Origin of the sequence: Natronolimnohabitans innermongolicus JCM 12255, assembly GCF_000337215.1 — an archaeon.
Lineage (GTDB): Archaea > Halobacteriota > Halobacteria > Halobacteriales > Natrialbaceae > Natronolimnohabitans > Natronolimnohabitans innermongolicus.
Genome location: NZ_AOHZ01000040.1, coordinates 1 through 55,380 on the forward strand (window position 1 = coordinate 1; position 55,380 = coordinate 55,380).

54 protein-coding genes, 1 tRNA gene and 1 pseudogene (1 of these 56 only partly in view) are annotated in these 55,380 nt (G+C 65.3%); 22 read left to right on the forward strand and 34 right to left on the reverse strand.

The genetic code is table 11. The features are described 5' to 3' along the window. The 4 genes from C493_RS07150 to C493_RS07165 form a co-directional block, all read right to left on the reverse strand. A partial coding sequence (locus C493_RS07150) for an AEC family transporter (RefSeq protein WP_007258755.1) occupies positions 1-859 on the reverse strand: 859 nt, incomplete at its 3' end. 114 nt (positions 860-973) lie between these two features. Beyond that, positions 974-3,166, reverse strand: coding sequence for a PAS domain S-box protein (locus C493_RS07155; RefSeq protein WP_083912389.1), 2,193 nt, complete (start codon positions 3,164-3,166; stop codon positions 974-976). Between the two features lie 288 nt (positions 3,167-3,454). Next, positions 3,455-3,529, reverse strand: a tRNA-Val gene (locus C493_RS07160). A 40-nt stretch (positions 3,530-3,569) separates the two neighbouring features. Further along, positions 3,570-3,791, reverse strand: a complete 222-nt coding sequence (locus tag C493_RS07165) for a DUF7553 family protein (RefSeq protein WP_007258757.1) — start codon at positions 3,789-3,791, stop codon at positions 3,570-3,572. A gap of 107 nt (positions 3,792-3,898) precedes the next feature. On the opposite strand from C493_RS07165, the gene C493_RS07170 reads away from it, so the two are divergent. Continuing rightward, the gene (locus tag C493_RS07170) at positions 3,899-5,722 is read left to right on the forward strand and encodes an adenine deaminase C-terminal domain-containing protein (protein ID WP_007258758.1); all 1,824 of its coding nucleotides are present in this window, start codon (positions 3,899-3,901) and stop codon (positions 5,720-5,722) included. Positions 5,723-5,755: 33 nt separating this feature from the next. On the opposite strand, the gene C493_RS07175 is transcribed toward C493_RS07170, so the two are convergent. Beyond that, a complete protein-coding gene (locus C493_RS07175) occupies positions 5,756-6,289 on the reverse strand; it encodes a cob(I)yrinic acid a,c-diamide adenosyltransferase (RefSeq protein ID WP_007258759.1) in 534 nt (177 codons plus the stop codon). Between the two features lie 124 nt (positions 6,290-6,413). Between C493_RS07175 and C493_RS23365 the strand changes: the two genes are divergently transcribed. Further along, positions 6,414-6,587, forward strand: coding sequence for a DUF7838 family putative zinc beta-ribbon protein (locus C493_RS23365; RefSeq protein ID WP_007258760.1), 174 nt, complete (start codon positions 6,414-6,416; stop codon positions 6,585-6,587). A gap of 60 nt (positions 6,588-6,647) precedes the next feature. Here C493_RS23365 and C493_RS07180 read toward each other — a convergent pair whose 3' ends face one another. After that, on the reverse strand, positions 6,648-7,088 hold the full coding sequence (locus C493_RS07180) for a CBS domain-containing protein (RefSeq protein ID WP_049889217.1): 441 nt from the start codon (positions 7,086-7,088) through the stop codon (positions 6,648-6,650). A gap of 103 nt (positions 7,089-7,191) precedes the next feature. Here C493_RS07180 and C493_RS07185 point away from each other — a divergent pair, with 103 nt between their 5' ends. Then, positions 7,192-8,922 carry an NAD(+)/NADH kinase gene (locus C493_RS07185; RefSeq protein ID WP_007258762.1) on the forward strand — a complete coding sequence of 577 codons (1,731 nt, stop codon included), beginning with the start codon at positions 7,192-7,194 and terminating at the stop codon, positions 8,920-8,922. A 45-nt stretch (positions 8,923-8,967) separates the two neighbouring features. Here C493_RS07185 and gcvPB read toward each other — a convergent pair whose 3' ends face one another. The 5 genes from gcvPB to C493_RS07210 all read right to left on the reverse strand — a co-directional run bounded on the left by gcvPB (position 8,968) and on the right by C493_RS07210 (position 16,984). Then, positions 8,968-10,512 (reverse strand): aminomethyl-transferring glycine dehydrogenase subunit GcvPB, encoded by a 1,545-nt coding sequence (gene gcvPB, locus C493_RS07190; protein ID WP_007258763.1) that lies wholly within the window; start codon positions 10,510-10,512, stop codon positions 8,968-8,970. Beyond that, the gene (gcvPA, locus tag C493_RS07195) at positions 10,509-11,846 is read right to left on the reverse strand and encodes an aminomethyl-transferring glycine dehydrogenase subunit GcvPA (RefSeq protein ID WP_007258764.1); all 1,338 of its coding nucleotides are present in this window, start codon (positions 11,844-11,846) and stop codon (positions 10,509-10,511) included. Before gcvPA ends, gcvPB begins: the two co-directional genes overlap by 4 nt. Before the next feature lie 235 nt (positions 11,847-12,081). Next, positions 12,082-13,419, reverse strand: a complete 1,338-nt coding sequence (locus tag C493_RS07200; RefSeq protein ID WP_007258765.1) for an AI-2E family transporter — start codon at positions 13,417-13,419, stop codon at positions 12,082-12,084. A 192-nt stretch (positions 13,420-13,611) separates the two neighbouring features. After that, on the reverse strand, positions 13,612-16,122 hold the full coding sequence (locus C493_RS07205; RefSeq protein WP_007258766.1) for a heavy metal translocating P-type ATPase: 2,511 nt from the start codon (positions 16,120-16,122) through the stop codon (positions 13,612-13,614). 10 nt (positions 16,123-16,132) lie between these two features. Beyond that, complete coding sequence (locus C493_RS07210; protein ID WP_007258767.1) at positions 16,133-16,984, reverse strand: sulfite exporter TauE/SafE family protein; 852 nt, start codon at positions 16,982-16,984, stop codon at positions 16,133-16,135. Positions 16,985-17,237: 253 nt separating this feature from the next. Here C493_RS07210 and C493_RS07215 point away from each other — a divergent pair, with 253 nt between their 5' ends. Continuing rightward, positions 17,238-17,513, forward strand: coding sequence for a hypothetical protein (locus tag C493_RS07215; RefSeq protein ID WP_007258768.1), 276 nt, complete (start codon positions 17,238-17,240; stop codon positions 17,511-17,513). A 67-nt stretch (positions 17,514-17,580) separates the two neighbouring features. Here the strand turns inward: C493_RS07215 and C493_RS07220 are convergent, their stop codons facing one another. After that, positions 17,581-18,441 carry a UbiA family prenyltransferase gene (locus C493_RS07220; protein ID WP_007258769.1) on the reverse strand — a complete coding sequence of 287 codons (861 nt, stop codon included), beginning with the start codon at positions 18,439-18,441 and terminating at the stop codon, positions 17,581-17,583. 125 nt (positions 18,442-18,566) lie between these two features. Between C493_RS07220 and C493_RS07225 the strand changes: the two genes are divergently transcribed. Beyond that, positions 18,567-20,258, forward strand: coding sequence for a thiamine pyrophosphate-binding protein (locus C493_RS07225; protein ID WP_007258770.1), 1,692 nt, complete (start codon positions 18,567-18,569; stop codon positions 20,256-20,258). Positions 20,259-20,305: 47 nt separating this feature from the next. Here C493_RS07225 and C493_RS07230 read toward each other — a convergent pair whose 3' ends face one another. After that, positions 20,306-20,737: a hypothetical protein gene (locus tag C493_RS07230; RefSeq protein WP_241430885.1), complete on the reverse strand. Its 432-nt coding sequence runs from the start codon at positions 20,735-20,737 to the stop codon at positions 20,306-20,308. Between the two features lie 168 nt (positions 20,738-20,905). On the opposite strand from C493_RS07230, the gene C493_RS22595 reads away from it, so the two are divergent. Continuing rightward, complete coding sequence (locus C493_RS22595) at positions 20,906-21,877, forward strand: hypothetical protein (protein ID WP_152421116.1); 972 nt, start codon at positions 20,906-20,908, stop codon at positions 21,875-21,877. A 33-nt stretch (positions 21,878-21,910) separates the two neighbouring features. Here C493_RS22595 and C493_RS07235 read toward each other — a convergent pair whose 3' ends face one another. After that, entirely contained in the window at positions 21,911-23,299 is a 1,389-nt protein-coding gene (locus tag C493_RS07235; RefSeq protein ID WP_007258772.1) for an FAD-binding oxidoreductase, read from the reverse strand. Between the two features lie 134 nt (positions 23,300-23,433). Here C493_RS07235 and C493_RS07240 point away from each other — a divergent pair, with 134 nt between their 5' ends. The 4 genes from C493_RS07240 to C493_RS07255 all read left to right on the forward strand — a co-directional run bounded on the left by C493_RS07240 (position 23,434) and on the right by C493_RS07255 (position 26,058). Beyond that, positions 23,434-23,718 carry a hypothetical protein gene (locus tag C493_RS07240; protein ID WP_007258773.1) on the forward strand — a complete coding sequence of 95 codons (285 nt, stop codon included), beginning with the start codon at positions 23,434-23,436 and terminating at the stop codon, positions 23,716-23,718. Between the two features lie 126 nt (positions 23,719-23,844). Next, the gene (locus tag C493_RS07245; protein ID WP_049889218.1) at positions 23,845-24,852 is read left to right on the forward strand and encodes a TIGR04024 family LLM class F420-dependent oxidoreductase; all 1,008 of its coding nucleotides are present in this window, start codon (positions 23,845-23,847) and stop codon (positions 24,850-24,852) included. Between the two features lie 88 nt (positions 24,853-24,940). Beyond that, entirely contained in the window at positions 24,941-25,609 is a 669-nt protein-coding gene (locus C493_RS07250) for a helix-turn-helix domain-containing protein (RefSeq protein WP_007258775.1), read from the forward strand. A gap of 89 nt (positions 25,610-25,698) precedes the next feature. Further along, a complete protein-coding gene (locus tag C493_RS07255; RefSeq protein ID WP_007258776.1) occupies positions 25,699-26,058 on the forward strand; it encodes a DUF7344 domain-containing protein in 360 nt (119 codons plus the stop codon). Between the two features lie 27 nt (positions 26,059-26,085). Here C493_RS07255 and C493_RS07260 read toward each other — a convergent pair whose 3' ends face one another. Continuing rightward, positions 26,086-26,442, reverse strand: coding sequence for a M14 family metallopeptidase (locus C493_RS07260; protein WP_007258777.1), 357 nt, complete (start codon positions 26,440-26,442; stop codon positions 26,086-26,088). 304 nt (positions 26,443-26,746) lie between these two features. Between C493_RS07260 and C493_RS07270 the strand changes: the two genes are divergently transcribed. Beyond that, positions 26,747-27,142 carry a DUF7344 domain-containing protein gene (locus tag C493_RS07270; protein ID WP_007258779.1) on the forward strand — a complete coding sequence of 132 codons (396 nt, stop codon included), beginning with the start codon at positions 26,747-26,749 and terminating at the stop codon, positions 27,140-27,142. On the opposite strand, the gene C493_RS24270 is transcribed toward C493_RS07270, so the two are convergent. Together C493_RS24270 and C493_RS07275 are read right to left on the reverse strand one after the other, a co-directional pair. Continuing rightward, positions 27,049-27,330 carry a DUF5789 family protein gene (locus tag C493_RS24270; RefSeq protein ID WP_449289424.1) on the reverse strand — a complete coding sequence of 94 codons (282 nt, stop codon included), beginning with the start codon at positions 27,328-27,330 and terminating at the stop codon, positions 27,049-27,051. The genes C493_RS07270 and C493_RS24270 overlap by 94 nt on opposite strands. Positions 27,331-27,438: 108 nt before the next feature. Continuing rightward, positions 27,439-28,404 carry an NADPH:quinone reductase gene (locus tag C493_RS07275; protein ID WP_007258780.1) on the reverse strand — a complete coding sequence of 322 codons (966 nt, stop codon included), beginning with the start codon at positions 28,402-28,404 and terminating at the stop codon, positions 27,439-27,441. 231 nt (positions 28,405-28,635) lie between these two features. On the opposite strand from C493_RS07275, the gene C493_RS07280 reads away from it, so the two are divergent. Continuing rightward, on the forward strand, positions 28,636-28,998 hold the full coding sequence (locus C493_RS07280; protein WP_007258781.1) for a cupin domain-containing protein: 363 nt from the start codon (positions 28,636-28,638) through the stop codon (positions 28,996-28,998). A gap of 156 nt (positions 28,999-29,154) precedes the next feature. On the opposite strand, the gene C493_RS07285 is transcribed toward C493_RS07280, so the two are convergent. Next, complete coding sequence (locus C493_RS07285; RefSeq protein WP_007258782.1) at positions 29,155-30,276, reverse strand: pyridoxal phosphate-dependent aminotransferase; 1,122 nt, start codon at positions 30,274-30,276, stop codon at positions 29,155-29,157. A gap of 164 nt (positions 30,277-30,440) precedes the next feature. Between C493_RS07285 and C493_RS07290 the strand changes: the two genes are divergently transcribed. Further along, positions 30,441-31,097: a DUF6517 family protein gene (locus C493_RS07290; RefSeq protein ID WP_007258783.1), complete on the forward strand. Its 657-nt coding sequence runs from the start codon at positions 30,441-30,443 to the stop codon at positions 31,095-31,097. Positions 31,098-31,278: 181 nt separating this feature from the next. On the opposite strand, the gene C493_RS07295 is transcribed toward C493_RS07290, so the two are convergent. Further along, positions 31,279-32,142 carry a 2-oxoacid:ferredoxin oxidoreductase subunit beta gene (locus C493_RS07295; protein WP_007258784.1) on the reverse strand — a complete coding sequence of 288 codons (864 nt, stop codon included), beginning with the start codon at positions 32,140-32,142 and terminating at the stop codon, positions 31,279-31,281. After that, the gene (locus tag C493_RS07300; protein WP_007258785.1) at positions 32,143-33,897 is read right to left on the reverse strand and encodes a 2-oxoacid:acceptor oxidoreductase subunit alpha; all 1,755 of its coding nucleotides are present in this window, start codon (positions 33,895-33,897) and stop codon (positions 32,143-32,145) included. Between the two features lie 301 nt (positions 33,898-34,198). On the opposite strand from C493_RS07300, the gene C493_RS07305 reads away from it, so the two are divergent. Continuing rightward, complete coding sequence (locus C493_RS07305) at positions 34,199-34,873, forward strand: ferredoxin--NADP reductase (RefSeq protein ID WP_049889219.1); 675 nt, start codon at positions 34,199-34,201, stop codon at positions 34,871-34,873. Between the two features lie 127 nt (positions 34,874-35,000). Next, positions 35,001-35,417, forward strand: a complete 417-nt coding sequence (locus tag C493_RS07310; RefSeq protein ID WP_007258787.1) for a hypothetical protein — start codon at positions 35,001-35,003, stop codon at positions 35,415-35,417. 30 nt (positions 35,418-35,447) lie between these two features. On the opposite strand, the gene mce is transcribed toward C493_RS07310, so the two are convergent. The 5 genes from mce to C493_RS07340 form a co-directional block, all read right to left on the reverse strand. Continuing rightward, the gene (gene mce, locus C493_RS07315) at positions 35,448-35,831 is read right to left on the reverse strand and encodes a methylmalonyl-CoA epimerase (protein WP_007258788.1); all 384 of its coding nucleotides are present in this window, start codon (positions 35,829-35,831) and stop codon (positions 35,448-35,450) included. A 145-nt stretch (positions 35,832-35,976) separates the two neighbouring features. Further along, the gene (locus C493_RS07320) at positions 35,977-36,816 is read right to left on the reverse strand and encodes an aldo/keto reductase (RefSeq protein ID WP_049889209.1); all 840 of its coding nucleotides are present in this window, start codon (positions 36,814-36,816) and stop codon (positions 35,977-35,979) included. A gap of 191 nt (positions 36,817-37,007) precedes the next feature. Then, the gene (locus C493_RS07325; protein ID WP_083912390.1) at positions 37,008-38,858 is read right to left on the reverse strand and encodes a glycosyltransferase; all 1,851 of its coding nucleotides are present in this window, start codon (positions 38,856-38,858) and stop codon (positions 37,008-37,010) included. A gap of 424 nt (positions 38,859-39,282) precedes the next feature. Further along, on the reverse strand, positions 39,283-40,965 hold the full coding sequence (locus C493_RS07335) for an acyl-CoA mutase large subunit family protein (RefSeq protein ID WP_007258792.1): 1,683 nt from the start codon (positions 40,963-40,965) through the stop codon (positions 39,283-39,285). A gap of 106 nt (positions 40,966-41,071) precedes the next feature. Further along, on the reverse strand, positions 41,072-41,662 hold the full coding sequence (locus C493_RS07340) for a GNAT family N-acetyltransferase (RefSeq protein ID WP_007258793.1): 591 nt from the start codon (positions 41,660-41,662) through the stop codon (positions 41,072-41,074). A 255-nt stretch (positions 41,663-41,917) separates the two neighbouring features. Between C493_RS07340 and C493_RS23220 the strand changes: the two genes are divergently transcribed. Then, entirely contained in the window at positions 41,918-42,106 is a 189-nt protein-coding gene (locus C493_RS23220) for a hypothetical protein (RefSeq protein ID WP_007258794.1), read from the forward strand. 274 nt (positions 42,107-42,380) lie between these two features. On the opposite strand, the gene C493_RS07350 is transcribed toward C493_RS23220, so the two are convergent. From C493_RS07350 to C493_RS07360, 3 genes are all read right to left on the reverse strand, one after another. Beyond that, positions 42,381-43,340: a M48 family metallopeptidase gene (locus C493_RS07350; protein ID WP_007258795.1), complete on the reverse strand. Its 960-nt coding sequence runs from the start codon at positions 43,338-43,340 to the stop codon at positions 42,381-42,383. A gap of 107 nt (positions 43,341-43,447) precedes the next feature. Beyond that, positions 43,448-44,368, reverse strand: a complete 921-nt coding sequence (locus tag C493_RS07355; protein ID WP_007258796.1) for a phosphatase PAP2 family protein — start codon at positions 44,366-44,368, stop codon at positions 43,448-43,450. 90 nt (positions 44,369-44,458) lie between these two features. Further along, a complete protein-coding gene (locus C493_RS07360) occupies positions 44,459-45,397 on the reverse strand; it encodes a hypothetical protein (RefSeq protein ID WP_007258797.1) in 939 nt (312 codons plus the stop codon). A gap of 146 nt (positions 45,398-45,543) precedes the next feature. On the opposite strand from C493_RS07360, the gene C493_RS07365 reads away from it, so the two are divergent. Continuing rightward, the gene (locus C493_RS07365) at positions 45,544-45,858 is read left to right on the forward strand and encodes a hypothetical protein (protein WP_007258798.1); all 315 of its coding nucleotides are present in this window, start codon (positions 45,544-45,546) and stop codon (positions 45,856-45,858) included. 36 nt (positions 45,859-45,894) lie between these two features. Here the strand turns inward: C493_RS07365 and C493_RS07370 are convergent, their stop codons facing one another. Next, the gene (locus C493_RS07370; RefSeq protein WP_007258799.1) at positions 45,895-46,572 is read right to left on the reverse strand and encodes an HAD family hydrolase; all 678 of its coding nucleotides are present in this window, start codon (positions 46,570-46,572) and stop codon (positions 45,895-45,897) included. A 191-nt stretch (positions 46,573-46,763) separates the two neighbouring features. Here C493_RS07370 and C493_RS07375 point away from each other — a divergent pair, with 191 nt between their 5' ends. Beyond that, entirely contained in the window at positions 46,764-48,440 is a 1,677-nt protein-coding gene (locus C493_RS07375; RefSeq protein WP_049889210.1) for an aldehyde ferredoxin oxidoreductase C-terminal domain-containing protein, read from the forward strand. Positions 48,441-48,762: 322 nt separating this feature from the next. Here the strand turns inward: C493_RS07375 and C493_RS07380 are convergent, their stop codons facing one another. Next, positions 48,763-49,050, reverse strand: coding sequence for a ubiquitin-like small modifier protein 1 (locus C493_RS07380; RefSeq protein ID WP_007258801.1), 288 nt, complete (start codon positions 49,048-49,050; stop codon positions 48,763-48,765). Positions 49,051-49,218: 168 nt separating this feature from the next. Between C493_RS07380 and C493_RS07385 the strand changes: the two genes are divergently transcribed. After that, positions 49,219-50,394, forward strand: a complete 1,176-nt coding sequence (locus tag C493_RS07385) for an alpha/beta fold hydrolase (RefSeq protein ID WP_007258802.1) — start codon at positions 49,219-49,221, stop codon at positions 50,392-50,394. Positions 50,395-50,485: 91 nt separating this feature from the next. Here C493_RS07385 and C493_RS23370 read toward each other — a convergent pair whose 3' ends face one another. Both C493_RS23370 and C493_RS07390 read right to left on the reverse strand, forming a co-directional pair. Further along, positions 50,486-50,662, reverse strand: a complete 177-nt coding sequence (locus tag C493_RS23370) for a hypothetical protein (protein WP_162832289.1) — start codon at positions 50,660-50,662, stop codon at positions 50,486-50,488. Between the two features lie 307 nt (positions 50,663-50,969). Beyond that, positions 50,970-51,499, reverse strand: a pseudogene (locus C493_RS07390) (YciE/YciF ferroxidase family protein). A gap of 579 nt (positions 51,500-52,078) precedes the next feature. Between C493_RS07390 and C493_RS07400 the strand changes: the two are divergent. The 3 genes from C493_RS07400 (at position 52,079) to C493_RS07405 (ending at position 53,201) form a co-directional block, all read left to right on the forward strand. Next, a complete protein-coding gene (locus C493_RS07400) occupies positions 52,079-52,741 on the forward strand; it encodes a helix-turn-helix domain-containing protein (RefSeq protein WP_007258805.1) in 663 nt (220 codons plus the stop codon). A gap of 87 nt (positions 52,742-52,828) precedes the next feature. Then, on the forward strand, positions 52,829-52,999 hold the full coding sequence (locus C493_RS23005) for a hypothetical protein (protein ID WP_161606887.1): 171 nt from the start codon (positions 52,829-52,831) through the stop codon (positions 52,997-52,999). Between the two features lies 1 nt (position 53,000). After that, positions 53,001-53,201: a hypothetical protein gene (locus C493_RS07405; RefSeq protein WP_007258806.1), complete on the forward strand. Its 201-nt coding sequence runs from the start codon at positions 53,001-53,003 to the stop codon at positions 53,199-53,201. Positions 53,202-53,395: 194 nt separating this feature from the next. On the opposite strand, the gene C493_RS07410 is transcribed toward C493_RS07405, so the two are convergent. After that, positions 53,396-54,799: a uracil-xanthine permease family protein gene (locus tag C493_RS07410; protein ID WP_007258807.1), complete on the reverse strand. Its 1,404-nt coding sequence runs from the start codon at positions 54,797-54,799 to the stop codon at positions 53,396-53,398. 185 nt (positions 54,800-54,984) lie between these two features. Next, positions 54,985-55,380, reverse strand: partial view of a hypoxanthine/guanine phosphoribosyltransferase gene (gene hpt, locus C493_RS07415; RefSeq protein ID WP_007258808.1) — the 3' portion only. 150 nt of this gene lie beyond the right edge of the window; the window shows 396 of its 546 coding nt (coding positions 151-546); its start codon lies beyond the right edge, outside the window — the gene reads right to left on this strand; it ends in the stop codon at positions 54,985-54,987.

The following is a 55,380-nucleotide window of genomic DNA, read 5'->3' on the forward strand; positions in this document are numbered from 1 at the left end:
TCGTCGCGAAGACGTTCAGCGAGGCGAACTCCTCGTCGCCCTGGAGTTTGGCCGCGAAGACGTACGTCGAGACGGCCGTCGGCGTCCCGAGCATGACGACCGTCGCGGTAAACGTCGCCGCGTCGACCGACAGCGCCGAGAACACCGCCCACGCGAGCGCGGGCATACAGACGATTTTCAACCCGACGACCGACCCCGTCGCGCCGAAATCGATCGACAGGGGGTCGATCTCGAGCGAGGCACCCACACAGGGCAGGGCCAGCGGCAGCGCGAACGAGCCGACGACGTCGAGGCCGACCGCGACGGTGCCGGGAACTGCCACGCCGCTCGAGCCGACTCCGAGGCCGGCGATCAACGCCAGGAGAACCGGATTTTTCGCCAGCCCGCGCAGTTCGTCCCCGATCGCGGCGTCGGCCCCGTTGAGCGTCGAGAGCACGAGGATCGTCAACGGCAACTGCGTCAGCGTGATGACCCCGAGGACGACGCTCGCGATCGCGGTCACCTCCGGTCCGAACGTCGCCGCGACCAGCGGGAGGCCGAGATAGCCCAGGTTCGAGTGATACGACTGGACGACGGCCACACTCCGCTGTCCGACCGACTCCCGGCGCCGGTGGACCAGCCAGGCCAGCGCCGCCGTCGTAAACAGGACGAACAGCAGGCCGCCGACCAGCGTCACCGACAGCAACTCGCCGATCGCCTGGTCGTACGTCGAGACGAAGATCAGCGCCGGCAACGCGACGTAGTAGGCGACGGCGTTCAGCCGCGCCGTCCGGCCGGCGTCGAGGATTCCCGACGCTCGCAGCCCCGCCCCCGCCAGGAGGACCACGAGCAACGCCAGCAGCCGGCCGAGCACTTCCATAGCGGTCTCGAGTCGGTTCGGGCGCTTTTAGCGTTCGGTTGCGGAATGAGATGTGAGGACGTAGCAAGAGCGAGCCGGCAGTATGCGAACGCATACATAGCAAAATGGATTAAGCTAACACTCGGTCGGAGACGAGCCCCGTTCACATTCTCCGTTCTGAAGACTGATTTCGAATCGAGCGCCGCCCTCGGCCCCCTCCGTAATCGCAACTGTCCAGTCGTGTGCATCTACAACGCGGGAGACGATGTTGAGCCCGAATCCGGTTCCGTTCTCCGCCGTCGTGTAGCCGGCCTCGAAAATCTCGTCGGACGCTGATTCTGGAATCCCCGGACCGTCGTCCTCGACATAGAATCCGTCGGCTGTTTCGCCGACCGTCACCGTGACGGTCTCGCCGGCGTGTTCGATTGCGTTCCGGAACAGATTCTCGAATAGCTGTTTGAGTTGGTCCCGGTCGGTCGCAATCGTCCGATCCGTTTCGACGGCGAGTGTTGCGTCTTTTGTCGCCACCGTCCCCCAACACTCGCGAAGAATTTCGTCGAGTGCCACCGCTTCGATCTCCATTGCAGCAGTCCCGACTCGCGCGAGCGTGAGCAGATCTTCGGTGAGCGCCTCCATGCGGTCGAGCGCGTTCTCGATATCCGCGATGTGATCGCTGTCACACTCCGCCTGCAGTAACTCGAGTCTCCCCTGTGCGAGTTGGATCGGGTTTCGGAGGTCGTGGCTGACGATGCGCGTAAAGTGATCCAGCCGTTCGTTCTGCTCGACGAGTTCCGTCTGTCGCTTTTTCTGTTCGGTGATGTCGCGATCCATCGCCACGAACCGATCTTTGCCGTCTAGCGCGAGGCGGATAAGGTGAATCTCGACGGGCACAGTCGTTCCGTCCGCTCGTTTGAGTTCCCCTTCGAATCGCTGTGGGACGTTCGTCGGCAAGCTCTCCCAGAACGATCGCGCTCGGTCCGGGTCGGCAGCCGCGTCGAGTTCCCAGACGGTTTTCCCGATAATTTCGTCCTCCGTATAGCCGAGTTTGGTGCACATCCGCCCGTTGACGTCGCAGATGACGCCGTTGGCATCGTGGATCGCGATCATATCCGGCGAGTGTTCGAAGAGTGCCTCGAGTCGTGCAGCCTGTGACCGTAACTGCTCTTCGTGAGTTTTCTTTTTCGTTACATCATCCTGAAAGCCGACGAAATACTCGATATCGCCGTTGTCGTCGAAGAGCGGGGCGATGCGAACGCGGTTCCAGAATTCGGTGCCGTCCGCGCGGTAGTTCCGGAGTTCGACGGTGACAGACTCCCTGTTTTCGACCGCGGCCCGAAGGTTGGCGACTGGTTCGTCGCGCGTTTGCTCGCCCTGGAGAAACCGGCAGTTCCGCCCGAGGACCTCGTCCCTCTCGTAGCCGGAGATGCTGGTGAACTCGTCGTTCGCATAGATGATCGGGTTATCCTCGGCGTGCGGGTCGGTGAGGGTGATGCCGACGGGCGCTTCGTTCATCGCTCGCTCTCTCACCGACAGCTCCGTTTCCACGGTGTCGTCGGTGGTCGGTTTCGAAAGCGTACAGATGAGCGAGCCGTCGTCCGTGTACGAGAGCGTGTGCTCGAGGTCGATCACGGTTCTATCTTTCCGGACGAACGACGTCTGGCCGTGCCAGCGGCCGTCCCTGGCAGCGGGTAGCAATACGTCGTAGATCTCGTCGACGTCCGCATCACGGTAGAGCGTCTCCCAGTGGGCCCCGACGAGTTCGTCACGCTCGTAGCCGAGTAGTTCCGCGTACGCCGAGTTCAGATACTCGATCTCCCCATCGTTGCTCAGGATAGCGATCCCGTCGTGAGCGGTTTCGATCGCTTCGAGGCCGCGGTCGAGGTAGCGTTCGGCCCAGTAGTGTTCGACGGCATTCTGGATGCGGTTCGCGAGTACCTGATACTGTTCGGTGCCGCCCCCCTTCTGGAGGTACTCCGTGACGCCCGCAGTGATCGCTTCACTCGCTATCTCCTCGGATCCTTTCCCGGTAAAGAGGACAAACGGGAGATCGGGATGGTTCTCTCGGACGCGTTGGAGGACCTCGAGGCCGTTCGATTCGGGCATGTCGTAGTCGCTTACGATGCAGTCGAACGCGGTGTCACTGTCCCGGAGTGTAGTGAGCGCGTCTTGCGGATCCGTTTCGGTATGTACGGCAAAGTGGTCACGTTCTCGCTCGAGGTACGTCGCGACGAGATCTGCAAACCGTTGATCGTCCTCGAGGTGGAGGATATCGATAGTTTTCGAACGAGATAACAGAGACGCAGTAAGAGAGGGGGGATTCGGACTCATACTGAACGGCTAGTAGTTGGGAAGTAGAGACTCTTGAATAGCATGGCCCTTTCCCGACGGTCTGTGGCCTATACTAGTCTTTACAGAAGACCTAGGAGAATGCCCCGAGGCTTGACCCGAGGCGATTCACGAGGTCGGTGGATTCTTTCGAACGAAATAAGGAGTGGGTTGGGACAGATTTGAACCACGCCCGAGAACCTGCTCGCTTCGCTCGCAGAACCTCGGTCTCGTTCAAATCTGCCCAACGTAACGAATTTGCTGCTCGCGGTTTGCTCGCAGCAAAATTAGTGGGTTGGGGCAGATTTGAACTGCCGACTTCCTCCGTGTGAAGGAGGTATCATAACCGGACTAGATCACCAACCCGCAGGGGGTTGTATCAGTCCGTCCGACTTAAGACTTCCTTTCAGCGGTCGTCGGACGTCCCTCGAGCGAGCGACGCTCGAGCGCTGCCGGCGACGGATCGGGCGCGGCCACGGACGAGTTCGAGGCGGGTCGGTTCGGGGTTGCGACCGACCAGCGAACGCACGCGAGTCGCGTAGGGGGCGGCGGTCTCCTCGAGGCCGAGCTTCGCGTGTTCACCGGCGCGTTTCAGGTAGTATCGGGCGTCGTCGAAGTGTTTGTTCATGGTGAGACGTAGGGAGGGTGGCGCCCGGGTATTATAGCCCTTTTGTGGGCGACAGAGCCGAATCGAAGACCGGACGACATACGTCCCTGGGGGATCGTCTCACGGGTATGAACGAGTTGCAGCCGGTCGCCCTCGAGCGAGACGAGGCGACCGCCGATCTGGTCGTTACGGGCGGATCGGTCTACGGGTCGAACAGGCGAGCGGTCCTCGAGCGAGACGTCGCGGTCGTCGGCGATCGCATCGCAGCGCTGCTCGACGACGCCGACGCCGTCGTCGGCCCCGAGACCACGGTTATCGACGCGAGCGGTCGGTACGTCCTGCCGGGGTTGATCGACGCCCACACGCACGCGGATCTCAAGGTGACTCCGGAACGCGCCGTTCCGGGGACCCTCGAGAGCGGGACGACGTCGATCGTCACCGAGACGTCCGGCCTCGGGCTTCACTTCGGCGCCCGCGGCGTCGAGACGACCCTCGAGCGCACCGCCGGGAGTCCCGTAACGACGTATCTCGCCGTGCCGCCACAGCCGTTCGTCGACACCTTCGAGCCGCCGCGCGGCGACGCGGACGCCCTCGAGGACTGTGCCGACCTGCTCGAGCGCGACCGCGTGATCGGCGTCGGCGAGATCGACTGGATCCACGTCGTTGGTCACGAGCCGCCGCTCTCGAAACTCGTCGACGCCGCACACGACAGCGGCGGCGTGGTCGTCGGCCACGGCGCGGGCTGCCGGGGCGACTCGTTGCGAGCGTTCGCGACGGTGGTGGACAACGACCACGAGGCGATCGCCGCCGAGGGAATGCGCGAGCGGGCCGCGGCCGGCGTTCACGTCGTCGGCCGCTGCGGGTCGAACCGCGACGACCTCCCGGCGCTCGCGGCGGCCGCGCCCGACCTCGACCCGGCGAGCGTCTCGCTGTCGACCGACGGCATCGACCCCGACGAACTGCTCGAGGGGGTCGGGATGGCCGACGTCGTCGCTCGAGCGATCGAACTCGGGATCCCGGCACAGGACGCGATCGACGCCGCGACGCGCAATCCGGCCGAACAGTTCGGCCTCGAGGGCCGAGGGCGGATCGCCGCCGGCGCTTATGCGGATCTGCTGGTCGTCGACGATCTCGAGTCGATGGGCGTCGAGACGGTCGTCGCGAACGGCGAGGTCGTCGTCGCCGACGGCTCGGCGACCGTCGCGCCCTCGACCGATCCCTATCCGGACTACGTCACCGAGATGGTCTCGATCGACGACGGCGTCGGCGAGGACCGATTTACCGCGCCGGCGTCGGCCGCGCCCGACGGCGTCGTCCGCGCGCTGGCGGTCGGTTCGGGGCTCGTGACGACGGAAACGGTCGCGGAACCCGCGGTGACGACCGTCGAGGGCGATGCGGTGGCAGGCGGCGCCGCGGGCGATCGACTCGGTCCCGATCCGAACGCCGACGTGCTCACGGCGACGCTGCTCGATCGGACGCCGGCCACCGACCGCGGCTTCACCGGCTTCCTCACCGGGTTCGGCCTCGAGTCCGGCGCCGTCGCGACGAGTGCGACCTGGGAGCGAATCGGGCTGACGACCGTCGCCGCCGATCCGGCGGACGCGGTCGTCGCGGCTCGGCGCGTCGCCGAGCTAAACGGCGGGTTCGCCGTCGCTCGAGACGGTGACGTCGTCGCCGACCTCGAACTGCCGGTCGCCGGCGTCGCCTCCAACGCGCCGCTCGAGGACGTTGCGGACGGGTACGAGGCCCTCGAGGACGCGCTTCGCAGGGGCGGCGTCGAGATCGACGATCCGCTCGTGACCCTCGAAACGCTGACGTTCCCGGGCGTGCCGGCGCTGAAGCTCACGCCGTCGGGGTACGCCGACGTGCTCGGGCAGCAGGTCGTCGGCCTCGACCCCGAGACGGAGGCCGGGGCCGCCGATGTCGAGTCCGACTCCGAGTCGGAGACGTAGTCGCGAAAACAGCGCTGCGACCGTAGCCGCCGATCAGTAGCTGGGCGATTCTTCCGGCTCGCCCTCGCGGGCGTTGACGACGCGACCGAGCGTGAACAGGCCGTCCGAAAGCCGGTTCAGGTACTGGACGGCGAGTTCGTTGATCTCCTCCTCGCGGGCGAGCGCGACCGCACGCCGTTCGGCTCGCCGACAGACCGTTCGAGCGTGGTGCAACTGAGCGCCGTGGTCGCTGCCCGTCGGCAGGATAAACGAGGTCAGCGGCTCGAGTTCGTCGTCGTACGCGTCGATCCAGTCTTCGATCGTCTCGACGTGCTCGGCGCGGATCGCGGGGTCGTCCTCGTCGGGGTCGGGGTTCGCGAAGTCGGCTTGCACGACGTGGAGGTGGTTCTGGACCTCGCGCAGTTGTGCGTCGACGTCGTCGTGACCCGTCGGCCGGATCGTCCCGATCAGGGCGTTGAGTTCGTCGACGGTGCCGTAGGCTTCGATGCGCTCGCTCGTTTTCGAGACGCGGCTCATGTCCCGCAGGTCGGTCTGGCCGTCGTCGCCGCGACCGGTGTAAATCGACATACTCGAGTCGACGGACGGCGAGTACTTAATCTCTGGCGAGCGTGCGCTCGTCGTCAGTCGGGCTGCACTCGAGGTAGTCGCCGTGATCGGTACGTTAAACACGCGGCCCGCCCAACACCCGCGCATGACGATGGAACTCGATCACGAGTGTCCGAACTGCGGCGGGGAGAAGACGTTCTACCGCGCTGCGAGCACGACGCTCCACCTCGGCGAGAAGGTCAAGTGGCACTGCCCGGACTGCGACTACGGCTTCGTTCGAATCGGCGACAACGGAACGGCCGTCGACTCGAGCGCCTGATTTTCGCTGCTCGTCCGTTTCGACCGATTGCCTCGAGTTCTCCACCGGGACCGACCGCGTTCAGTAGTCGATCGCGGACTGTTCGTAGGCCGGCGACACCGATCGGATGATGTTCGCGACCTGCTGGAGTTCCATTCCCAGCAGGACGACGATATCCGACAGCGAGACGATCCCGGCGAGTTCGCCGTCCTCGACGACGGGGACGCGGCGGACCCCCCTTTCGGACATTTGTCCGAGCAGTTCGTAGAGGCCCGTCTCGGCGTCGACGGTCACTAGCGGCTCCGAGACGATCGTCTCGACCGGCGTCTCGCTCGTGACGTCGGTTCCCCCGAGGACCGCAAACGCGAGGTCGCGGTCGGAGACGAGCCCGACTGGTTCCCCGTCCTCGGTAACGACGACGCTTCCGACGCGGTTCGACTGCATCGTGTCGACGAGTTCGGCGAGTGTCGTCTCCGGATCGGCGGTGACGACCGTTTCGCGCGTGATGTCGATGACTGCCATACGAACCGTCCGACCGCCGGGACCATAGTGGCTGTCCTCGAGGTGCGTCGTCGGGTCGCGAGTGTCCAACGATTTATTGCTCGATGCGGGAGAGGATGTACGTATGCAAGGGCGGAGACTGGCGACGACCGACGAGCTCATCGCGATCGTGAGTCCCGACAGCGACGAGACACTCGCCCGACTCGCCGAGTGGACCGACGAGCGGGGGATGGATCTCTCGACGGTCGACGTCGGCGACGATATCGGCGACGTCTACGACGAGAACCGGGCGACCCTCGGCGTGACGCTCGGCGGCGACGGGACCTTCCTCGAGGGGATCAAGACGTTTTCTCCCCGGAACATCCCGCAGCTGGGCGTCAATACGGGCACGCTCGCGTTTCTCGCTCGAGTCGAGCCGGAGGATCTGGCCGACGCCCTCGACGAGACGCTGCGCGGACGGGCCGCCGTCGACAGTCGCCAGCAAATCCACGTCGACGCGCCGGGCGTGGACGCGACCGGGATCAACGACGTCATGATCCAGCAGGTGCCCCCGGAGAACCCCATCGACCGGAAGGTGACGAGACTCGATGTCTACGCGGACGAGGAGTACGTCGGCGAGTTCGAGGGAACCGGACTGGCCGTCTCGACGCCCACCGGCTCGACGGGCATCTCGCTGTCGGCGAGCGGGCCGGTCCACTATCCCGTCAACAACCACACGCTCCAGATCGTCCCGCTGCACACGCACAAACTCGGTGTCAGGCCGATCGTCGTCTCGCCCGAGACGGAGCTGCGGATCGTCACGCAGGGACAGGCCAGTCTGCTCGTCGACGGGGGCCGGGCTCACACCATCCTGACGGCGGACGACGAAATCGCCGTTACCGGTGCCGACCAGCTCGCCCACGTCGTCCGGACCAGCTACGACGACCACTTCTTCACCGCGATCACGAAGAAACTCGGCTGGGACGTCCGCGACGCCGAGGTTCCGGACGAAAAACGCCTCGAGAACCGCTCTCCAACGCGGTCGGGAACGACGGGAGAGAGTACGGGTTTCGTCGAGCGCGCGCTCACCGTCGCCACCGAGGCGGCGCAAGCCGCCGGCGAGCCGCTGCGAGAGCTTCACGGGCAAGTCGAATCGGTCCACCACAAGACCGACAAGTCCGATATCGTCACCGAGGCCGACCACCAGGCTGACCGGATCATCACGACCGTCGTCCGCAACGAGTTCCCCAACCACAACCTCTTTTCGGAGGAGAGCACCCGTCAGCGAGGCACCGACAGCGACTACACGTGGGTGATCGATCCGCTGGACGGAACCGGGAACTTCGCCCACGGCAACCCGAACTACTCGATCTCGATCGCGCTCATCGAAACCGGCGAGCCGGTACTCGGCGTCGTCTACGTTCCGGAAACCGACGAACTGTTCACGGGCATCGCCGACGGCGGCGCCTGGCGCGACGGCGATCCGATCGAGACGACCGACCGCGACGCCTTAGACGAGAGCATGCTCATCTCCGGCTACGACCCCGACGGCACCTTCCTCTCGCACTTCTATCAGGAGTCACGCGGCGTCCGCCGCCTCGGCTCGGCAGCGCTCAACCTCTGTTACCTCGCCAGCGGCAGCGCCGACGCCGTCTGGGAGCACGACACCTACCCCTGGGACATCGCCGCCGGCCTCGTCATCGCCCGCGAGGCCGGCGCGCGGATCACCGACGAGGCCGGCGAGGCGTTCTGCTTTTCACTCGAGACGGACGGCCGAACGGCCCTCCTCGGCTCGAACGGCCCGTTACACCCGGCGCTGCTCGAGCACATGGAAGACGGCGTGCCGGCGCTTACGCAAAGCGAAGGCGAGGCGTAGGGGGCGTAGTTGCGGCGAAAACGAACCGTCGGCGTCGGGATTGGGCTACTCGTCGCGGTCCGCGAGCGCGTGCCAGGAGAGCCGCGGGCTTCGCGCGGCGCTGGTCTGGTCGATCCGCCGCGCCGTGGTCCGATCGGGCGCGGCCTCGAGCGTCTCGTCGTCCTCCTCGGCGACGGCGTTGAACGCCGCGGCGAGTCGGTCGAGCGTCTCTCGGCTCTCGACCTCGGTGGGTTCGGTCATCAGCGCCTCGGAGACGATCTCGGGCCACTTGGTCGTCGGCGGGTGGACGCCGTAATCGAGCATCCGCTTTGCGACGTCGGCAGCGTCCTGGTCGCCCGCGCTGGCGACGAACTCGTGGTGGAACGGCTCGTAGGGCACCTCGTACTCGATCCGACTCGCGAGGTAGTTCGCGTTGAGCACCGCCTTCGCGCTGGCGTCCGCGAGTCCCTCGTCGCCGAGGCGGGCGATGTAAGCGAAGGCCTTGATTAGGACGAGCCAGTTGCCCTGGTAGCCGTGGACCGTCCCGATCGTGTGTTCGGGGTCGAACAGTTCGTAGCTCGTCTCCGTCCCGCTCGAGCCGTCCGCGTCCGTCGCCTCCCGTACGCGAGGCGCCGGCAGGAACGGCGCCAGTTCCTCGACGACGCCGACCGGGCCCGCGCCGGGGCCGCCGCCCCCGTGGGGCGTCGCGAACGTCTTGTGGACGTTGTAGTGCATCACGTCGAAACCCATGTCGCCGGGCCGGGCGCGGCCGAGCAGGGCGTTCAGGTTCGCCCCGTCGTAATATAACAGCCCGCCCGCGTCGTGGACCAGTTCGGCGATCTCCTCGATGTCGCGCTCGAAGAGGCCGAGCGTGTTCGGGTTCGTCAGCATGAGTGCGGCCGTGTTCTCGGAGAGGGCGGCCTCGAGCGCCTCGAGATCGACCCGGCCGTCGTCGTCGCTCGGCAGCGAGACGACGTCGTAGCCGCCGAGCGCGGCCGTCGCGAAGTTGGTTCCGTGGGCGCTCTCGGGGACGATAACCTCGTCGCGGTGGCCCTCACCTTCGTGTTCGTGGTAGGCCGCGGCGACGCGAATGCCGACGAACTCGCCGGCCGCACCGGCAGGGGGCTGGAGCGTGACGGCGTCCATGCCGCCGATCCGCCCGAGGTAGTCCTGCAGTCGATAGAGGAGTTCGAGGGTGCCCTGAACCGACCGCTCGGAGCGGTCGGGGTGGACGGCCGCCGACGAGAGCGCGGCCACGTCCTCGGTGAACTTGGGATTGTACTTCATCGTACACGAGCCAAGCGGGTAGGGGCCACTGTCGATTCCGTAGATCATCTGGGAGAGGCGCGTGTAGTGGCGGGCCAGTTCGGGCTCCGAAAGTTCGGGTAACTCGAGGGCGTCCCGCGTGAGGTCGTCGGGAAGCGGGGAGTCGGTCGCGGCATCGTCCGCGTCGCCGCTCGACTCGCCGTCGCGTCCGCCGATCTCGACCCGCGTCAGGTCCTTCTCCGACAGCAGCGGCTCGTACTGGCCGTCCTCGACGTAGCGCGCCTGATCGTAACGGACCTGCTCGTCGTCGCGTGCGTCCTCGAGGTCCTCTCGGTCGTCGCTCATCGGACCACCTCCTCGAGCGCGGCGACGAACGCGTCGATTCGGTCGTCGCTCACGCCGGCCACGCAGAGTTGAATCTGGTGCTCGCCGACGACGTGGACCGCGAAGCCGCGCCGCTCGAGGTCGTCAGCGATCGCCCGTGCGGGCTGGTCGACGCGGACGACGAACTCCCGAAGGTGGTGTCGGTCGTGGACCGGCGCTGTGACGCCGACGAGGTCGTCGACCCGCTCGGCGAGGTCGCGGGCGCGGGTGACGCCGCGGTTCGCGAGGTCGACCATCCCGCTCGGCCCCAGGGAGGCCGCGTGCATCGCGGTCCGCAGGGCGACCCAGGCCTGATTCGTACAGATGTTACTCGTCGCTCGTTCGCGGCGGATGTGTTGCTCGCGGGTCTGTAAGGTGAGGGTGTACGCCCGCCGGTCGGTCGCGTCCTCGCTGGCGCCGACGAGACGGCCGGGCACCTGTCGGAGGTAGTCCTCGCGACAGGCGAACAGCCCGAGGCCCATCCCGTAGCTCGTCGGCAGCCCCAGGACGCTCGCGTCGCCGACGACGACGTCGGCGCCGACGTCCGCGGGCCGCTGGAGCACGGAGAGCGCGATCGGGTCCGAGCCGAGAACGAACAGCGCCTCGTGGTCGGCCGCGAGGTCACCGACCGACTCGAGGCCCTCCTCGACCGTTCCTCGAACCGTCGGGTTCTCCGCGTAGACCATGACGACGTCCTCGTCGACCCGTTCCTCGAGCGCCGCGAGGTCGACGTTGGCGTCGTCGGTCGGGTACGTTTCGACCGCGAGGTCGGTGCCGGCGACGTAGTTTTCGAGCGTCGAGCGCCGGCCCTCGAGTACGAGGTCCGGGACGAGCACGCGGTGGCCGCTCGTATCGCGGACGCGTTCGGCCAGCGTGGCGGCCTCGCCGAGCGCCGTCGCAGCGTCGTACATCGAGCAGTTGGCGACCTCGAGACCCGTCAGTTCGACCAGCAGCGACTGGTACTCGAACAGCGCCTGCAGGAAGCCCTGTGACACCTCGGGCTGGTACTGCGTGTAGGAGGTGAGAAACTCCGAGCGGTCGGCGAGGTGGTCGACCAGCGAGGGCACGTAGTAGCCGTAGTGACCGCGGCCGAGCAGTTCCGTCAGGTCGTCGTTGCGACCCAGCACCGATCGGACGAGTCGCCGCGTCTCCCGCTCCGATCGGGCGTCGATACCGAACTCCCCGTCGAACTCGACGGCGTCGGGAATGTCGAACAGCGCCTCGACCGACTCGGCGCCGATCGACTCGAGCATCCGCGACTGTTCTGCGTCCGTGTGGGGAGCGTACGGACTCCCCGTGGCGTCTGACCCGTTCATTGGTAGTCGTGGTCCCGACCGAACCGTACCGTCCATCTCCTCCCGCGCGAACGGCGGGAATCGATCCGAGACATGATATCCGGCTATAACGGTCACGGACTAATGAACGCACCCCTTCCGGGCCGGCCGGTAACTCGGTACAGCGGACCGTCTCATACGGACTGCTGTAAGTCATTGACGGAGCGACCGCAGGAGGGCGCGTGGTCGCTCCGGTAAATCGTTACAGCAGACCGTCTCAGTCGTCGCGGCCGTCGGACTCGGTGTCGGTGCTGGCATCGGCATCGGATTCGGTACCGGCATCGGAACTGGAATCCGTATCCGTCTCGCTGCCGGCGTCGCTTCCCGACTCGAGGTCGGCGTCGGTCGCTCGATCCGGGCCCGCCGTCCGATTCGAGTCAGCCGCCCGCGTCCGTTCGGCGTCGGAGTCGGCCGGCGCGTCTCGAGCACCATCGCTCGAGTCCGCCGTCGAGGGCTCCGCGTCCTCACGAACGCCGGTTTCGGAATCGGTGTCGACGGCCGGCTCTTCGGCGTCTTCGCCGGGCTCGATCGCTCCGTTTCGCTCCCGAGCGAAGGCGTCGAGCGTGACCTTCGCCCCGCCGAGGATAACCGGGCCGATAAAGAGGCCGACGGCGCCGAAGACGACGAGGCCGCCGAAGATACCGACGACGATGATCGCGGAGTTGAAGGCGCTCGTTCGGCCGATGAGCGCCGGTCGGAGGTAGGTGTCCGAGGCGCTGACGATCGAGCCGTAGGCGATGAGCGCCGCGGCGGCGATGAAGTCTCCGACGACGAGGAGATAGATCGTGACGGGAACCCAGACGCCGAAGGCGCCGATCAGCGGCAAGAGCGCGAAGACGAACGTCAGGACCGTGAGCAAGACGACGGTCGGAACGCCGAGTGCGGCGAGACCGACGCCGAGTGCGATCGCCTGAATAGCCGCGACGGCGACGTTGCCGACCACGGAGGCCCACATGAGCTGATCCAGTTCGGCCAGAAGCTCCCGCTGAATCTCGTCGTCGATGGGTAACACGCGCCGACACCACGCGACGAGTTGATCGCCGTCGCGCAACAGCGCAAAGAGCACGAACACCGTCACCGTCAGCCCGATGAGAATCCCCGGAAGCCCGCTTACGATTTCGATCCCGGTCGTCGCCAGCTCCTGTAAGGTCGTCCCGATCGGCTCCTGATACGCTTCGTAAAGATCGGCGAGTTCGATGTCCGGATCGATCACCTCGAGGCGCGACTCGATGTCGGCCACGCCGATGGTTCCCTCCTGGACGGCCGTGATCACCTGGAGCGCTTCCCGAAGCGCGACCACGAGGAGGTACGCGACCGGCAACAGGATCGCGAGAATCGCGACGCCGACGAGGATGAGCGCCGACACCATCGAGCCGACGACCGGCTCGAGGCGCCGCTGGGCCGGCATGAGAATGTACGCGAGGACGACGCCGAGGAGGACGTACTGCAAGTACGGCAGGAGGATGAGTGCCGCTAGCGACACGGCGACGACCGCGAGCACCGTCAGCCCGACGCGGTTCGAGAGCCACCCCGGCGTATCGATTCCATCGGCCATCGCGTGTGGGTATGCGGGCCTGACAAATTACTGCGTTGCTAGCACTCACAGACGGAGACGACGCGACGGCAGCGTGGCCCGCGTTGTCGACCGCTGGCACGTCAGTGTGTCATACGGTTTCCTGTCCGTCAGTTCCGGCGCAACCGCCGCCCGGGTCGCAGTTGCGCCGGGACATCGGTACAGCAATCCGTCTCAGTCCTTGAGCAGCGCCCTCGAGGAGTTGGTGACGACGAGCAGGCTGCTCAGTCCCATCGCGACGGCGGCGAACAGGGGGTTGAGCAGGCCCGTGACGGCGAGCGGGATCGCGATGCCGTTGTAACAGAACGCCCAGCCGATGTTGCCCTTGACGCGGCGATCGGTCGCGCGGGCGAGTTCGAAGACGGTGTCGACCGACGAGAGGTCGTCGTCGACGAGGGCGACGTCGGCCGCGTCGGCGGCCATCGCCGTCCCGCCGCCAAGCGCGATGCCGAGGTCCGCGGCCGCCAGCGCGGGCGCGTCGTTGGTCCCGTCGCCGATCATAACCGTTCGGCCCGTCTGCCGAAGTCGGTCGACCGTTTCCGCTTTCCCCTCCGGCGGGACGCCCGCGAAGACTCGGTCGATGGCGTCGTGGTCGCGGAACTGACTCGCCGCGCGGGCGTCGTCGCCGGTGAGGACGACGATCTCGGTGTCGGTCTCGCCGATCGCGGTCAGCGTCTCGTCCCACCCCTCGCGGAGGTCGTCGCCGACGACGATCACGCCCGACGCGCGGCCGTCGCGGCCGACGGCGACCGGAACGCGGCCGGTCTCGCGGTGCTCTCGGACCGTCTCGAGGACGTCCTCGGGGACCGTCCAGCCGCGGTCGCGGAACAGGTCGGGGTGGCCGACGAGAACGTCGTCGCCGTCGACGACGCCCGAGACGCCGTTTCGGTGACTCTCGAAGTTTTCGACGCGGTCGTCGGCCGCGGGCGCGTCGTCGGCGTCGTCGGCTGCAGTCTCGGCGCCGGCGTCAACGCCCGCACCGGGACCGGGAACCGCGCCGCCGTCGGTCGCTGGCTGTTCCTGCCCGGTCCCTACTGCGGTTTCGGCCCCGGCAGCCGCGATCGCTTCGCCGACCGGGTGCGAGGAGCGACGCTCGAGCGTCGCCGCCTGCTCGAGCAGCCCGTCGTCGCAGTCGGCGTCGACGACCGTCATGTCGCCGGTCGTCAGCGTCCCCGTCTTGTCGAAGACGACGGTGTCGGCGTCGCGGATGCGCTCGAAGACGCTGTCGTCGAAGACGACGATCGATCGCTCGAGGGCGTCGCGGATCCCGGCGGCGACGGCCAGCGGCGTCGCCAGCCCGAGCGCGCAGGGACAGGAGACGATCAGGACGGTCAGCCCGATGAGCAACGACTCGCCGAGGCCGGTTCCGACGACGAGATAGAGGAACGTGACGACGGTCGCGAGCACGAGCACGAGCGGGACGAAGATCGTCGCCAGCTTGTCCGCGAGCTTCTGGATGCCGTGGGTCCCGCTCTGGAGGTCCCAGACGAGTTCGCTGATGCGGTCGAGCGTGCTCGTGGCGTCCTCGCCGACACGGATCGTCAGCGCGCCGTCGGAGACCGTCGAACCGCCGACGACGTCGTCGCCGTCGACTTTGGTGACCGGCAGGGACTCGCCGGTGACGACCGCCTCGTCGACCGCGGCCTCGCCATCGACGACCGTGCCGTCGATGGGGATGCGCTCGCCGGTCCGGACCGCGACGCGGTCGCCGGCCTCGAGGTCGTCGACGGCAACGTCCTCGGTGTCGCCGCTCGGTCCGAGTCGGCGCGCCTCGTCGACCTGTACGGCCGTCAGGTCCGAGAGCCGCTCGGTCGCCTTGCGCTTGATCTCGGACTCGTAGTAGCCGCCGACGGAGACGATGACGATGATCGCGACGGTGACGTCGTAGTAGAGGTGGGGCTCGTCGGCGACGGCGATCGCGAGCGTGCTGTAGAGCCACGCGCTGACGGCCGCGATCGTCACCAGCAGGTCCATGTTCGGCGACCGCGTCTTTACCGCGACGTAGGCGCCTTGCAGGATTGGCTTGCCGGTGACGCCCAGGATGATCGTCGTGAGCGCGCCGATCCCGAGGAAGAAAGGCGTCGCGATGTCGCTCGCGAGGGCCTCCGAGAAGAACTCCGCCGTTCGCTCGTCGTAGAACGCGCCGTCGAAGTAGGTCGGGTAGATGATGACGACGTACTGGAGCATCACCATCATCCCCATGAGCACGCCGACCGCGATCCGTCCGGTCTCCCAGTTGTCGGCTCGACGACGGCTGATCGCGTCCTCGCGGTCGTAGGCGCTGTATCCGAGCTGGCTGATCTCGCCTTTCAGATCCTCGATCGACGCGACGTCTGGATCGTGATCGATTCGAACCGTATCCGTGACGTAGCTCGAGCTCACGTGGCTCACGCCGTTGGCCTCGCCCGCGACCGACTCGATGAACGCCTCGCAGGTGGCACAGTACATGCCGTCGACCTCGAGGAACGTCGTCTCGTGACCGTCGGGAACGGTTCGGTCCTCGTCGACGTCCCCGGTCGACCGGTCGCGGGCCTCGCGGACGTCGTCGGCGTCGACGGACTCGATGTCGCCGAGTGCGTCGTACACCTCGCGACAGCCCGTACAGCAGAAGGCCTCGCCGTCGGCCGTGACGCCGCTCTCTTCGACGGGCAGTTCACACAGCGTGCAGGTGGAGTGACTCGACATTGGTGATCAGTCAGTGATCGTGACCGCCGCCGCCCGGCGCGTCGATGCCGTCGTAGAACGGCAGTTCGGGGTGGGGCAGATGGATTCCGAAGCTCATGAGTCCGTGGGTGAGCAGGACGTACCCCAGGACGATGAAGGCGACGCCGAGCAGTCGGTGGATCCGCCGCCGGTGGGCGACGTCGACCGCGTCGATGACGGTCCCGTAGGCGAAGACAGCGGGCACCGTCCCGATTCCCAGCGCGGCCAGCGCGACGGCGCCGCTGGTCGGCGATCCCGTCGCAAACGCGTAGAGAAACGCCGGGTAGAGTATCGGGCAGGGAAGCAGGCCGTGTAACGCGCCGAGGCCCATTATTCCCGGCCCGTTCGCGAGCCGGTCGACGCGCGCGGTGAGCCAGCCGGTGAGTCGCTCAAGGCCGGGCAGATGAATGCCGCCGGTCGTCCGACCCAGCGCGTAGTAGACGCCTGTCGCGATGACGAAGGCGCCGATAACGATCCCGATCCCGCCGCGAGCGACGTCGACGAACGAGGTCAGCTGCTCGGTCGTGACGAACAGCAAGCCACCCAGGGCGCCGAAGAAGGCACCGAGAAGCGTGTAACTCGCCGTCCGCCCGAGGTTGAAGAGCGCGTGCTGGCGCACCTCGTAGGTCGTGAGGTGACTCGAGCGACGGTCGCTCGAGGCGCGCGTGTCGACGCCGGATTCAGTTTCGGCGCCGCCGTCCGTTCTGGCCCCGCGCCCGTCGGTCATACGACTCGCGTAGACGGTTACCAGCGGGCCGCACATGCCGATGCAGTGGGCGCCGGCGAGCAGGCCGATGACCAGGAACAGGGCGACGTCGACGCCGAGGAGTGTGAACAGGTCCATAGCTTGTAACTGAACTGGTACGCGAGCGCCGGATGACGCGTCCGTTACTCGACGTAGCAATCGAACAAGGTAGTGCGTTTCGCTCGCGGTCCACCATTCGAGGGTCGTACACACTCGATCGGGGCGGTACGGGTGATACTCCCCGATGATGTTCGTTTCTTCTCGAGGACGGCGAGTGGTCTGCTAACCGACCGCAACCGTGCTGACTGACCAGTCAGTTTAATAGCGTCGACTGCCAACCCTCGAGCGAACGATGGCAAACCAAACGCGGACGCTGATGGAAGACATCAACCAGGCCCACGATACCCACGCGATCCACCTGTGGTCGGCGATCATCACGACGGTGCTCTCGCTGTTCGTGCTCCCCGTCCTCGGTCTCGTGGCGGCCTACAGCGGATTCAAGCTGAAAAACGTGATGCAGCGGTCGTGGTTCGGCCTGCTCTTTGCCGGCCTGGGGCTCGTGAGCGTTATCTCGTGGCTGTTGCTACTCGCGGCCTGGCAACTCGGCTACGTCGACCTCGCGGTGTGACGAGCCGGACGGTGAACGCGAACGCGAACGCGAACTCGAACTGCTTCTCGGTTTCCGTCTTCCCGTCTCAACTGAGCGCTGCCAGCGGTTCGAACCAGACCGCGAAGACGAGCACGGCCAGGAAGACGTAGGAGCCGCGAACGAGTAACATCGTCGCGATTTCGGGACCCGCACGGCGCGCGAGCGCCGCCACGACGGCGAACGCGAGCGCCGCGAGCACCGTCGTCGGGGGAAAGACTCGAGCGGCGGCGAAGCCGACGACGACGAGCAGCGCGGTGACCATGAGCCCGTAGGCGACGGCGTGCGCCCGCCGCGGCCCCAGCGCGACGGCGACGGTTCGCTTGTCGATCGAGCGGTCGTAGTCGTAGTCCTGTGCGTCGTCGATGACCTTGATGCCCGAGAGGAGCACGAGGAAGACGAGGGCGAACCCGAGCGCGACGGGGGCGATGGTTCCCGCCTGGACGTAGAACCCGCCGAGGAGCGAGAGCGCGATGCCGAGCGGATAGCCCGTCGTCGCCGTGATCGGGTTCGTATCGAGCTGTGGCGCGTGGTGGTAGGCGATCACCCACGTCGGCGCGGTGAGCGCGGCAGCGACCCAGTCGACGAGCAACCACAGCAGGAGGGTACACAGCGCGAACGCGGCCGTCGAGAGCGCGAGCCCGAGCCGACACCCCCGCTCGGTCAACGGGTGGGCGTCGTCCTCGCCGCGGACGTGGAAGTCGACGTAGCCGTCCTTGAGGTGGGCGGTGTACACCGCGGCGAAGATCGCGACGAGGTGGAGCGCGGCGAGCGAGACGGCGACGGAGTCGGCGAGGATCGCCCCGAACAGGCCGGCGGCCAGCGGCGGCGTCATAAAGACCGGATGGACCTGCGACCAGTACGCTCGTAGCGTCGCTCCACGACCCGTCTCCCCGCTCGCGAGAGCCATGGCTCGAGCGACAACGAACGACGGCATAATACCCGTGCCGGCACGTCGCTCGCCGGCGCGGCCTCAACGACTCGCGAACCGCCGAAACACACAGTTTGATGTATCATCCCGTGCCACGAGCGACCATGGCAGACGGCTACACTGGGGCGGATCTCTTTACGGACGCACTCGAGAGCTACGGCGTCGACTACGTCTTCGGCAACCCGGGGACGACCGAACTCCCGATCATGGAAGCGATCGGCGAGAGCGACCTCGAGTACGTGCTCGGACTCCACGAGGACATCGCGGTGGGGATGGCTTCGGGCTACGCCCAGACGCGACGGTATCACTCGCACCACGACGATTCGATCACCCCCGTCGGCGTGGCGAACCTCCACATCGCGCCGGGGCTGGCCCACGGCCTCGGAAACCTCTACGCGGCCAAGATCACCGGCGCGCCGCTGGTCGTCACCGCGGGCAACCACAGCACCGACTTCCGCCACGAGGAGCCCATCCTGTCGGGCGACCTCGTCGAGATGGCCGACCAGTTCTGCAAGTGGTCCGACGAGGTGTTAGACGTCGAGGCCCTCCCGACGATGCTCCGGCGAGCGTTCCGCGTCGCGATGACGCCGCCGACCGGCCCCGTCTTCCTCGGGTTGCCGCTCGACGTCATGCTGGAGGAGACCGACGCCGAACCCGAGCGGCTGGGATCGATTCCGAACGCCGGCAGCGGTGATCCCGCACAGCTCGAGCACGCAGCGAACCTGCTCGCCGAGGCCGACAGCCCGGTGCTCGTCGTCGGCGACCACGTCTCGCGCTCGGGCGTCGACGCCGTCACCGCGGCCGTCGAACTGGCGGAGGCGACCGGCGCGCGCGTCCACGGCGAGATCCTCTCGAGCGAGATCAACTTCCCGACGGACCACGACCAGTGGGTCTCCTACATCCCGCCGAACGAGAACCTGGCGTCGATGCTCATGGACACCGACACGGTCGCCTTTATCGGCTGTTCGACCAACACGACGCTGACTCGCCACGAGGAGGCGCTGGTCGACCCCGACACGACCTGCATCCACGTCAGCGACGACGACTGGCAGGTCGGGAAGAACCAGCCCGCGGACGCGGCAATCGTCGGCGACCCCGGGCTCGTGCTCCAGGAGCTCCTCGAGCGCGTTCAGGGCGCCGTCTCGTCGGAGACCGTCGAGGGGCGACTCGAGGACGTCGCCGCGATCAAGGAGATGGTCGACGCCAGGATGGCCGGCATGGGCGAGGGCGACGCCGAGGACGATCCGCGCTCTTCGAAGGCCGAACTGGTCGACGCGATGGAGCGGGTGGCCGGCGACGCCTACATCGTCGACGAGGGAATCACCTCGAAGTACGCCATGCTGACCCGCTGGAACTTGGCGCCCGAACAGTACATCTCGAACAAGGGCGGCGGCCTCGGCTACGGCCTCCCGGCGTCGGTCGGCGCAGCGGTCGCCGAAGGCCAGCGCGACGACCCGCGCGACGTCGTCGGCTTCATCGGCGACGGCTCCTACCTCTACTACCCCCACTCCATCTACAGCGCGGCCCGCCACGACGTCGACCTGACGGTCGTCATCTCGGACAACCGCAACTACCGCATCCTGAAGAACAACACCCTCGACCTCCTCGGCGGCGAGGAGGCCGACCACGAGTTCGTCGGCATGGACTTCGAGCCCGCCGTCGACCTCGTCAAAAACGCCGAGAGCCACGGCGCGCGCGGCCACCTCGTCGAGACGCCCGACGAGATCGAGGGGACGCTCGAGGAGGCGCTCGCCACGGAGGGCACGGACGTACTGGACGTGTTAGTACACGACTGAGGCGGGGTCGCTCGAGGCGGTTCAGGGCCGCGGCCGTCGACTCCCAGTTAGCACTCGATGTTTCCGTCGCTCGATTCCAGGAACACGATCGAATCGTCACCGGTGACGAGCGCGGTCGCAGCCACCGGATCGGACCGAATCTTCGTCATGTCCATCTCGTGCCACCCTGCGCCGTTCAGTCGAACTTCGAAGGTGAACGCGCCCTCGGCCGGATCCACGTCGGCCGCTTCCACCGTTAGCCACTCGTGTGGCTCGAGGTCTGCTTCCTCGTCGTACAGTTGGTCGTCGCCCTCGCGAAGCCGCAGTCGAACGTGGTGCGTCTCGGTCTCGTCGTCGTTGAAAACCATCGCCTGACACAGTCGGACCGAGTCCGCTGCCTCGTCGTCCGTTTCGCGGACTCGGTCGAGGCAGCCACCTGATGTCAAGAGCACGCCCCCGGAAAGTATTTGGAGGGCAGTTCGGCGGGATACTTCGTCCATCATATTATAGTTACAGACCCATAAATAAATACTTTATCGCTTGTTTGGAAAGTTAAATCACATATAAAGTTAACAATGTTAAATGCTATATGCCTAGTTATATTAGATGATTATAAATACTTCTATGATTTAGTTAAATTTGTGACTCGAAAACATTCCAGGCGGACGATGCTGCAGAGTGTATCAATTGGCCTTCTCGGTGGGCTATCGGTAATTGGCAAAGGATCTGCTAGTGGAACCGTAATGCCATGTCAGGATAACGCCCAAATATTATGTGGCGGCGGTAGCGGCCCTGTTTCACCACCAACTTCTGAAGTAGATACATGGGAAGGAACGTGTTACGTCAATCCCTCTCTTTACAGCTATAAAGGACACCATTGTTGTAATGTTGACCATGTTGTTAGTGAAACTTTCACTGAAGATTTTGCAAGACATGTTTTTGAGATCAGTTCCCGAGCTGAATTTGGTCGGTGGAATAAATATCTTGATGATGGGCCAGAAGATGCTGGTCACGCACCATATATCGAGGGTTTAGGAGTCAATATATCTAATTTTGACTTTGATGGTGTTGGTCGTGTGTTACTTCCAAGTGCAGGGAATAGTAATAATGAAGAGACGTGGCTCGGTACTTCATTCGTAGAGAATGAGGATGCAGACGATATTGATGCAGACGAAGAGAAAGTTGCGGAAGTTTTGCAAGCGGCATTTGGCGCTGCGCCTGTGATTGGAGATGCACTAGACTACTATGAAATAGTTGACGCACTCTTAGAAGATCATAGTAGCAGTGCAGGTTATGATTTCCGCTGGGCCCCTGCAGAGGGGGGAACTATGGGTAGCGGAGGCTCTAAGGCAGACTGTACAGTTAGGTTTGTCATTGAAGATGAAGATCCTGGACAATTAATCTCAGGAACTACCCAATCAACAGTCTGGACAGAAACACCCCATGATGATGATGACTGGGATGACAACTCTCACACTCATGAGTTTGATCTCTCAATTGTTGCACCACCTTCTTCATCAAGTCTTTCAAGGGATGAACTAACATCATATCATGTTGAGGAAGTTGATAGAACAGTAGATATTAACGGTGAAGAACTCAATATGACTCGGCGTTATGTCCCAAAAACCCGAACTTATTAGATCATATACTTAAATATATTATTTATATTATCTCTATTCGAGGAAAATCTTCCCCGGATTCAGCGTCCCCGTCGGATCCAGCGCCCGCTTGATCCGTCGCATCGCGTCGACCGCGCCCGGACCGTGCTCGGCCTCGAGATACTCCCGTTTCCCCTGTCCGATCCCGTGCTCGCCCGTCGAGGTGCCGCCGATCGCCATCGCCCGCTCGACGATTTCCTTGTACAGTGCTTCGCCGCGCTCGACGTGGTCCGGATCGTCCGGATCGACGAGCACGCTGTAGTGGAGGTTGCCGTCACCGGCGTGGCCGAAACAGGGGACGAGCACGTCGTGTTCGTCCTCGAGTCGCTTTGCCTCGTGGACGATCTCCGGATAGTTGCTGATCGGGACCGTCACGTCGCCGGGCTGGAGGGGCTCGAGGCCGGGATCGTAGTTCGTGACCGCGTAGGCCAACTCTCGACGGGCCCGCCAGAGCGATTCCATCTCGTCGTCGTCGGCGCTCATCTCGAACCGGAGCACGTCGTGGTCCTCGAAGATGGTTCGACAGAGGTCGATCTCCTCGTCGACGCCGTGGTTGGCGTGAAACTCGAGAAAGACCATCGGCGCGTCTGGCAGGTCGCTGCCCGTGTACGCGTTCGCCATCCGGGCGCTCAGCCCGTCGACGACCTCGATCTTGGCGACGTCGAGGTCCGTCCGCACGGCGTCGAAGACGGCTTCGGTCGCGTCGTCCAGCGTCTCGAAGATGGCCCGTCCGCCGCGGATCTGTTCCGGTCGACCCGCCAACTCGAGCGTCGCCCGGGTGACGACCGCGAGCGTTCCCTCGCTGCCGATCAGGATCTCGGTCAGGTTGTAGCCGCTCGAGGTCTTGATCGCCCGCGAGCCGGTCTCAATGACGGTCCCGTCGGCGAGGACGGCCTCGAGGCCGAGCACCCAGTCGGCGATCTCGCCGTACCGAACCGTTCCCATCCCGCTGGCGTCGGTCGCGATCATCCCGCCGATCGTCGAGATGTCGCCCGAGGAGGGCAGCGGCGGGAAAAAGAGACCGTCGTCGGCCACGTACTCGTCGACGTCGGCGCCGATGATCCCCGGCCCGACGTCGATCTGGAAGTCGTCGGGTCGGTACTCGAGGACGTCGTCCATCCGCGTCAGGTCCATGCTGATCCCCTTTTCGGCGGGGACGGCGGTCCCCTCGAGCCCCGTGCCGGCCGCGAAGGGCGTCACGGGAACGCCGTGGTCGGTCGCGGCCGCGAGCACCGCCGAGACGTCCGCCGTCGATTCGGGCCAGACGACGGCGTCTGGAACGACGCCCCGCCCCTTTCGCTCGGCTCCCCAGTCGGCGGCGTGTGATTCGCGGCTCCCCGCCGCGAACGAGCGTTGGTCGTCCGCGAGATCGAGGTCCTCGAGAAACGCGCAGTCGTGTGCCATACGATCACGTTATTCACGATACGTATCAACGTTTTCCACCGTCTCGGTTTCCGCCTCGGGACGTCCCGTTACGTCGAGGGCGACGTCGCGTTCTGCCAGTAACCGTCACGGTTCTCGAGTCCGTAGCACCCTCCATGACCGACGATTCGCTCGAGGCGCGGACCCGGCGGCTTCACGACCACCTCGAGGCAACCGCCGAACTCCCGATCGATCGCCAGGCGAACCGCTGGCTCGGCGAAGCCGAGGCCATCGCCCGCGACGCGGCGAGCCACGACCTCGAGCGCGAGGTCGTCGTCGACCGCGTCCGGAAGGTACAACGGCTGCTCTCGGAGGTCGACGAAACGGGCCACGACGAGGCTGACGACCACCTCGAGGCCGCGAAAGCGTGTTGTGAGGCGATCCTCGACGGCGACGCGTAGAACTGGCAGGCCGTCTCCGGCCCCGCCGCCCAGCTATCGGAAACACTGATATTTATATCGGCGGCTATCGCCATGATTGATGATGGCAAACGTGCGATCGGTTCGAACGACGTGGAGGGGATCACGATGAACGCCGAACTGGACCTGCTGATCCGGCTCAACGACTACGAGCGGCCACAGGACGTCGCCGAGCGCGCCGTCCAGGCCGAGGAACTCGGCTTCGACCGGCTCACAGTCGGCGAGACGACCGGGTGGAACATCGTCCCGCCGCTGACGCTGGCCGCGGATCGCACCGACGAACTCGGCATCTCGAACGACGTCATCTCGCCGTACGGACGGTCGCCGGCGATGCTCGCCCAGACCGCGCTCACGATGCACGACGCCTCCGGAGGCCGGTTCCGCTTCGGACTCGGGCCGAGTTCGCCCGCGATCACCGAGCGCTGGCACGGCGAGGAGTTCGACCGCCCGCTGCGGCGGACCCGCGAGACGATCGAAATCGTTCGCGCCGTCTACGAGGAGGGCACCCCCGCCTACGAGGGCGAGATCTTCGACATCGCCGGGCTCAACTACGAGCGCGAAGTTCCCGAGAGCCCGCCGCCGATCGACCTCGGCACGCTCGGCCCGAAGGCCACCGAGATGGCCGGCCGCTTCGGCGACGGCTGGGCCCCGCAACTGTTCACGAACGACGGCCTCGAGGAACGACTCGAGGATCTCGAGCGCGGCGCGGAACTCGGCGACAAGGACCTCGACGACCTGCGCGTGGCGCCGATCGTCCGCGGGATCGCAAGCGAGGACCGCGAGGCCGCACGCGCGAAGGCTCGCGGGACGCTCGCGTTTATGCTCGGCGCCTACGGCCCCTACTACGGGAATTCGGTCGCCGAGCAGGGCTACGCCGACGTGGTCGAGGACGTCCGCGCCGCCTGGCAGGACCGCGACACGGACGCGATGGCCGCCGCGCTGCCCGACGAACTGCTCGACGAACTCGCCCCCGCGGGGACGCCCGAGGAGGTCCGGGAGTGGGTCGAGGAGTACGCGGACACCGAGGGCGTCGACGCGGTCCGTATCGGCTTCGTCAACGAGATGACCGAGGACGAAAAGGAGACGACGATGGAAGCGATCGCCGAAATAATCTAGTAATTGTCAGTAACGGACTGAACACCCGGTGGCACAGCTCTCCCGGATACTAACTGTGGCTTATTGTGTTCGAACGCCAACTGGCGATATGAGTATCATCGCCGAGTTTTCCATCAAATCAGATGATTTCGCACTGAATCACGCGCTCACAGCGGCGCCGCAGATGATCGTCGAAATCGAACAGGTCGTGGCAACGATGGAAAATCGGGTTATGCCGTACTTCTGGGTGACTGGTGGCGATCACGACGATTTTGAATCGGCGTTTCAGGCCGATGCATCCGTCACGAACACCGCCGTTATCGACGAAGTGGAGGAGGCGAGATTGTATCGCGCCGAGTGGACGGAAAACGTCGAGACCATCGTCTACGCCTACCTGGAACTCGGGGCGACGCTCCTGCAGGCAATCGGCAAAGCGAGCGACTGGGAGTTGCGAATGCGATTCGACAGTCATGACTCCCTCTCGGAATTTCAAGATTATTGCAACGGAAACGACATTTCTTTCGAACTCAATCGAACCCAGGAACAGGAACAGCCGATGGCGAGCGCCCAGTACGATCTCACGCCAACGCAACGGGAGACGCTGGTCGCTGCGCTCGAGGCTGGCTACTACGACGTCCCACGGGCGGTGACGATGCGGGAACTGGCGGAACAGATGGGGATCGCCCAACAGACGCTTTCAAATCGGTTTCGCGCTGCATACAAGAATCTCGTGACGAGTACGTTGACACTCAGCCACCCAGACGAGAACGAAGACTAGTACACAAACGACGAACTTCCCGATCGCGACTCACCCAGTAGTACTATACAGCCCTCCCCCTCTTCCGCAAGGGGATGTTTTATTTACGTATGGTTGGAACTTCTCTCGAGTTCGACACACTTCTCGAACTGTGTCACGAGCAACACCGCCGTATCGTCCTCGCAGTACTCGCAAGTGAGAAGCGGTCGCTAACGGTGAGCGACCTCACGAAAGCGATCGTCAAACACAACCATCACACCCCTCTCCTGGAGATTTCCGAAGAGGACGTACGCCCGATTCGTCTCTCTCTGCACCACGTTCATATCCCGAAGTTAGCGGATCTGTCGCTCGTTACGTACGATCGGGAACGCCAACTGGTGGAACCAACCGCTCAGTTCGATCAGTTGCAACCCCAGCTTTCGGCCGTCATCGACGCTGATCCCGAACTCGAGGCCCCAGTTGCGCTGTGAGATTGGCTCGACCGATTCCTGTTGCGTTCAGGGCGCGACTGCGACGCGGCGGTTCGGGTGAACCCGCGTAACAGACGTCGCGATACAGGCACCAGACCGTACACAGTGTCGCGCTGCAATCCGTTCTTCTCGGTCGCCGTCCGGATCGCCGGGAAAGACCCGGTTGAGATCCGAGTCGAGGTAGCGTTCGCCGGCCTCGATCGCCTCCGGGTTGGCGAGGACGAACGCAACGCCTCGTTGCAGGTCGAGGTCGGCCTCGCGCAGGCGGTTCACCGCGCGGATACCGCTCCGTTCGTCGCCATGAACGCCGGCAACGACCACCACCTCGGGCTCCGCTCCTGGTCCCCGAACGGTCACGTCGAGCGGACCGAAGTCTCCGTCCATGTCTCTAGGGGGTACTATCCCGAACACGGGTATGGTTCGTTTGCCGGCAGATACCTGCCCGAACGGAGCACTCGCGCGTTCGGTCGAGTTCGCGCTGAGAGGGAGATTCAATCGAGCGTCCGATTTCGAGCAGCAACGCGGCGGTATACGGTGTTCGACGGGTCGAACGGACGACCTGGCGCGCGTGGCACCGACCGAGGATCGCGATCCGTTCGCTGCCGACCAGCGACGCGACCTGACGCCGCGAGTGATGTTTCGATCGAACTCACACGTTCGTTAAATACCCAACAGCGCTATCGAGTGTATGACACCGCCCATCAACCTACCGGAACCGACCATCGTCAGCGAGTCCGGTCTCGAGGCCACCGCCGCGGTGATGGGACTGTTGGCTGCCCAGCGACGACGGGCACTGCTGCGCTACCTCGAGCGCGTCGACGGCGCCGCGACGCTCTCCGAAGTTGCGGAGGCGATCGCGACTGAGACGCGCCGTTCCGATCCAGCCGTCATCTCGGACCACGCCGACGCGGCGTCACGAGCCGTCCGAGACACCCGTATTTCGCTTCACCACGTTCACGTCCCCAAGCTAGCAGAGGCGGACGCAATCGACTACGATCCGGAAACAGAGACGCTCACGCTTCTCGAGCGCGGCCGGACGCTTCTCGAGCGACAGGCGGCCGTCTGCGGCCCCATCCGGGAGTAGCGTTCGACTCGAGGGAGGCCAGATCGGCTCAGCCCTCGCCTTCCGACTGAGAAGGTTCTCGACGGGCTTCGAAGCAGGCGATTGTACACCTCGGATTCGAGGTCGTCCGCCGATTCGAACTCGTCGTCATCGGAATCGTCGATCAGGTCGGCGAGATTCTGCTCTCCTTCGGCGAGGATCAACGTCACGCCCTCGAGTCGGTCGGCGGCGTCGTCGCAGCGGGTACGACGCGGGACCTCCTTCCTGTGCGTCGTATCTCACGCCAATAGAATCCGATTTTCGAACGAATCAGCGACTCAAGGTTCGACGACCAACTTCCCGAGGAAGCTGTCGCTCATCACGGCGTCTTGGGCCTGGCCGGCCTCCTCGAGGTCGTACGTTCGCGCGAGTTCGATCGAGAGGGCGCCGCGTTCCATGAGGTACGCGACGCCGCGAAGCGGGACGCGCAGATCCGGCGTGTTGAACATGCTCATGAACTGGTAGTTGACGTCCTTCGAGCGGGCCGCGCCGTCGTTCGTAAAGCCCGGATCCGGACTGTTCTCGCCGATGCCGACGACGCGACAGCCCGTGGCGGCGACGTCGGCGTCGAACTGGAGGTAGTCGTCCAGTCGGTGGTCCAGGATCGCGTCGACCCCGCCGTCGCTCGCCTCGAGGACGGCGTCCGCGAGGTCGTCCCGGGCGTAGTCGAGGACCGTCTCGGCGCCGAGGGATTCGAGGTCGTCGTGGTAGGCCTCCGAGGCGGTCGTGATGGTGCGCGCGCTGACGGCGTCGGCGATCTGGACGGCCGTGTGGCCGACGCCGCCGGAGCCGCCGTGGACGAGACAGTACTCGGCGGGCACGAGGTCGGCGTGGTCGACCAGCGCGCGCCAGGCGGTGACGGCGGCGACGCCCGCCGCGCCGGCCTCGGTCAGGTCGGCGTCGTCGGGAAGGCCGACGACGCGGTCCGTCGGCACCGTCGCGTACTCGGCGTAGGCGCCCTGAAAGGAGCCGTTGCCGATGCCGGTGCCGAAGACGCGATCCCCTTCGGCGAAGCCCTCGACGGCGTCGCCGGTTTCGGTCACGACGCCCGCGAAGTCGACCCCGGGCGTAAAGGGGAGGCCGACGGGCTCGTAGGAGCCGTCCCGAAAGTAGGTGTCGACGGGGTTCACTCCCGCGGCGGCTACCTCGACGAGCAGTTCGTCCTCGTCGGGCGACGGTCGATCGACGTCTTCGACGGACAGTACTTCTTCGTCGCCGTGTTCGTGCAGGCGGACAGCTCTCATCCCGTCCGAAAGTCGCCGTGAGTCGGTATAAATGTACACCTATCCGATACGCGGCCTCGTCGGACCGAACCGTACGTGAGTATTCACGATGAACCTACAGCAGACGGCGAACGGACGAGAGCCGCTCACGCTCGTGCGTTCCAGTAGGTGCTGTCGAACGCTTCGGAGCAAGCGACACCAAACAGGATCGGTTCAAGTGTTAAGCCCACCAGCGTCGTGAGTGACGCGTCGATGACTCACGTTCCCATCACCGAACTGCTCGAGGAGCTCGAGGCGACGGACGCCCACCACCGAGAGGCCCTCGAGACGGAGTCGATGACTGTCGAGGTTGGCCGATATCCCTCGGCGTCGGCCGCACCGAAGAACCCCCACAACGAGGACGAACTCTACTACGTACTCTCTGGCAGGGGAAAACTCCGCGTCGGCGACGAAACCCACGACATCGAAGGTGGTGACCTCGTTTACGTCGAGCCGGAAATGGAACACGACTTCTTCGCCATCGAGGAGGAGATCACCGTCCTCATTGTCTTCGGCTCCGCCGTCGATCCGACGTCGTACGGGATTCGAGAGTCGGCCGAGCACACGTCAGAATGAGGTGAGCAGTGAGCAGGGAGGCGGCGGCAGTTGGTCGGGGCCCGACCGTCGCACTGTCAGACCGACCGGCCGGAAGACGGCTCGCGGTCGCACCCGAGACGATCGCGCCCACCACGATCGTAACGTCCGGCTGTTCCCGGGATCGAGTCGACGACGCTATCGGACCGCCCGCGTCGCGTCGTCGATGATCTCGAGCGCCTCTTTCAACTCCTCCGTACTCGTCGCGTACGAGAGGCGAGCGTAGCCCTCGCCGTTTGCGCCGAACGCGTCGCCGGGGACGACGATCACGTCGCGGTCCAGGACCTCATCACACCAGCCCTCGGGTACCTTCGGCATCACGTAGAACGCACCCTGTGGCGTCGGCACCTCGAGGCCGGCGTCCTCGAGGCCGTCGAGAACGACATCGCGTCGCCGCTCGAAGGCCTCGACCATCTCCTGTACTGGCTCCTGTGGGCCGGTCAGCGCGGCTTCGGCGGCGTACTGGGCGGGCGCGGAGGCGCAGGCCTGGCCGTACTGGTGAACTCGCAGCATTCGTTCGATGCGGCGGTTCGAGCCGATGACCCAGCCGAGTCGCCAGCCGGTCATCGAGTACGTCTTCGAGCAGGCGCTGACGACGACCACGTTGTCGCTCTCGGCGAACTCCATCGGCGAGCGGTGCTCGCCCTCGAAGACGATCTTCTCGTAGACCTCGTCGGAGAGACAGAGCACGTCGTGTTCGTCGGCGATGCGGGCGAACTCACGCATATCTTCCTCGCTTTGAACCGCACCGGTCGGGTTCGCGGGGCTGTTGACGACGAACGCGGCCGTCTCGTCGGTGATCGCCTCCTCGACGGTGGCCGGATCGAGCGTCAGATCCTCGCGCAGCGAGACGGGTTTCGGCGTCCCGTCGGCGATGTGGGTCAGCGCGTCGTAGGAAACGAAGCCGGGATCGGGAAAGATGACCTCTTCGCCCGGATCGACGTGGGCCTGCAACACGAGGTGCAACGCCTCGCTGCCTCCCGAGGTCGCGATGATATCGGCCGGGTCGATCTCGAGGCCGTAGTCGCGGTCGTACTTCGCGGAAATGGCCTCGCGAAGGCTCACCGTCCCCTTGTTCGACGTGTATGCGTCCGTCTGCTTGGCTTCGATCGCTTCGATCGCCCCGCGGCGAGCGTGGGCGGGCGTCGGGAAGTCCGGCTGGCCGATCCCGAGGTTGATCGCGTCCTCGCCTGCAGCCTCGAACACTTCGCGGATACCGCTGATCGACACCTGCTCGACCCGGTTGGCGAACTCGGTCATGCCTAAACCGGTGGTGGCGACCCCGATAACGCTTGCTGTGTCTCCTCGAGCGGCCCCGCCTCGAGCGTGTCGAGCGACCCCGACAGATCACCAACTGCGATATTCATGTTACAGCGACTGAACGTGGCGCAAGGAATTTACGGGCGCTGACGAAGGACCCTGTAATGACCACGTCTCGACGAACGTTCCTGGCCGGCGGTGCGGCCGGAGCGCTCGCACTCACGGCCGGCTGCGTCGACTTCGTAACCGGCAGCGGCCCGCTCGAACTCGAGGCCGAACGCGCCGCGCCGACCGACGCCGCACTCGAGGAAACGGAGTACGCGGAGTACGAACTCACCCAGGAGACGATCGAGGAGTCCGTCGACGTCGGCGTCGAACGCGACGTCTCGGCGACGGTCTGGCTCTCGTCGTACGCGAAGGAAATCGAGTACCGCGGCCGCGTCCACGACGGCTGTTTCTTCGCCGCCGTCTCGATCCCGGACGTCTCGGTCGCGGGCTACTCCGTCAACCCGGTCGAGGAGATGAGCAACGAGGAACTGCTCGAGGAGTTCCGCGGCGAACTCGACGGCGAGTACGGCGACCTGGACGACCTCTCCCACGAGGACGAGTTCGGCCTCGAAATCCTCGACGAGGGGCGGACGGTCGACGTCTTCGAAGGCGAGACCGAACTCGAGGGGGCCCCGGTCGAGGTCGAACTGCTCGTCTCGTCGTTCACCCACGAGGACGACATCCTCGTCCTGTTCGGGAGCTATCCGGCCCCGTTCGCCGGGGAGTCGGCGAACGTCGAGGAACTACTCGAGTCCGTCGAACACCCGGTCTAACCTTCGAGTCGCGACGGGTTCGATTTCGCGGGTTCGCAGTGGTGGACGATCGATAGCGGTTGTGTTACAGATCTGAGCGCACAACTACGACGCGCTCCGATTGCGGTGTGTGCGGGTTACGCGCGACCGGCGATCGCACTCGAGCGCTGCGCGGTCGACGAAAAAACGGGTCGATCGGGCGTTAGTAGAACTCGCGGACGAGGTCCATCGCGTCCTCGGGGGCGCCCTCGGGAATCTCGGACATGTCCTCGGTGACGCCGTGTTTCTCGTTGTACGGGACGGAGTTTTCGTCCTGGTACATGACGCCCTGGTACTCCTTTTCGCCGTCGAGGATGACTTCTTTGGCCGCCTCGTAGTCGGACGGGTCGTGGCCCTCCTCGTCTAAGTCGACCAGGCTGTCGCGGAAGTAGTCGTAGGTGTCGACGTCGTTGAACGTCACGCAGGGGCTGAAGACGTTGACGAAGCCGAAGCCGTCGTGTTCGATGGCCTTCTGGACGATCTCCTGATGGCGGAGGGCGTCCGAGGCGAACGACTGGGCGATAAAGGACGCGCCGGAGGCGAGCGCCAGTGCGAGCGGATTGACCGGCGGCTGTTTCGTCCCTTCGGGGGTCGTCGAGGTCTCGAAGTCGGAGCGCGAGGTCGGCGAGGCCTGTCCCTTCGTCAGGCCGTAGATGCGGTTGTCCATGACGACGTAGGTCATGTCGACGTTCCGGCGAACGGCGTGGACGAAGTGTCCGGCGCCGATCGAGTAGCCGTCACCGTCGCCGCCGGCGACCATCACTTCGATGTCGGGACGGGACATTTTGACGCCCTGTCCGACCGGGAGCGCACGGCCGTGGACCCCGTGGAGGGCGTAGCTGTGCATGTAGGTCCCGATCTTGCCGGAACAGCCGATGCCGGCCACCACGAACGTGTTGTCGGGGTCGTTGCCGGTCTCGGCCAGGGCTTTCATCATGCCGTTCATCGTCCCGAAGTCGCCGCATCCGGGACACCAGGTTGGCTGCTTGTCGGATTTGAAGTCGGTGAATCGTACGTCGGAGCTCATTTATGCAGGCACCTCCGCGGAGAGTTGGTCGGCGATCTCTTCTGCGAGTTCGTCCGCCTTGAAGCGGACGCCGGTGTACTTGTTGATGCGCTTGACGCGGGTAAGTGCGTCGTGTTCGAGCAGGTCCGCGAACTGACCAGTCGCGTTGGCCTCGACGACGATCACGTCGTCTGCGGCCTCCATCTCCTCGCTCAGGTCCGGCCGCGGGAAGATGTACGGCACCGAGATCACGCGGACGTCGATGTCGTCTTCCTCGAGGTAGTCGAGAGCTTCGATGAGCGCCCCCTCGTTCGATCCCCAGGAGATGACGAGGTTGTCCGCGTCGGCGTTGCCGAACTCCCGGTACTCCCACTCCTCTTGTTCCTCGGCGGTCTCGACCTTGCGGTAGCGCTTATCGACCTGCTGGACGCGCGTGTCCTGGTCTTCGGTTCGGCGACCGAGTTCGTCGTGCTCGAGGCCCGTGCTCATGTGGGCGCCGTCGATCGTGCCGGGGATCGCACGCGGGCTGACGCCGTCGTCGGTGTCGGCGTGGGCGCGGAATCGGCCCTGTTCGTCGAGCCACTCGTCGACCTCGTCCTGGTCGACGAGCTTGCCGCGGTCGATCTCGACTTCGTCCATGTCGAAGGCCTCGGGTCGGAACGTCTGTTCGGTGACCGACATCGCGAGGTCGGAGACGAGGAACACCGGCGTCTGGTACTTCTCGGCGAGGTTGAACGCCTCGACCGTCTTCCAGAAACACTCGTCGATCGAGGTCGGGGTGACGACGAACCGCGGCACCTCGCCGTGGCCGCCGTACAGCGCCATGTTGAGATCGCCTTGTTCTTGCTTCGTCGGCATCCCCGTCGAGGGACCCGAGCGCTGGACGTCGGTGATGACCAGCGGCGTCTCGCTGGTCGCGACGAGACCGAACGTCTCGGTCATGAGGTCGATCCCGGCACCCGACGTCGCCGTCATAGCGCGTGCGCCGGCGCGTGCGCCGCCGAGCGCCATGTTGATCGCCGAGAGCTCGTCCTCGGCCTGAACCACGTGACCGCCGTAGTCCTCGATACGGCCCGTCAGGTACTCCATGATCGACGTCGCGGGCGTGATCGGGTAGCCCGCGTAGAAACGACAGCCGGCGGCGATGGCACCCATGCCGATCGCTTCGTTGCCGTTCAGGAGGACGTAGTCTTCGTCCGTCGTCTCGAGGCTGTATCCGAGGTGATCCAGGTCGTAGTTCTCCTGGACGTACTCCTGCCCGAGACGGGCGGCTTCCTTGTTGTTCTCGACGATCTTCGAGCCCTTCCCACCGAAGCGCTTCTCGAGGGATTCGTCGAGGTATTCGACGTCGAAGCCGGTGATCTCACAGGCGGCGCCGAGCGCGACGATGTTGCGCATGATCGCGCCGCCGGCGTCCTCGGCCAGCGACTTCAGCGGCACGTCGACCGCCGTCATCTCGTCGGGAATCTCGGCCTCCCAGGACCGCTCGCCGTCGTAGATGATGGCGCTGCCGTCGTGGAGTTCGTCGAGATTCTCGTCGATGGTACGCTGGGTCAGCGCGACGAGGATGTCCAGTCGATCGACGACGCTCTGGACGCGATCGACCGATGTCCGAATCTTGTACGCGGTGTAGCCACCGCGGATTCGCGACGCGAAGTCTTTCGACGTGAATACGTGTCGTCCGGCTCGGGATAGTGCCTGAGCAAAGATCTTCCCAGTGGAGTCGATGCCGTCACCGGCCTCGCCACCGATCGCCCAGTTAAGGTCCTCAGCCATGTTATGCCGAACCTTGCTCCCAGTAAATGAAAAGGCTTCTGAAACCCCAACCGGACCACCGTCTTGGCGGTTGATATGTTCGCCCCTCGAGGACAGTTCTTATTAATCGTTATAGAATCTGGAGGATACCTATCGCAGTGTGACTCGCGGCGAAAATTACCACCCACCGAAGGGGTAGCAAATCGTGATCGTGCTATTGGTACGTCAGCTGTCACGCGAGCCGGCCGAAACGAGCGGCCGAATGGCCGACGGCACGGCGCGGAACGGAACGCCTTTTCGCCCGGCCGCCGAAGCGCCGAACATGGATATCGAGGGGACGCCAGTCACCGTCGAATCGAGCCGAGACGTCGGAGCCGAGACGATCGCACTCGAACTCGAGACGCCCGAGGGATTCGACGCCCTTCCGGGACAGTTCGTGTTGCTTCGGGCCGTCCCGTGGGACGTCGACGAAAGCGCGGAAATCGACGACGACGACGTCGTGATGCGCCACTACACGCTCTCTTCGCCCGGCGTCGACGAGACGTTCGAGATCACGGTCGGCATCGACCCCGACGGCGACCTCTCGCCGTGGCTCGCCGACCTCGAGGGTGGCGAAACCGTCCACGTCGAGGGACCGTTCGGAACGATCACCTACGAGGGCGATCGTGACGTCGTCGCCGTCGCGGGCGGCCCCGGCGTCGGGCCCGCCGTCGCCATCGCCGAAGCGGCCCACGAGGCCGGCCACGACGCGACCGTCATCTACCAGGACGACGCGCCAGCCCACGAGGACCGACTCGAGGCACTCGAGGACGCGGGCGCGGACGTCGCCGTGCTCGAGGACGACGACGAGGCGGGGCTCGTCGATGCCATCGACTCGCACGTCGACGACGGGCAGCTCTACGCCTTCGGCTTCGAGACGTTCGTGACCACCGTCGCCGACGCCATCGACGACGCCGGCGGCGACGCCGACGAGGCGCTAATCGAAAACTTCGGCTAAGAAGTGTAGACGCGCGCGAGGAGGTGCCGGCGCCGCGTCGAACGCGGCGTCGCAACGAACGACGCGACGTCAGGGACGGGCCGTTGCAAGCATAGTCTCTACGCACGCTCGCGTCCGAGGATCCGGCATGGTCGACGAGGATCTCGAACTCGAGCGCGATCTGGGCGAGGCGACGATCGTCTACGAGGAACCGGACGAGGGAACCGTCAGGAAGACGGTCCCGAACGAACACATCGCGTACTTCCAGGACCACTGGATCATCAAGACCGACGAGGACGACCAGGGCCACGACATCGTCCGACGGATTCCGTCGAAACGGGTCCACTACGTCGAGCGTTCGGTCGAGCAGTTCGAGGAGGAAGTCGAGACGCTCGTCGATCAGGTCCAGTCGTTCGCCAGCGATCTGCGGACGAAGATCCCGGTCGGAGGCGGCGGCAGAGACGCCGACGAGCGCGAGGAGCTCCCCGAACCCCACCGCATCGACGTCGAGCGCGGCGGCCCCGATTCCGATGCTGATTCTGACCCGGGCCCAAACGACGAGTAATCCGACGATCCGTCCCGGGACGCTCGCACGTCAGTGTTCGACGAGTTCGATCAGGATTCCGCCCGTGTCCTTGGGATGGAGGAACGCGACCGTATGTCCCCACGCGCCGCCGCGGGGCTCCTCGTCGATGAGCGTGACGCCGTGTTCGCGTGCGGTCTCGAGAGCGCTCTCGATGTCGTCGGTTGCGAGCGCCAGATGGTGGATGCCCGCGCCGTTGGTTTCGAGGTAGCTCGCGATCGTCCCGTCCTCGAGGGGCTCGAGCAGTTCGAAGTAGCCCTCGCCGACCGTGAGGAAGACGACGCGCATACCGTCGAACTCCTCCTCGTGGGCGATCTCGAGGCCGAACAGATCCTCGTAGCGTGCGGCCAGTTCGCCCGCGTCCTCCGTTGCGATTCCCGCGTGATCGAAGTGCATAGCCGTCCGTTCGGCGGTCCCGAACAAATATTGATGTGGTTTCGTTCGGGACGGAACGACGATGCAGTTCGGTCGAAGACCGTTATGGCCTGCGGGACCGCGGTCAGACTCCGGTAGTCCCTGCGACCGAAATATCGCACGGCGCTCAGCGCAATCCGAGTTTCGCGGCCACCCGATCCCAGAGTCCGTCGCCGACGTCGGCGACCGCTGCCATCTCGTCGACCGAGAGTTCGAAATCGAACACCTCGGCGTTGGCCTCGATGTGCTCGCGGGTCGCGGCCTTCGGGATCGCCGCCACGGTGGGCTGCTGGAGCAGCCAGCGCAGCGCGACCTGCGCCGCGGACTTGTCGTAGGGCTCGCCGATCTTCCGGAGGCGGTCGTCGCCCGCCACGGCCCCCTCCGCCAGCGGGCTGTAGGCCGTCAGACAGATCCCGTGCTGGTAGCAGTACTCGAGCAGGTCGTCCTGGTGGTGGTAGGGGTGGTACTTTACCTGATTCGCGACGATCGGCGTCTCGGAGTGGTCGCGCGCGGACTCGAGTTGCTCGACCGAGAAGTTGCTCACACCGACGTGGTCGACGAGCCCCTCCGCCTGCAGGTCGTTCATCGCCCGGACCGTCTCCTCGAGGGGTGCGTGCCGACTCGGCGCGTGCAACAGGAGTAGATCGATAGTCGACAGTCCGAGTCGCTCGAGGCTCGCGCGCGTCGACTCGAGGGCGTCGTCGTAGGCGGCGTTCTCGCGGTGGATTTTCGTAACGACGAAGACGTCGTCGCGGTCGACGTCGCTCGCACCGAGCGCTTCACCCACCGCGCGTTCGTTCTCGTACAGTTGGGCGGTGTCGACGTGGCGGTAGCCGACCTCGAGCGCTCGCTCGACGGCGCGCCGGCAGTCGGGGCCGGTCATGCGAGCGGTGCCGAAACCGAGCGCCGGAATCGACGCGTCCTGTACGTCGACTGTGGCGGTCGAAAGATCGCTGGTGGGTGTCACACCCGTCTCTTCATCGGTGACGGTATTCAACCTCGGTGGCGACAGCGGTTTTGCGGTGTTGTCCGCCGCTGACGCCCGTCGAGAAGACCGACGGACCGTTCGAGGGAATCGATAGTCGCCGATCGTGACGGTTGAAAGCTCGGCGACGGTTGTGAATCATCCGCGCCCGATTATGGAACCCACCGGGTCGGTTACGTCGGGTCGCGCTCTCGCTCGTCGCCGCCGCGGTCCTCGTAGTCCGTACCAGATGCAGACGTCGACTCCGTTTTAGTGACGACCTTGCTGGTTACGTTCCACACGGCCGGAGCGCCGGCGGCCTGCAGATACAGCGAGTGAAGTTGCACGATCCATCCGAAGAGGATCCACAGGTTCGCGTAGACGACCGCTTCGACGATGCGGGTCGGCGTTGCAGTTCTGGAAACGATCGGATCCCTGAACGCCGCATACCCGTAGGCGATCGATCGTGCCGGCAGCAAGAACAGGGCAAGTGCAATCGCGAGGACCAGCGGTAGCGGCGGTGCGAACCCGACGAACCACAGGAGAAACAGAATCGGGAAGATCGTGACGAACGGAGAACTCACCGGGATGAACAACACCCACGCCAGCCCTAGCGTTCGCCGCCAACCGAGGTCGCGCCAGGAGCGCCAGATGGCGGCGCCGTGGAGTCGGGTTACCTGCGCCCACCCTCTCGACCACCGAACCCGCTGCCGGACCAGATCCCAGACCGTTTCCGGCGTCGACTCCCAGACCACCATCTGCGAGTCGTACACTACCTCCCAGTCGGTCCGGAGATAGAGGCGGATCGTGAGTTCGATGTCTTCGGTGAGAACACCCTCCGTCCAGCCGTCGACCGACGGCGGGACCTCGCGACGGAAGATCGCCGCCGATCCGGCGAAGTGTCCCGCGTCGAAGACATCGTCGACGAACGGATGATCGACCCACGTGCTGTGCTGACGCTCGATGCTGACGAACCGTGACAGGCGGCTGTCGTCCGGATTCGCCGCCGCTTTTCGACCCTGAACGACGCCGACGTCGGGGCGTTCGCGGAGCCGTGCCAGTCCGCGAGCCACGAACTCGGTGTCGACGAACTCGTCGGCGTCGAGGATGAGGACGTACGGCGTTTCCACGACTTCCCAGGCCCGATTCAGATCGCCTGCTTTCGATCCCGTCGTCCCCTCCACGACGCGAACTCGATCGGGATAGTCGGCTTCGAACTGCCGGGCCACGTCGACAGTGTCGTCCGTGGACTTCGTCGCCGGAACGACGACGAACGGCAGGTCGGCGAGCGTCTCGAGGTTGTGTCGAAGCGTCTCGGGAAGCACCTCGCCCTCGAACGCAGCCGCGACCATCACGGTAACGGGTGCGTCGTCGGGCATCGGCGGCGGGGACTCTCGCGTTCGTCGGTGTGCGTGCCCGACCTCGAGATACTCGAGTCCGACCCCGAGACAGAGAACGGTGAGGTAGCCACCGAGTACCCACAGAAAGAGTCCGGGTTCGATCAAGAGGACCGCGAGCACGAGCGCGTTCAACGCGAGGACGATCACGATGGCGTGTTGAAGGATGGTTGCGGTCGTAGTCGAGAGAAACTCGACGGCCGCAGGTGGAGGGCCGGGAGCTGCAAGCGTCGCGAGGACGATCACCGAGGAAACGCCGACCACGACTGCCGCCGATCGGCCGAGGGTATCGGCTGGCACCAGAATCCCTTCTCGAGCGGTGAAACTCGCCGCGATCGAACCGGCGATTGCGACGATCACGACGACGAGTAACACTCCCTCCCAGTATCGGGCGTCCGTCCCCGGCTGGGGTGGCAACACAGTATCGCTGAGCTGGCGCATCCAGAACTCGTGGACCACCAGTATCGAGAAGCCGACAATGTACGCGATGACTGCCACACCAGGTTCGGTGACGATTACCCCGAGGACACGCGCGGTACCGAGGAGGACGAGCGCGTGACCGACCAGCACCAGCGGCCACCGAACGTCCCGAGGGGCTCTCAGCGGACGGAGTTCGAGAGCGAGGAGGAACAATTGCGCCACGGTCATGTACAGGACCACACGAACGTCGGTCGGCACACGCGGGGAGAGTGTGGCGACAGCCGTCACCGACAGGATCAGTACGGCGACCGTGCTGAACACGACAGCGAGAATGCCACCGCGGGGGAGCTGTGTGGCTGCTCTCGTTCGGTCCAATGCGGCGAGGAGCGCAAGGACTGACAGAACACCGCCACCAGCGAACACGAACACTCCACCGATGGCCCCAATATCCAGTCCGAGGTCGATCACGCCGAGGAGCGCTATTGCTGTCGAGACGGACCAGAGGACGCGATACAGACTGGGTGTCACCGATGTCGCTACACCGAGCGCAGAAAAAAAGCCCGGGTGCAAACGGTCCGTTTCACAGCGACCGGACGCCGTGACCGCCCCCGAACGACCGTGTTAGTGCATAAAACGCCGGATCGGCCCCGCGTTAAACCGCGCTTCCGGGTTGGTACTCGCCGAACTCGTCGCGCATGACGTTACAGATCTCGCCGACCGTGGCGTACGCCTTCACGGCGTCGATGATGTACGGCAGCAGGTTCTCCTCACCCTGTGCGGCCTCTCGCAGGGACTCGAGCGCGGCGTCGACGGCCTCGTCGTCGCGCTCCTCACGGGTCGACTCGAGGCGGTCGATCTGGCGCTGCTGGTCTTCGGCGGTGACCTCCTCGACGTCCATCTCGGGGTCTTCCTCGACCTCGAACTCGTTGACGCCGACGATGATGCGCTCTTCCTCTTCGATCTCCTTCTGGCGGTCGAAGGCGGTGTCCTGGATCTGGCGCTGGACCCACTGTTGGTCGACGGCCTCGAGCATCCCGCCGCGGTCCTCGACCTCGTCCAGAATTTCGTAGGCGTCCTCCTCGACCTCGTCGGTGAGCGATTCGACGTAGTAGCTGCCGGCGAGCGGGTCGATGGTGTCGGCCGCTCCCGATTCGTGTGCCAGAATCTGCTGGGTGCGCAGCGCCGTCCGGACGGACTCCTCGGTCGGCAGGGCGAGGGCCTCGTCCTTGCCGTTGGTGTGGAGGCTCTGGGTGCCCCCGAGGACGGCGGCCAGCGCCTGGTAGGCCACGCGGACCACGTTGTTCTCGATCTGCTGGGCGGTCAGCATCGAGCCGGCGGTCTGGGTGTGGAACTTGAGCTGTTTGGACTTCGGGTCGTCGGGGTCGAACCGCTCGTCCATGATATCGTGCCACATCCGGCGGGCCGCGCGGAACTTGGCGACCTCCTCGAAGATGTTGTTGTGGCCGTTGAAGAAGAACGAAAGCTGCGGGGCGAAGTCGTCGACGTCCAGTCCGGCCTCGAGGGCGGCCTCGACGTACTGGATGCCGTTGCCGAGCGTAAAGGCGAGCTCCTGGGCGGCCGTCGAGCCGGCCTCGCGGATGTGATACCCCGAAATCGAGATCGTGTTGAACTTCGGCGTCTCGTCGGCGCAGAACTCGAAGATGTCGGTGATGATCCGCATCGACGGCTCCGGCGGGTAGATGTAGGTGTTGCGCGCGATATACTCCTTCAGGAGGTCGTTCTGGATCGTCCCGCGCAGTTCGGCGCGGTCGACGCCCTGTTTGTCACCGACGGCGATGTACATCGCCAGCAGCACCGACGCGGGCGCGTTGATCGTCATCGATGTCGAGACCTCGTCCAGCGGAATGCCGTCGAAGACGGTCTCCATGTCTGCCAGCGAGTCGATGGCGACGCCGGCTTTGCCGATCTCGCCGGCGGCCATCTCGTCGTCGGAGTCGTAGCCCATCTGGGTCGGCAGGTCGAACGCCATCGAGAGCCCCGTCTGGCCCTGATCCAGCAGGTAGTGGTACCGCTCGTTGGTGTCTTCTGGCGTCGAGAAGCCCGCGTACTGCCGCATCGTCCACAGTCGGCCGCGGTAGCCCGTCGAGTACACCCCGCGCGTGTACGGCGGCTCGCCCGGGTTCCCGAGGTCCTCCTCGTAGTCGAGGCCGCCGACGTCGTCGGGCGTGTAGAGTCGGTCGACCTCCTGGCCCCCCGTGTCCGTCGTGAACGTTTCCTTTCGCTCGCCGAAACGCTCGATAACCGGCTCAACCTCCGTCTCGTGCCACGCTTCCTTTCCGGCACGGATCTCTTCGAGATCGTCAGGATCGAACATTATCGTTACCGTCGACCGGGTAGGGCTTGAAGGTTGATGAACGCGGCCAGAATCCGGGCGACCCGCAATCGCCACCGCAGTCGTCGAGAAACGACACGATCGTCGGTTAGCGGCCTGTGTCGTACTTGTAGGTCGCCGACTCAGAATCGATCCCGAAGTCCTCCGCGGTTTCGTCGGTCGAGGGCTCCTCGCGTCCCTCCGGCGCTCGCTTGAACGCCTCTCGGAGCCGCTCGGGGACCCGGAACCGATCGACCTCGACGGCCAGCGGGACGGCGTCCGGATCGACGCCCTCGCGTTTGGCCTCGAGTCGATCCTGCAGCGATTCGGGAAGTTGCGACTCGTCGATCCGCCGGAACCCGAACCGGGCGAGGTACGCCCCCTCCCCGGTCAGCGCGTAGACCGTCTCGAAGCCCTCGTCGCCGGCGTACTCGACGAGGCGCTCGACGACGTGGGCGCCGACGCCCTGCTCGCGCCAGCCCTCGAGGACGCCGATGCTGGTCAGTTCGCAGGCGTCAGCCGCCCCAGCGTCATCGCCCCTGTGGATTCGAATCCGTCCGAAACCGGCCTTCTCGCCCGAGCGTTCGTCGACCGCGACGACGTAGTCACGCGATCGAAAGGCCGTCTCGTCGAGACCCATCGCCTCGATGTGATCGAGCAGCCAGACCTCCTCTCTGTTTTTCGCGTCCCGGACGTACATGATTCGAGATAGGGCATCTGCGACCAAAAGTATTTGCGGGTCTCGGCCTCGAGCGCCACCGGCAACCGTCGCAGTCCGGTTCGCCTCGCTCGAACCGCCCACCTCAACCAGGGCGACCATTCGTCCTCACCAAGCCACTATAGAAGGAATATATGGGTTATTCAGGCCAGAATGAGAATGCATGTGGTGGAAAGCGCAGAATATTCGAATATACGGAGAACATTTATCCGACAGAATGGTGTGTGTTGACACACTATGGCAGAATGCAACCGCTGCGGTGACGAGAACGGTCGACTCTTCGAACACCGAGTGCGGACGGAGGCCATGACACATCGCCGGACCGAGCGCGTCTGTGCGGCCTGTCATCCCGACGTCCCGGCCGTCCTCGAGACCCCTTCCGAGAGCGCGACCGAGGGCGAACGGCTGGTAACCGACGGCGGTTGATGCGTCGTCGCCCGTGACGACTGTGACTGAGACGGTCTGCTGGACCGAGTTCCCGACCCGGCCGCCGACCGCAGGACAGCTCGCGGCCGAGCCGGTATCGACGGACAGTCGTCCGTCTGAACCGGCCGCTGACCGATAGTGTCCGCCCCAACCAGTTAGCGTCCACCTCGCAACTCGAGCCCGCGCGGTTCGACTCGGGTTCGCAACAGCCGTCCACGAACTGAACGGCGGCTTCTCGTCACTCCTGTCGTTGCAACGGCACTCTCGGCGTCGGCTACTGTCGACGTTCGCGAAACTGCTCGCGCGCTCGCGTCGACTGCACCATCTCGACCAGCCGGTCGATCCGCTCGTTCGTCGGCGGATGGGTCGAAAACAGCTTCGACCAGTCGTCTTCGTCCGTGTGAACGTACAGCGGCGAGAGGAGTTCGCGCTCCGGTTCGGCGAGGCGCTGGATCTTCCACAGCGCTCGAGCCAGCGCTATCGGATCGCCGGTGACCTCGGCCGCCCGGTCGTCGGCCGCGTACTCCCGGCGGCGTGAGTGTGCGCGAACGACCAGCGTGACCACCACCAGAACGAGCTGGACGCCGCGCTCGATCCGGCCGAGGAGCCGGCCGAACGCCGTCTGCGGCCACGTTTTCGGCCGTCCGCGAATCCAGGCAACTGCGCGGGCGACGCCGGCAACCGCGAGCAAGAACGGCGTGACGAGCAACAGGACGAGGCCGGCGAGCGTGCGAAAGACGCCGAACGCGAGCGTCTGTACGAACGCGTCGTACCCCTCGAGGTGAGCGAGTTCGTGTGCGAGTAACGCCTCGAGTTCGTCGCCGGAGAGCGCCCGGAAGAGCGACTGGTCCAGAACGACCGTTCCGTTCCGTCCGGAGCCGATCGCGAACGCGTTCGGCGTCGGAAGCGCCGCGACGTACAGCGTCGGCGTCGAGACGTCCATCGCGGCCTCGAGGCGGTCGAGGCGGCGGTAGGTCTCGGGCGCCCGGGATCGGGGGAGTTCGACGGCCTCGATGCGCGATAACAGCGCGTTCGTCCCGAACCGGTAGCTCAGGTAGCCGGCGAGCAGGCCGGTGGCAACGACGGCAAGAACGGTCGTCGTCGGGTCGGGGGCCGCTCGCCAGAGGATCACGATCGCCAGGTAGCCGGCCGCGGCCAGCCCGAGGTAGGTGACCAGGAGCAGACTGCCGACGGCGACCATGAGGAGACGAAGCGTCAGCGAGCGCGAACGCATGGTATCGATCAGTACGGACGAGCGTCGGAAACGGCTATCGGACGAACGGGGTCGGCCATCGCGGTCTTCGTAGTGTGATCCTCGAGACGGGGTCGCCGTCGAACGCGTTAGCTGCCGTGTTTCCACCCGCGGCGCTTCGCCGACGTCCAGAGGTCGCCGGTGGGTGCGATCCACGGGACGAGGACGACGGCCGCGACGAGGAACGCGGCGAGTGGCACCATCAGCGCGTAGGTTCCGAGTTCCATCTCGGCGACGTACCACGTGACGAGAACGACCGCGAGCCCGGCGACTGGTGCGAGACGTTCCCAGACCGTTCCGCGCATCCGTCGGGCGATCGTCGGCGCGTAGTGCCAGGCGAACAGACCGCCGATGGCCCCGCCGAGGACGATGTAGGAGTTGCGGCTCCCGACGTACGCGGCGGCGACCAGGCCGACGACGAGGCCGACGGCGAACGCGGCTCCCGCCGCGTCGAGCGACGTTCGACGTGTGAGGATGCGCCGCGCCAGGTAGTAGACGGCGAGGAACGCGAGCCCGTAGGCGATCCCGCCGGCGACGTCGCCGTGGTAGTGGACGCCGAGTCCGACTCGAGTGAACCCGACCCAGCCGACGGCGGCGAGTCCGGCGACGAACCGTTTCGGGAACGTGCTCACGGGGAGGTCGACGACCAGCAGTCCGACGATGATCGTCGCCGCGAGCGCGTGGCCGCTCGGGAAACTCGCGGTGGAGATGTGCGCGGCGTGCTCGTAGAGCGGCACGAGCGCGGACGGGAAGTCCGCGCTGCTGACCGGCGGCTCGACGGTCGGTCGGGTGCCGGAGTGATACGACTTCGTGATGGACATCATGCCGTAACAGCCGACGATGCCGCCGATCCACGGCGCGGCGAGGTCCCTGTTCGCCCAGTAGGCGGCGATGAGCCCGGGCGCGATCAGGTAGACGCTGCCGAGGTAGGAGAGCAAGACCAGGATCACGCCCAGCCAGGTGGGGACGGCATCGCGGACGGCTTCGACGATAGCGGGGTCAAACCACATCGCCGATTAGTTCAGAACGCCAATCAGTATTTCTTTCGGTTGTGTACGCGACCGATCGATCGGCGTGTCCCACCAAAACAAAACCGGCGACTATCCCGCCGTGAGCGCCTCCTCGAGGCGGTCCTCGATCGCTTCGAGCTCCTCGGCCAACGCCTCGCCGTCGGCGTCCTCGAGGGCGTCGAGACGGTCGGCCAGGCCACGCAATCGCTCGAACTTCTCGTCCTCGTCGACGTCGGTCTTCTGGACGTAGACGCTCTCGTCGACGTCGTAGACCGCGTCCTCCTCGAGGTCGGTCACGGAGCAGACGACGTCGAGTTTGTCCGTGTCGACGCCGAGCACCCACTCGCGGGGGATGCCGCGCTCGTCGAGGGCGGCGAGGATCGTCTCGTCGTCCTTGGGACGGCGGCGTTCGCGGACCGTTCGGCGGACGGTTCCGAAGCGGCCGTGGAGCTGCTGGTCCGGGCCGAGGCGCTCGAGGAGTTCGTCGCGGGCCGTCGAACGGAGCCCGTCGGCGCCGCGCTGAACGTCCGACGCGAGGACGTAGTAGTCGGTCAGCGAACCGGTGTCGAGCGACTCGAGGTCGCGGTGGTCGTCGATCTCGAGGTGCTCGACGAGGTGGGCGAGCAACAGCGCGTCGTCGTGGACGCGCTCCGGCGGGGTTCGCGCGTCGGCCGCCGGGACGAGAAACGAACTCTCGCCGTCGCCGCCGGTCGCGTCGTCCGTCGCGACAATCGCGTCGTCTTCGACGGCGTAGGCGTCGGTGAGCGTGAGCACCGTCGCGTACGGTTCGACGCCCGGCTGGAGGTCTCCGATCGCCATCGCCTGCCCCTCGAGCTGTTCGTCGAAGACGCCGAACTGCTCGCGCCAGAGGGGTCGTTCCTCGTCGCTGTCGGCGAAGCGGACGACGATCCGATCGGACGCGGTCGCGCCGATTCGGAACGGACGGTCGGAAACCGGCGTCAGCAGCTGTGCACCCGGCTCGAGGGCTTCACACTGTTCTCGGAGGTCGGCCCAGTGTTCGTCGTTCATATCGAGTACTCACACCCTCGAGCGCAAAAAGCGACGCCTGGATTCTGCTGCATCGCAAGCGCCCGCACGACCGAGGTCGCCTCGAGACCCGCGGAACATGCCAATTCCTGCCACACAATTAGGGACCGGTTCGATGGACGATCCGTATGGCCCGTACGGACTGCCTGTTCTGCGAGGACGTCGTCCCGTTCACGCAACACGAGATGGCGTACTACGTGTTCGAACTGACGGACGTCGAGAACCGGTGGCGACTCTGTCGGAACTGCGCCGAGGTCCGAACCGAGGGCGAGATGTTCACCGGCTACGGGCACGCCGGGGCGAGCAGCGACTGTATCGACTGCGACGAGACCGCCGCGTACGGGATCACGCTCCTGAAGGAGACTCCCGCCGGCGATATCGTCCCCGACGACGACGTCTACCACGTGTTCTGTGAGGAGCACCTCGAGGAGCGGCGGGCATAGCGCAGTAACACCCGCGACGGGGGTCCCGGGCGCCGCTCACTCGAGCAGCGCCGGCACCTGCGTGAGCGAGGAGACGCGGTACGTTGGCGACGCCTCGAGGGCGGCGTCGGTGGTCGTCTGGGCGCCGGCCTCGGCTTCGCTCGAGCGCTCGAGCAGCATCGAGTCGATGCCGGCGTTGTCGGCCGCCTGCACGTCGATCGCTCGGTCGCCGACGTACAGCGCGGAGTCGGCCTCGAGTGAATCCATCGCGCGCTCGATGTTGGTCGGGTCGGGCTTGCGGTTGGCGAGTCCCTCCGGCGTGAGCGGACAGCCAAGGACGGTCTCGAACAGCGAGCGCAGCCCGAACCGGTCGAGCAGTCGCGAGATGACGGTCGGATGGTTGTCGCTGACGATGCCGAGCGGCGCCGACAGCGAGCGGACGGCGCTGACGTCGTCGTACATCGAGCGCAGACCGCGCTCGACCTCGGCGAGTTGCGTCCGGATCATCTCGCGACCGGCCTGCGTACAGAACGTATCGGCGTCGATCTCGAGCCGCCGGCATCGATCGGCGATCGATTCGAAGTCGCCGTGCATCAGTTCCTGGAGCATCTCCGGCGACGGTCGGGAGCGACCGAGTTTCTCGTAGACTCGACCGAGCGCGTCGTACATCCGCTGTGACGAGGGCGTCTCGATCACGACCCCATCGAAGTCGAACAGGACCGCGTCGTACTGCATTACTGGACCGATATATTTCGGACCGAGTAAAAAGATTCCCGGGAGACTGACTCACACGTAGCATGGGAGTAGGTGTCTATCCCATACAGCAGATTCCTCCCCGCGCAGTTCGCCGTGAGACGTCGCTCACCGTCGTCGGTCCCGTCGAACCGGCACACAACGTTAAGACGGCTCCCGGAAACTATGTGAACATGCTGCACGCAACAGGACCGTTGCTCACCGTCGACGTCGGTGAGCGGACGGCGACCGAAACCGATATCGTCGACGTACTCGAGCGCACCGTCGGCGGCCGCGCGACGGCGACGGCGCTGGCCCACGACCGAATCCCGTTCGACGCGGACCCGTTCGGTCCGGAAAACCGCGCCTACCTCTCGACGGGCCCGCTCCAGCAGTCCCAGATGTCGTTTACCGGCCGGATGAACATGACGGGCCTCTCGCCGCTGACCGACGGTCTGGTCTCGAGTAACGCCGGCGGCTACCTCTCGCGAAACTTCGTCTCGACGGGTTACAGCGTCCTCGAGGTCGCGGGCGCGAGCGACGAGTTGCTCGCGGTCCACGTCACCGATTCCGGCGTCGAGTTCGAGGACGTACCCGAACTCGAGGGCGCGACGGTGCCGGAGACGTCCGCGTACCTCGAGCGCGAACGCGACCTCGGCGCCGAACACTGCATCGCCATCGGCCCCGCGGGGGAGAACCTGGTGCGGTTCGCGTCGGTGATGACCTTCGACTCGCGGGCGTTCGGCCGCGGCGGCCTCGGGGCCGTGCTTGGCTCGAAGAACGTCAAGTGCGTCACGTTCGACGGCGACGTGGCGTCGCCGCTCGAGATTCCGAATCCGCCGGAGATGGATATCCACCGCGAGGCGGCCCAGTCGGACGACCTGATGCGACGGCAGGGGACGACGGGGAACACGGAGTTCATCAACGAGAACTTCTCGCTGCCGACGCGGTACTTCCGGGAGTACGAGTTCGAAGGCGCGGCCGAAATTGGGGGCAACGCCGTCGAAGCAAAGAAGTACAAGAAGGGCGCCTGCTCCGCCTGCGCCTACGCCTGTAAGCTTCCGACGCGGGACGAGGAGACGGGCGTCGAGACGGAGGGGCCGGAGTTCGAGACCGTCTACGCCTTCGGCGCGATGCAGGGGGTCGACGAGATCGTCGACGTCATGCGGGCCAACGAACTCTGTGACACGCTCGGAATGGACACCATCTCGGCCGGCGTCACCGTCGCCGCCTACCTCGCGAGCGAGGACGCCTTCGGCGACGCGGAACTGGCCCAGGAGCTCACCGAGAAGATCGCGTACCGGGACGGAATCGGCGACACCCTCGCCGAGGGCGTCGCGCGCTGTCACGACGACCTCGACGTTCCGGATTACACCGTCAAGGGCCTCGAGTTCGCCGCCCACGACGGCCGAACGCTCCACGGGCAGGGGCTGTCCTACGCCGTCGCGAACCGCGGCGCCGATCACCTGTACGCGAGCATGCTGTCGCTCGAGTACGCCGGTGCACTCGACCCGCAGGGGACGCTCGACAAGGCCGACGCCCTCGTCGCCCGCGAGAACAACTCCGCGTTTCAGGACTCGGGGATCGTCTGCGTCTTCGGCAGCGACTACGTGACCGACGACCGACTCGAGGCCCTGTTCGACGCCGACCAGGAGGAGCTGATGGCCGTCGGCGCGCGAACGGTCGAGCGCGAGCGCCACTTCAACAACCGACGCGGCTTCGACCGCGACGACGACGCGCTACCGTACGACCTGCCCGACCTCGAAGATGCGATCGGCGAGTACTACGAGACTCGAGGCTGGTCCGACGACGGCGTCGTCCCGTCGGATGCCGTCGAGTCCGTCTCGTCGGGTGCAAACGCCGACGACTGATACGGATTCGTGTCATCAATTACCGCCGATCGGCCGGAACGGTTCGCCGATCCGCGGTAACTACGGACACGAATCCGTATGGCGCGGCGGTGGTATCGTCCCGGAAAACAGTAAAACGGCAAAACGGGGCCGCGCGAAAAACCCGACTCGGTGCGCGGCCCGATATCGTGTTCGCACACGATTCGCCCAGCCGACCGCCGGACTTGCTATCGTCCGACTGTACCCGTAGGTCGAGCGGCCAGGATAATAAATCCCGTGGTAGACATACTCATGCACGATTCTGGTCGGTCGTGAGACGACACTCTGGCACCCGCTTCGGCCACTACCCGCCGTACACCGACGGAACCAGCCTGATGACGTCGTCGGCCTCGAGTTCGGTCTCGAGTCCGTCGTCGTGGACGACGTTGCGCTTGTTTTTCGTCACGACGGTGTCGCCCGCGAGCCCGTTCGATTCGTCCTCGTCGGCCAGGAGTTTTCCCCCGAGGGAAGGGTAGCTCGCCTCGAGGTCGACGAGTAGGTCGCCGATCGTTTCGGCGTCGGTCTCGTGGCGGACGGTCTTCTCGCCGACGGCGTCTCGAAACGGGCCGAAAAAGACGCACTCGAGTTCCATACCTCCGTCTTCGACGGACGGTCTCTTGTAGGCGACGGTCGGGCGTACGGACGCGAGCGGTGGCGATCCCGTTAGCGCGGTTCGAAATCGATCCGTCGGTACGGGCGGCCGAACGTGCAGGGCCACCCCTGATAGCCGTCCGCCCTGTACGACCGGCCACGTTCGCCTATGGACCCGTGTGAGTTCTACCGGCAGGCGATCGACCGGGCCGCCAGAACGCCGGCGAAACTCGGTCAGGCGCCGCTTCGGATGGCCCAGCTCGCGACCGCCGAGCCCGGCGCAACGCCGTACGAGATCGTCTACGAAGAGGGGCCGGTCTCGCTCCGGCGGTACGAGCCTCGCGTCCCCGAGTCCGAGCGTCGGTCCGTCCCGCTGGTGATCGCCTACCCGTTCATCAACGATCCGTCGATCCTCGACTTCGCGGCAGATCGGAGCGTCGTTCGAGCGTTCGCGGATCGCGGGTTTCCCGTCTACGTCGTCGAGTGGGGCGATCCGACGCCGCTGGATCGCTCGCTCGGACTCGGCGACTACGTCTGTCGATTCCTGCGCAATTGCGTCGACTACGTCCGCGAGGAGACAGGCGCGGACGCGGTCCACCTGCACGGCTACTCGACGAGCGCGCCGCTTTCCGTCGGCTACGCCGGCTGCTTTCCGGAAGACGTCCGGACGCTGGTGCTCCAGGGACCGCCGCTAGCGTTCGACGCCGAATCGACGCCGCGGGCCGTCGACGGCGACAGGACCCGTAAAGACGCCGCGTCACCCGCCGGCCCATCGCTCGAGTCCGGAGCCGCCAACCAGGCCGACGGGATCGATCTCTTCCGGCGACTCGCCGCGGAGCACGACCCAGAACAGGTTGCCGACGCGTTCGACGTCGTCCCGACGCCGCTGCTCGAGGTCGCACTCGCGCTTCGCAAACCCGTCGAGTACACCGTGACGAACCCGTTGCGGCTCTGGGATCAGTTCGACGACGCCGCCGCCGTCGAAGAGTACGGCCGCAAGCTCTCCTGGGCCAGCGGCGGACCGAACCTCCCGGGAACCGCCTACGAAGCGTTCGTCCGAGAGCTGCTCGTCGAGAACCGCCTGCTGGAGGGAACGTGGGAGCTGTGCGGTCGCCCGGTCGACCTCGACCGAATCGGTATGCCGGTCCTCCTGATTCTCGGCGCGGAGGACCGATTCGTCCCGCCGCGCGCTGCACTCCCGTTCCTCGAGGAGATTTCGAGCGAGGATACCACCGTCCTCGAGTTTCCGACCGGCCACGTTGGCACGTCGGTCGCCGCCGCGGCACACGAAGACGAAGAGTGGTGGCCGCGCGCACTCGAGTGGGTCGCGAAGCGAAGCGACTGATCGATCGCGAAGCGGTCGTCCCGTGGCGATGCCCGGTCGGGTCTGCAAAGAGAATAGCGGCTCGAAATCGCTCTCGTGTGCTGGTCGCGAGTCAGCCGTCGGTATCGTCGCGGCCTTCGGTATCGTCGCGGTCTTCGGCTTCCTCGTGGTCGGTCTCTCCGTCTTCGGCTCCCGGTCCGAGACCGCCATCCGGTTCCGATTCGATCTCCTCTTTTGCCGCCTCGAGTCCGTCCGCGTCGGAACGATCGGCGTTTGATTGGTCGCTCATCGAGCCAAATAGGGACAGGTGCCTACAAACGCTCGATGCCTACAGACGTTGTGGGAAAACGGTCCGAGCAACAGTGTCGCCGACGAGCGGCCACGAGAGCACTCGTGTGGTTCGTTCCGTCCCGTTTTCGTCCCGTCTCCGTTCCGTCTCTGTCCCGTCAGACTGCGTTTTGCGCCTCGAGGGAGCGCTTCCACGCTCGCTTGGGGCCGTCCGCACTCGCGAGTCGACCGTCAGCGTTCGCTCGTGGAAGGCGCCGCGTTTCGTACCCGGGACGAGCGAGGGCCGCCAACAGCGCCGTCAGGGGAGTCTACGACGGCGTGAGCCGATCCCACAGCGACTTCATGTCCGCCGCCGACTCCATCGCCGACAGTTCGCGGTAGGCGGATTGCTCCTCGTCGTAGTTCGACTCGAGCGGTTTGCGAATTTCGTCCGAGTACTCGAGTTGATTCGCCATCGACGTCAGCCCCTCGTAGGCCGTCATCTCGACGCGCTCGGTCATCATCCCGGCGGTCAGGTACGCCATGTTCAGCATGTCGTCGTCCTCGATGGCGTCCTTTAGCGTCGCCCGCTCGGCCTCGAGCGCGTCGATGACGGGATCCTCCCGTCGTTCCGCCGGTCGGTCGAGCGCGGCGAAGACCTCCTCGAGCCGCTGGACCTGCGTGCGGGTTTCGTCGCGGTGGTCGGCGAACCCCTCGCTCATCCGATCGTTGGTCGCGTTGATCGCCATCTCGTCTAGGGCCTCGACGAGCTCCTGTTCGTATAATACAGCTGGGCGAGCTTGTGGTGGAACAGTTCCTCGAGGTCGTCGATCTGATCGACGCTGGTGGTTGGACTCATGGGTACGCCTCGAACGAGGAGCGAGAAAGTCGTAGCTCCCGAACACGCAGGCGCCTCGGTTCGAACGGTCGCGGCCGCCGTTCGCGCTCTCGAGACGGTCGCCGACTCGATGGGCAGTGCGCGACGCTATCGGAGAGACACGCAACTGCGGGGCGTGTCGTTTTCCCCCTCGTTCGCGTACGCTCCCACGATCGGGGAAACGGCCGCACGATACTTCTCTCGTCCAGTAATGACTCAGCACACACTGCTGCAACGCGGCGGAATCGATTCCACAGCGTTCGTCGCGCCGAGCGGCTGTACCTGGGAGACCCTCGAGGAAGCCGAAACGAAACCGACGGTCGTGGAGACCGACCCCCTGGTCGACCAGCGCGGACCGTCGAGGAACGGCGGCACGGTCGGGGACCGATCCGCGAACTCGAGTTCGTCAGGCTCGGTCGGATCGACACTGCCAGCCCGTCCGGCGTCGGTTTCGTCGCCGGCGGCCTCGCGGCGCTGGTCGAGGCCGGCTTCGAGGGTGAGAAGGTCGAAGCGTACGGACGCAACGCCTGAATCGCGTCGGCGTTCAGGTGAGAGCCATCCATGAGTATCGTCGCAGAGTTCACCGTTCGATCCGAGGACTTCGCCCTCAATCACTCGCTGACCGCCGCCCCGGAGATGATCGTCGAAATCGAGCGCGTCGTCGCGACGTTCGAGGACCGAGTCATGCCGTACTTCTGGGTCAGCGGCGGCGATCAGACGACGTTCGAGGACGCGTTCCGCGAGGACGAGTCCGTTACGAACGTCACCGCGATCGACGAGGTCGAGAACGCGAGGCTGTACCGAGCCGAGTGGACCCAGAACATCGAGACGGTCGTCTACGCCTACGTCGAGATCGGCGCGACGATCCTCCAGGCGATCGGGCGGAACGAGAACTGGGAACTGCGGATGCGCTTCGACGACCGAAACAAGCTCTCGGCGTTTCAGCGCTACTGCGACGAGAACGACATCGCCTTCGAACTCACGCAGCTCAAAGAACAGCAACAGCCGATGGCGAGCGCTCAGTACGATCTGACGCCGAAACAACGCGAGACGTTGGTGACCGCCCTCGAGGAGGGCTACTACGACGTCCCACAGTCGGTGACGATGAGCGAACTGGCCGAGGAGATCGGGATCTCCCAGCAGGCGCTCTCGAAGCGTTTTCACCACGGCCACCGGAACCTCATCGCCAGCGTCCTGACCGTTAGCCACCCGGACGACGAGTAACGCGGCGTCTCGACCTGAACGGTCCGACTTAAATTAGGCGTGAATACAACCCCCCCGTCCATAGGCATCGCGGCGGTACTGTGAGGTATGCCCGACACACCGAACGGAACGGACGCCCGTCACCGTCGTCGATCCGCCAGTCACACCCTCGAGCGTCGGGGGAACACGATGGCACTCGGCCCTTCGATCAGGGTCGACCGACGCGAAGCCGGCGCACAGCGCCGCGAAATCGCAGTCGAACGCGCGGTCGGTGGGTGAAATGTCCGTCGACGACGACTGGCTCAAAGTCGCGGCGAGGTGTCGCGAGTGTGGCGCCGTCTATTCGGCGTGGGTCCGGTCGGACGACTCGGTCCAACCGATCGGACGGAAAGACGGCTGTCGGTGCGGGGCCACGACGTTCCAGCCGCTCTCGAAACGGAACGACGCCGACGCTCCCGCCGCGCGCAACGGCAGCGACTGATCGTTACTCGAGGCGGGATTCCGATTGTTGCCCTCGGTACGATCGCTCACTCTCACACGTCCGATCACGTACCGATTCCGACGCCAGCGACCGCGACGGCCACTCCGACGAGAACTGCCGGGCGGCCTCGGCGCCCGCTCGAGGACGTGTAACCGAAAGTCGACGCGGGGCCACCGCGAGTTACGACGTTTTGATCAGTCGTCGCTCGGGCCGGCCGCGGGCGCGTCCGATTCGACGGGAGCCGCGCTCGAGCCGGTTTCGGGGGCGTCGAACAGCGGACTCTGCTCGCCGGGAACGAACGTGTTGAGAAGCAGCGCCGACAGCGCGGCCATGATAACCGGCTGACTGAAGAACGTCTCGGCGGCGTTTGGCAGTCCGGCCAGCGCCTCCGGCGTCGTCGCGACGCCGAGGCCGAGACCGAGCGAGACGGCCACGATAACCATGTTGCGCCGCTCGAGTTCCGTGTGGGTCACGATCAGTCGAACGCCGCTGGCCGCGACCATCCCGGCCATGAGCAAGACGGCACCGCCGAAAACGGCGCTCGGGATCGTCGTCACGACGGCGCCAACCATCGGGCTAAGGCCAAGAATCGCCAGAATAACGCCGCTGATACCGACCACGTGACGGCTCATCACGCCGGTGAAGTTGACGATCCCGACGTTCTGCGAGAACGAGGTGATCGGGAAGGCGGCGAAGACGGCGCCGAGCGAGCTCAGGATACCGTCGTTGAACAGCCCACCGCGGAACTCGTCGTTCGTGGGGTTTCGCCCCTCAGCAGCCGTGACGCCGGACATGTCGCCGACGGTTTCCATCGCGGAAACGAGGAAGAGAAACGCGAACGTAACGATCGCGACCGGTTCGAACTCGAAGCCGAATCGGGTGGGTTCGGGAACGGCGAACAGGGCGGCGTCACCGACGGGACTGAAGTCGACCAGCCCGAAGGCGATAGCCGCGACGTACCCGACGACGATCGCAGCGAGAACGCTGAGAATTCGGGTAATACCTCGAGTGAACATGTTTAGGCTGACGGCGATTCCCAACACGAGGGCAGCCAGTCCGATGTGGTGAAGTGCGCCGAGTTCACCCGCCTCTTCGGCCGCGGAGCCGCCGGCCGCGTACTCCATCCCGACGGGAATGAGGTAGAGGCCGATGATGACGACGACGAGGCCGGTAACCAGCGGCGGGAAGAAGGGTTTGACGCGGGAGAACTGCCAGCCGATGAGGCCCTCGACCACGAAGCCGGTTACGAGAATCGCGCCGAAGACGGCGGCCATCCCGTAGTCGACGCCGATCGATATCGACGCCCCGACGAACGTGAAACTCGAGCCCATGACGATCGGCAGTCGCGCGCCGACCGGGCCGATCGTGTAGGCCTGAATCATCGTCGCCAGCCCCGAGAACAGCAAGACCATCTGTACGATGTACGCGGTGTCGGCGGGACCGAGCCCGACACCGCCCGCGACGACGTACGCCACGGCCGTCGCCGGTACGATCATAACTGCGACGTGCTGTAAGCCGAGCAGAATCGACTTCGGCCATGGCGGTTTGTCGTCGAGTTCGTACTCCAGGTCGATGGCCCCATCCGAATTGTTCGGCATGCTATACCCGCCTCGTAACGAGTCGGTGTACAAAAAGTCTCGTATGTGAGCTCATTATGGGCCTTCCACAGCCCGAATGTGTTCACGAACGTGCATCAATTCGTGCACGGACGTGCAGTGCAACTGGACGCGACACGACGACCGCGGGTCCCGCCGAGGCGGACTCGAGAACGAAGAGTCGCCGCTCAGTGAACGATTACGTCGCCGTCTTCGACGGTAATGTCCAGCAAGCTGGTCGCCTCGAATTTGGTGTCGTCGAGCGCCGACGGACCCACCTTCCGCATGATCACGACGACGTCGACGATGTCGGCGCCGATGTCGTCCAAGGCCTCGCAGATCGCCGCCAGCGTGCCGCCCGTCGAGAGCATGTCGTCGACGATGACGACTCGGTCGCCCTCCTCGACGTCGTTGATGTACATCTCCGACTCCGAGTAGCCCGTCTCCTGGTGGAGCGACACTTCGCCCTCGAGGCCGTACTCGCGCTTGCGGATCACGACCAGCGGGATGTCGGTCTGTAAGGACAGCGCCGTCGCGAGGTGGATCCCCATCGCCTCGGGGGCGACGATCTTGTCGACGTTCAG

Excerpts from the sequence above, each read along its gene's own strand:
- C493_RS07365 (WP_007258798.1), top strand. The coding sequence starts at position 45,544 with ATGGCCCGTACGGACTGCCTGTTCTGCGAGGACGTCGTCCCGTTCACG.
- C493_RS23220 (WP_007258794.1), top strand. The coding sequence starts at position 41,918 with ATGGCAGAATGCAACCGCTGCGGTGACGAGAACGGTCGACTCTTCGAA.
- C493_RS07250 (WP_007258775.1), top strand. The coding sequence starts at position 24,941 with ATGAGTATCATCGCCGAGTTTTCCATCAAATCAGATGATTTCGCACTG.
- C493_RS07170 (WP_007258758.1), top strand. The coding sequence starts at position 3,899 with ATGAACGAGTTGCAGCCGGTCGCCCTCGAGCGAGACGAGGCGACCGCC.
- C493_RS07410 (WP_007258807.1), bottom strand. The coding sequence starts at position 54,799 with ATGCCGAACAATTCGGATGGGGCCATCGACCTGGAGTACGAACTCGAC.
- C493_RS07260 (WP_007258777.1), bottom strand. The coding sequence starts at position 26,442 with ATGGACGGAGACTTCGGTCCGCTCGACGTGACCGTTCGGGGACCAGGA.
- C493_RS07230 (WP_241430885.1), bottom strand. The coding sequence starts at position 20,737 with ATGGACGAAGTATCCCGCCGAACTGCCCTCCAAATACTTTCCGGGGGC.
- C493_RS07325 (WP_083912390.1), bottom strand. The coding sequence starts at position 38,858 with ATGACCGTGGCGCAATTGTTCCTCCTCGCTCTCGAACTCCGTCCGCTG.
- C493_RS07285 (WP_007258782.1), bottom strand. The coding sequence starts at position 30,276 with ATGACCGAGTTCGCCAACCGGGTCGAGCAGGTGTCGATCAGCGGTATC.
- C493_RS07205 (WP_007258766.1), bottom strand. The coding sequence starts at position 16,122 with ATGTCGAGTCACTCCACCTGCACGCTGTGTGAACTGCCCGTCGAAGAG.
- C493_RS07175 (WP_007258759.1), bottom strand. The coding sequence starts at position 6,289 with ATGTCGATTTACACCGGTCGCGGCGACGACGGCCAGACCGACCTGCGG.
- C493_RS07335 (WP_007258792.1), bottom strand. The coding sequence starts at position 40,965 with ATGTTCGATCCTGACGATCTCGAAGAGATCCGTGCCGGAAAGGAAGCG.
- C493_RS07385 (WP_007258802.1), top strand. The coding sequence starts at position 49,219 with ATGGACCCGTGTGAGTTCTACCGGCAGGCGATCGACCGGGCCGCCAGA.
- C493_RS07225 (WP_007258770.1), top strand. The coding sequence starts at position 18,567 with ATGGCAGACGGCTACACTGGGGCGGATCTCTTTACGGACGCACTCGAG.
- C493_RS07215 (WP_007258768.1), top strand. The coding sequence starts at position 17,238 with ATGGCAAACCAAACGCGGACGCTGATGGAAGACATCAACCAGGCCCAC.
- C493_RS07270 (WP_007258779.1), top strand. The coding sequence starts at position 26,747 with ATGACACCGCCCATCAACCTACCGGAACCGACCATCGTCAGCGAGTCC.
- C493_RS07280 (WP_007258781.1), top strand. The coding sequence starts at position 28,636 with ATGACTCACGTTCCCATCACCGAACTGCTCGAGGAGCTCGAGGCGACG.
- C493_RS07245 (WP_049889218.1), top strand. The coding sequence starts at position 23,845 with ATGAACGCCGAACTGGACCTGCTGATCCGGCTCAACGACTACGAGCGG.
- C493_RS07380 (WP_007258801.1), bottom strand. The coding sequence starts at position 49,050 with ATGGAACTCGAGTGCGTCTTTTTCGGCCCGTTTCGAGACGCCGTCGGC.
- C493_RS07350 (WP_007258795.1), bottom strand. The coding sequence starts at position 43,340 with ATGCGTTCGCGCTCGCTGACGCTTCGTCTCCTCATGGTCGCCGTCGGC.
- C493_RS07165 (WP_007258757.1), bottom strand. The coding sequence starts at position 3,791 with ATGAACAAACACTTCGACGACGCCCGATACTACCTGAAACGCGCCGGT.
- gcvPB (WP_007258763.1), bottom strand. The coding sequence starts at position 10,512 with ATGAGCGACGACCGAGAGGACCTCGAGGACGCACGCGACGACGAGCAG.
- C493_RS07240 (WP_007258773.1), top strand. The coding sequence starts at position 23,434 with ATGACCGACGATTCGCTCGAGGCGCGGACCCGGCGGCTTCACGACCAC.
- C493_RS07355 (WP_007258796.1), bottom strand. The coding sequence starts at position 44,368 with ATGTGGTTTGACCCCGCTATCGTCGAAGCCGTCCGCGATGCCGTCCCC.
- C493_RS07235 (WP_007258772.1), bottom strand. The coding sequence starts at position 23,299 with ATGGCACACGACTGCGCGTTTCTCGAGGACCTCGATCTCGCGGACGAC.
- C493_RS07275 (WP_007258780.1), bottom strand. The coding sequence starts at position 28,404 with ATGAGAGCTGTCCGCCTGCACGAACACGGCGACGAAGAAGTACTGTCC.
- C493_RS07220 (WP_007258769.1), bottom strand. The coding sequence starts at position 18,441 with ATGGCTCTCGCGAGCGGGGAGACGGGTCGTGGAGCGACGCTACGAGCG.
- C493_RS07375 (WP_049889210.1), top strand. The coding sequence starts at position 46,764 with ATGCTGCACGCAACAGGACCGTTGCTCACCGTCGACGTCGGTGAGCGG.
- C493_RS07155 (WP_083912389.1), bottom strand. The coding sequence starts at position 3,166 with ATGAGTCCGAATCCCCCCTCTCTTACTGCGTCTCTGTTATCTCGTTCG.
- C493_RS22595 (WP_152421116.1), top strand. The coding sequence starts at position 20,906 with ATGCTGCAGAGTGTATCAATTGGCCTTCTCGGTGGGCTATCGGTAATT.
- C493_RS07340 (WP_007258793.1), bottom strand. The coding sequence starts at position 41,662 with ATGTACGTCCGGGACGCGAAAAACAGAGAGGAGGTCTGGCTGCTCGAT.
- mce (WP_007258788.1), bottom strand. The coding sequence starts at position 35,831 with ATGCACTTCGATCACGCGGGAATCGCAACGGAGGACGCGGGCGAACTG.
- C493_RS07305 (WP_049889219.1), top strand. The coding sequence starts at position 34,199 with ATGGATATCGAGGGGACGCCAGTCACCGTCGAATCGAGCCGAGACGTC.
- C493_RS07360 (WP_007258797.1), bottom strand. The coding sequence starts at position 45,397 with ATGAACGACGAACACTGGGCCGACCTCCGAGAACAGTGTGAAGCCCTC.
- C493_RS07400 (WP_007258805.1), top strand. The coding sequence starts at position 52,079 with ATGAGTATCGTCGCAGAGTTCACCGTTCGATCCGAGGACTTCGCCCTC.
- gcvPA (WP_007258764.1), bottom strand. The coding sequence starts at position 11,846 with ATGAACGGGTCAGACGCCACGGGGAGTCCGTACGCTCCCCACACGGAC.
- C493_RS07310 (WP_007258787.1), top strand. The coding sequence starts at position 35,001 with ATGGTCGACGAGGATCTCGAACTCGAGCGCGATCTGGGCGAGGCGACG.
- C493_RS23005 (WP_161606887.1), top strand. The coding sequence starts at position 52,829 with ATGCCCGACACACCGAACGGAACGGACGCCCGTCACCGTCGTCGATCC.
- C493_RS07185 (WP_007258762.1), top strand. The coding sequence starts at position 7,192 with ATGCAAGGGCGGAGACTGGCGACGACCGACGAGCTCATCGCGATCGTG.
- C493_RS07290 (WP_007258783.1), top strand. The coding sequence starts at position 30,441 with ATGACCACGTCTCGACGAACGTTCCTGGCCGGCGGTGCGGCCGGAGCG.
- C493_RS07370 (WP_007258799.1), bottom strand. The coding sequence starts at position 46,572 with ATGCAGTACGACGCGGTCCTGTTCGACTTCGATGGGGTCGTGATCGAG.
- C493_RS07210 (WP_007258767.1), bottom strand. The coding sequence starts at position 16,984 with ATGGACCTGTTCACACTCCTCGGCGTCGACGTCGCCCTGTTCCTGGTC.
- C493_RS07300 (WP_007258785.1), bottom strand. The coding sequence starts at position 33,897 with ATGGCTGAGGACCTTAACTGGGCGATCGGTGGCGAGGCCGGTGACGGC.
- C493_RS07405 (WP_007258806.1), top strand. The coding sequence starts at position 53,001 with ATGTCCGTCGACGACGACTGGCTCAAAGTCGCGGCGAGGTGTCGCGAG.
- C493_RS23365 (WP_007258760.1), top strand. The coding sequence starts at position 6,414 with ATGACGATGGAACTCGATCACGAGTGTCCGAACTGCGGCGGGGAGAAG.
- C493_RS07200 (WP_007258765.1), bottom strand. The coding sequence starts at position 13,419 with ATGGCCGATGGAATCGATACGCCGGGGTGGCTCTCGAACCGCGTCGGG.
- C493_RS23370 (WP_162832289.1), bottom strand. The coding sequence starts at position 50,662 with ATGAGCGACCAATCAAACGCCGATCGTTCCGACGCGGACGGACTCGAG.
- C493_RS07295 (WP_007258784.1), bottom strand. The coding sequence starts at position 32,142 with ATGAGCTCCGACGTACGATTCACCGACTTCAAATCCGACAAGCAGCCA.
- C493_RS07180 (WP_049889217.1), bottom strand. The coding sequence starts at position 7,088 with ATGGCAGTCATCGACATCACGCGCGAAACGGTCGTCACCGCCGATCCG.
- C493_RS07255 (WP_007258776.1), top strand. The coding sequence starts at position 25,699 with ATGGTTGGAACTTCTCTCGAGTTCGACACACTTCTCGAACTGTGTCAC.